The sequence below is a fragment of the Blautia sp. AF17-9LB genome (assembly GCF_003479185.1).
GTDB lineage: Bacteria > Bacillota > Clostridia > Lachnospirales > Lachnospiraceae > Fusicatenibacter > Fusicatenibacter saccharivorans.
The window spans coordinates 57400-115070 of record NZ_QUGU01000004.1 but is presented as its reverse complement, the minus strand read 5'-3'; the positions used below and the strand labels follow the sequence as shown (position 1 = coordinate 115070).

At 45.4% G+C, this 57671-nt stretch carries 45 protein-coding genes (2 of these 45 only partly in view); 6 read left to right on the top strand and 39 right to left on the bottom strand.

Annotated features, from left to right (window positions below):
* Positions 1–959 carry the 5' portion of a PEGA domain-containing protein gene (locus DWX00_RS05970; protein ID WP_118594833.1) on the bottom strand. Its footprint begins 2890 nt before the window's first position, so only the first 959 of its 3849 coding nucleotides appear in the window; it begins with the start codon at positions 957–959; its stop codon lies off the left edge, out of view.
* A gap of 514 nt (positions 960–1473) precedes the next feature.
* On the opposite strand from DWX00_RS05970, the gene DWX00_RS05965 reads away from it, so the two are divergent.
* On the top strand, positions 1474–1665 hold the full coding sequence (locus tag DWX00_RS05965; protein WP_055220177.1) for a YlcI/YnfO family protein: 192 nt from the start codon (positions 1474–1476) through the stop codon (positions 1663–1665).
* Positions 1666–1777: 112 nt separating this feature from the next.
* On the opposite strand, the gene DWX00_RS05960 is transcribed toward DWX00_RS05965, so the two are convergent.
* The 11 genes from DWX00_RS05960 to DWX00_RS05910 all read right to left on the bottom strand — a co-directional run bounded on the left by DWX00_RS05960 (position 1778) and on the right by DWX00_RS05910 (position 13640).
* Positions 1778–2467: a metallophosphoesterase family protein gene (locus DWX00_RS05960; RefSeq protein ID WP_118594832.1), complete on the bottom strand. Its 690-nt coding sequence runs from the start codon at positions 2465–2467 to the stop codon at positions 1778–1780.
* A 125-nt stretch (positions 2468–2592) separates the two neighbouring features.
* Entirely contained in the window at positions 2593–4422 is a 1830-nt protein-coding gene (locus DWX00_RS05955; RefSeq protein WP_118594831.1) for a vWA domain-containing protein, read from the bottom strand.
* 19 nt (positions 4423–4441) lie between these two features.
* Positions 4442–5584, bottom strand: coding sequence for an AAA family ATPase (locus DWX00_RS05950; RefSeq protein ID WP_227094269.1), 1143 nt, complete (start codon positions 5582–5584; stop codon positions 4442–4444).
* A gap of 53 nt (positions 5585–5637) precedes the next feature.
* Complete coding sequence (locus DWX00_RS05945) at positions 5638–6417, bottom strand: metallophosphoesterase (protein WP_118594830.1); 780 nt, start codon at positions 6415–6417, stop codon at positions 5638–5640.
* Positions 6418–6435: 18 nt separating this feature from the next.
* Positions 6436–7092 carry a metallophosphoesterase gene (locus DWX00_RS05940; RefSeq protein ID WP_117509785.1) on the bottom strand — a complete coding sequence of 219 codons (657 nt, stop codon included), beginning with the start codon at positions 7090–7092 and terminating at the stop codon, positions 6436–6438.
* A 195-nt stretch (positions 7093–7287) separates the two neighbouring features.
* The gene (locus DWX00_RS05930) at positions 7288–8007 is read right to left on the bottom strand and encodes a metallophosphoesterase (RefSeq protein WP_118594884.1); all 720 of its coding nucleotides are present in this window, start codon (positions 8005–8007) and stop codon (positions 7288–7290) included.
* Between the two features lie 81 nt (positions 8008–8088).
* A complete protein-coding gene (locus DWX00_RS20690; protein WP_368249762.1) occupies positions 8089–8190 on the bottom strand; it encodes a DUF6783 domain-containing protein in 102 nt (33 codons plus the stop codon).
* A 474-nt stretch (positions 8191–8664) separates the two neighbouring features.
* Positions 8665–10152 carry an FGGY-family carbohydrate kinase gene (locus tag DWX00_RS05925; RefSeq protein ID WP_118594828.1) on the bottom strand — a complete coding sequence of 496 codons (1488 nt, stop codon included), beginning with the start codon at positions 10150–10152 and terminating at the stop codon, positions 8665–8667.
* 319 nt (positions 10153–10471) lie between these two features.
* Complete coding sequence (locus DWX00_RS05920) at positions 10472–11404, bottom strand: transketolase family protein (protein WP_118594827.1); 933 nt, start codon at positions 11402–11404, stop codon at positions 10472–10474.
* Positions 11401–12234 (bottom strand): transketolase, encoded by an 834-nt coding sequence (locus tag DWX00_RS05915; protein ID WP_117802340.1) that lies wholly within the window; start codon positions 12232–12234, stop codon positions 11401–11403. Before DWX00_RS05915 ends, DWX00_RS05920 begins: the two co-directional genes overlap by 4 nt.
* 5 nt (positions 12235–12239) lie before the next feature.
* Positions 12240–13640, bottom strand: coding sequence for an L-fucose/L-arabinose isomerase family protein (locus DWX00_RS05910; RefSeq protein ID WP_118594826.1), 1401 nt, complete (start codon positions 13638–13640; stop codon positions 12240–12242).
* A 324-nt stretch (positions 13641–13964) separates the two neighbouring features.
* Between DWX00_RS05910 and DWX00_RS05905 the strand changes: the two genes are divergently transcribed.
* On the top strand, positions 13965–14978 hold the full coding sequence (locus tag DWX00_RS05905) for a LacI family DNA-binding transcriptional regulator (protein ID WP_055266225.1): 1014 nt from the start codon (positions 13965–13967) through the stop codon (positions 14976–14978).
* 264 nt (positions 14979–15242) lie between these two features.
* Complete coding sequence (locus DWX00_RS05900) at positions 15243–16946, top strand: ABC-ATPase domain-containing protein (RefSeq protein WP_055266223.1); 1704 nt, start codon at positions 15243–15245, stop codon at positions 16944–16946.
* Positions 16947–17018: 72 nt separating this feature from the next.
* Here the strand turns inward: DWX00_RS05900 and DWX00_RS05895 are convergent, their stop codons facing one another.
* From DWX00_RS05895 to DWX00_RS05855, 9 genes are all read right to left on the bottom strand, one after another.
* Complete coding sequence (locus DWX00_RS05895; protein ID WP_118594825.1) at positions 17019–17516, bottom strand: hypothetical protein; 498 nt, start codon at positions 17514–17516, stop codon at positions 17019–17021.
* Between the two features lie 91 nt (positions 17517–17607).
* Positions 17608–18576, bottom strand: coding sequence for a hypothetical protein (locus DWX00_RS05890; RefSeq protein ID WP_055266219.1), 969 nt, complete (start codon positions 18574–18576; stop codon positions 17608–17610).
* Positions 18577–19092: 516 nt separating this feature from the next.
* On the bottom strand, positions 19093–19806 hold the full coding sequence (locus tag DWX00_RS05885) for a hypothetical protein (RefSeq protein WP_055266217.1): 714 nt from the start codon (positions 19804–19806) through the stop codon (positions 19093–19095).
* 37 nt (positions 19807–19843) lie between these two features.
* Positions 19844–21007: a hypothetical protein gene (locus tag DWX00_RS05880; RefSeq protein WP_055266215.1), complete on the bottom strand. Its 1164-nt coding sequence runs from the start codon at positions 21005–21007 to the stop codon at positions 19844–19846.
* An 89-nt stretch (positions 21008–21096) separates the two neighbouring features.
* Positions 21097–31965 carry a hypothetical protein gene (locus DWX00_RS05875; RefSeq protein WP_147398238.1) on the bottom strand — a complete coding sequence of 3623 codons (10869 nt, stop codon included), beginning with the start codon at positions 31963–31965 and terminating at the stop codon, positions 21097–21099.
* A 65-nt stretch (positions 31966–32030) separates the two neighbouring features.
* On the bottom strand, positions 32031–32993 hold the full coding sequence (locus DWX00_RS05870) for a hypothetical protein (protein WP_118594823.1): 963 nt from the start codon (positions 32991–32993) through the stop codon (positions 32031–32033).
* Positions 32994–33381: 388 nt separating this feature from the next.
* Entirely contained in the window at positions 33382–34242 is an 861-nt protein-coding gene (locus DWX00_RS05865) for a reverse transcriptase domain-containing protein (RefSeq protein WP_118594822.1), read from the bottom strand.
* A 506-nt stretch (positions 34243–34748) separates the two neighbouring features.
* On the bottom strand, positions 34749–36812 hold the full coding sequence (locus tag DWX00_RS05860; RefSeq protein WP_118594821.1) for a hypothetical protein: 2064 nt from the start codon (positions 36810–36812) through the stop codon (positions 34749–34751).
* Positions 36813–36862: 50 nt separating this feature from the next.
* Positions 36863–37243, bottom strand: a complete 381-nt coding sequence (locus DWX00_RS05855; RefSeq protein ID WP_118594820.1) for a response regulator — start codon at positions 37241–37243, stop codon at positions 36863–36865.
* Positions 37244–37412: 169 nt separating this feature from the next.
* Here DWX00_RS05855 and DWX00_RS05850 point away from each other — a divergent pair, with 169 nt between their 5' ends.
* The 3 genes from DWX00_RS05850 to DWX00_RS05840 are packed head-to-tail and all read left to right on the top strand — an operon-like array spanning position 37413 to position 39915.
* Positions 37413–38135, top strand: a complete 723-nt coding sequence (locus DWX00_RS05850) for a LytR/AlgR family response regulator transcription factor (protein WP_118594819.1) — start codon at positions 37413–37415, stop codon at positions 38133–38135.
* Positions 38135–39451 carry a sensor histidine kinase gene (locus tag DWX00_RS05845; protein WP_118594818.1) on the top strand — a complete coding sequence of 439 codons (1317 nt, stop codon included), beginning with the start codon at positions 38135–38137 and terminating at the stop codon, positions 39449–39451. The genes DWX00_RS05850 and DWX00_RS05845 overlap by 1 nt, the downstream gene beginning before the upstream one ends.
* Before the next feature lie 2 nt (positions 39452–39453).
* A complete protein-coding gene (locus DWX00_RS05840) occupies positions 39454–39915 on the top strand; it encodes a hypothetical protein (protein WP_118594817.1) in 462 nt (153 codons plus the stop codon).
* 77 nt (positions 39916–39992) lie between these two features.
* Here DWX00_RS05840 and DWX00_RS05835 read toward each other — a convergent pair whose 3' ends face one another.
* The 18 genes from DWX00_RS05835 to essC form a co-directional block, all read right to left on the bottom strand.
* Positions 39993–42950, bottom strand: a complete 2958-nt coding sequence (locus DWX00_RS05835; RefSeq protein ID WP_118594816.1) for a M4 family metallopeptidase — start codon at positions 42948–42950, stop codon at positions 39993–39995.
* Between the two features lie 375 nt (positions 42951–43325).
* Entirely contained in the window at positions 43326–44735 is a 1410-nt protein-coding gene (gene nagZ, locus DWX00_RS05830) for a beta-N-acetylhexosaminidase (RefSeq protein WP_118594815.1), read from the bottom strand.
* Positions 44732–45799, bottom strand: a complete 1068-nt coding sequence (locus DWX00_RS05825) for a double zinc ribbon domain-containing protein (RefSeq protein WP_158578765.1) — start codon at positions 45797–45799, stop codon at positions 44732–44734. The genes nagZ and DWX00_RS05825 overlap by 4 nt, the downstream gene beginning before the upstream one ends.
* Positions 45800–45945: 146 nt before the next feature.
* Positions 45946–46605, bottom strand: a complete 660-nt coding sequence (locus tag DWX00_RS05820; RefSeq protein WP_118594813.1) for a zinc ribbon domain-containing protein — start codon at positions 46603–46605, stop codon at positions 45946–45948.
* A 24-nt stretch (positions 46606–46629) separates the two neighbouring features.
* On the bottom strand, positions 46630–47361 hold the full coding sequence (locus DWX00_RS05815; RefSeq protein ID WP_147398237.1) for a hypothetical protein: 732 nt from the start codon (positions 47359–47361) through the stop codon (positions 46630–46632).
* A 17-nt stretch (positions 47362–47378) separates the two neighbouring features.
* A complete protein-coding gene (locus DWX00_RS05810) occupies positions 47379–47810 on the bottom strand; it encodes a hypothetical protein (RefSeq protein ID WP_117761963.1) in 432 nt (143 codons plus the stop codon).
* Positions 47811–47885: 75 nt separating this feature from the next.
* Entirely contained in the window at positions 47886–48305 is a 420-nt protein-coding gene (locus tag DWX00_RS05805) for a zinc ribbon domain-containing protein (protein ID WP_117761962.1), read from the bottom strand.
* 31 nt (positions 48306–48336) lie between these two features.
* Positions 48337–48729 (bottom strand): DUF2752 domain-containing protein, encoded by a 393-nt coding sequence (locus DWX00_RS05800; protein WP_158578763.1) that lies wholly within the window; start codon positions 48727–48729, stop codon positions 48337–48339.
* Between the two features lie 68 nt (positions 48730–48797).
* Positions 48798–49577: a zinc-ribbon domain-containing protein gene (locus tag DWX00_RS05795; protein WP_118594811.1), complete on the bottom strand. Its 780-nt coding sequence runs from the start codon at positions 49575–49577 to the stop codon at positions 48798–48800.
* A 35-nt stretch (positions 49578–49612) separates the two neighbouring features.
* Complete coding sequence (locus DWX00_RS05790; RefSeq protein ID WP_118594810.1) at positions 49613–51181, bottom strand: NPCBM/NEW2 domain-containing protein; 1569 nt, start codon at positions 51179–51181, stop codon at positions 49613–49615.
* A 25-nt stretch (positions 51182–51206) separates the two neighbouring features.
* Positions 51207–52673, bottom strand: coding sequence for a serine/threonine-protein kinase (locus tag DWX00_RS05785; protein WP_118594809.1), 1467 nt, complete (start codon positions 52671–52673; stop codon positions 51207–51209).
* A gap of 1 nt (position 52674) precedes the next feature.
* The gene (locus tag DWX00_RS05780) at positions 52675–52968 is read right to left on the bottom strand and encodes a DUF4176 domain-containing protein (protein ID WP_117761957.1); all 294 of its coding nucleotides are present in this window, start codon (positions 52966–52968) and stop codon (positions 52675–52677) included.
* A gap of 31 nt (positions 52969–52999) precedes the next feature.
* Positions 53000–54157 carry a hypothetical protein gene (locus DWX00_RS05775; protein ID WP_147345111.1) on the bottom strand — a complete coding sequence of 386 codons (1158 nt, stop codon included), beginning with the start codon at positions 54155–54157 and terminating at the stop codon, positions 53000–53002.
* A gap of 18 nt (positions 54158–54175) precedes the next feature.
* The gene (locus DWX00_RS05770; RefSeq protein ID WP_117761955.1) at positions 54176–54466 is read right to left on the bottom strand and encodes a WXG100 family type VII secretion target; all 291 of its coding nucleotides are present in this window, start codon (positions 54464–54466) and stop codon (positions 54176–54178) included.
* Positions 54467–54484: 18 nt separating this feature from the next.
* The gene (locus DWX00_RS05765) at positions 54485–54790 is read right to left on the bottom strand and encodes a WXG100 family type VII secretion target (RefSeq protein ID WP_117761954.1); all 306 of its coding nucleotides are present in this window, start codon (positions 54788–54790) and stop codon (positions 54485–54487) included.
* Positions 54791–54836: 46 nt separating this feature from the next.
* On the bottom strand, positions 54837–55157 hold the full coding sequence (locus DWX00_RS05760; RefSeq protein WP_147398236.1) for a WXG100 family type VII secretion target: 321 nt from the start codon (positions 55155–55157) through the stop codon (positions 54837–54839).
* Positions 55142–55393 carry a hypothetical protein gene (locus tag DWX00_RS05755; RefSeq protein ID WP_147345110.1) on the bottom strand — a complete coding sequence of 84 codons (252 nt, stop codon included), beginning with the start codon at positions 55391–55393 and terminating at the stop codon, positions 55142–55144. Before DWX00_RS05755 ends, DWX00_RS05760 begins: the two co-directional genes overlap by 16 nt.
* 4 nt (positions 55394–55397) lie before the next feature.
* Positions 55398–57671 carry the 3' portion of a type VII secretion protein EssC gene (gene essC, locus DWX00_RS05750; RefSeq protein ID WP_118594808.1) on the bottom strand. It continues 2244 nt past the right edge of the window, so the window shows 2274 of its 4518 coding nt (coding positions 2245–4518); its start codon lies beyond the right edge, outside the window; its stop codon occupies positions 55398–55400.

Below are 57671 nucleotides of genomic sequence, written 5' to 3'. Positions count from 1 at the left end.
TAATGGTTTAAGGAATCCGGATCTGTATCCAGGTTCATTTCAACCTTTTCAGCGAGCATCTGCACCCACTCACCGCGTGTATATGTTTTGGTGTCGTCCGATGGATCATCTGACTTCACGTAGGTATATTCAACTTTTGCTTTCAGCTCCACGGTAGTCTGATCCACAAGAATATTCTTGGAAAGCTCCATGACCTTTCCTATGTTTACACTTTGTGCTTCTGCTCTTGCCCGTTCCGGAAATACGCCTGCAACGGTGCTTCCCGTCATAATCAGGCACAGAAACCACGCCAACATTTTATTTCTTCTGTTTTTTTTCTTCAGTGCAACAACAATGGCTGCTCCTGCCAGCACCAGCAGTACAACCCAAACAATAATTTTGGTGTTGTCACCCATTTTCGGTGCAGATTTCAATTTCTCAGCCTTTAAGGACTGGCCATTTTGCTTTGCGTTTCCAGTTCCCTGATCTTTTGTTAATGTCGTTCCGGAATCCTTGCTGCCCGTTGTTGTACCAGGATTTTTCGTGTCATTTGCTACGTTTCCATTTCCTGGCTTTTCATTATCTGTCGGATTCTTTTTGTCATCTCCAGAAGGATTTTCCTTATTTTCATCATCCTTCTTGTCATCTGATGCTTTTACCGTACAAACCGTTGTCAACGTAACGGTTTCTCCAGCCTGCAGAGATTCCATCTTTTTTGTTGTCTCCGTATTTTCGGCCAGCACAAAATTTTCCGGCAAAACATTTTCCAGTGACAGATTCGTTACTGCTGTATCATTTGTATTGGTTACAGTTAAAGTAACTTTGATTTCTTCACCCTGCTGGTAAGTTTCTTTGTCTGTTGTCAAGGCTGCTTCGATTCCATCCTGAAGCAGCGATGCTGCAAGAGCAGGCTGTGTCATCATTCCGGTGCATAAAAGCAGTGCCAGAAAGACAACTTGTAATTTCTTCCACACTTTCATACGTCTTCTCCCTCGTAAATGTAAAATTTCGATCCTTTTTCTCTGAATGTCTGCCGCTTATGCTGTCTTCAGGATCCCTGGCGCCTTCCGTCAATGGAAAAGCGGCTTTTCTTGCTCTGCATCCAAACATTAGCTGAGCAGAGCAATGAATATTTCATTTTCCTCCTTCTTCTGTTGTATTTCTTTTAGTGTAATACATCCTCCCTTTATTTGCAATATATTTTGTCATGCATTTTGCAATGCATATTTCAAGCAAGTTATGCAATACAATAAAACAGACTGGGCTTCCAGTACTCTTTAAAATCAGAATACAGCCAGAAAAAAGCGCACTGAAATAAGCTGTCCCCAAAACAGCTTTTTCTTCATTTTTCGATTTCGCAGATTCGAAAAATTTATTTTTTGTCGAACTTTTTTTGAAACACCTTTGTTATGTTTTATGCTGCCCGTAGTTTCCACATAAGATCCGGAAGCATGCTCCGTTCTTATATTCTCCGGCAGCAGAATGGAGTTTGATATGGCATTTCAGTTAAAAGGCAACCGCAAGGAAACGGAAAACAAAACCATCCGTTTCCCCATTCACCTGATCGATCAGATCGAACAGGCAATTTCCGATTCTGACCAGGACATTACCTTTTCCAGTTTTGTGATTCAGGCGTGTGAGTATGCGCTGGATCACATGGACGCCCCGTCAGAAGAACACAATTAACTTTTATTTTTTTCAAAGCAGATTTTTATGGTTCGATGTGCATTTTCTGGCTGTTCTCTGCTTCTATTTTATCTTACCATGCTTCTTATTTTTTTCAGGACAAGATCCTGTCCTAACTCAACTCCACAACCTCATCATACAGACACACAAACACCTCTTCCACTTCCGCATCTTCATGAAAGTGTCCGAAATACCATTTCTGAAACTCTGTCTCATCCGCCACGCGCTGCAGGTACTGGCGGAGTTCCACCTCATCGTCAGACAGCTCTCCATACCCCATTGCCGCGGCCACATCTCTTGGGGCTGTGTGGGTCAGTATGTAGTCCACCTGAAAATCTTCTTTTTCCATATTTTTCCATCCTTCTTCGTACTCTTCCCGTGACGGAATTTCTTCCGGGAACCACGAAATTCCCTCCGCGCGGGACATTTTGTCGATGCTGTAAGCACCTCCGAAGGTAAAGAATTTCAGCCCGTCAATCGTAAAGATCTGGCCGCGCATCAGATGGATCATGTTGTCCTCAATGATATGCACCTTTCCGCCGTTCCACTGCTCCACGGCGTAGGAGTTCAGCTGTTCGAAGTTCTCATGATTTCCGTCGATAAACAGTGTCGTCACCGGCAGACTTCGGAAAACGGCTCTCGTATTCGCTTCGTATGCTGCAGAAAAGCCGCAGATGCCGACATCTCCGCAGATGATCAGATAGTCATCCCGGGTGTACTCGTCTTCGTGCTCGTTAAAATAGCGTACAACTTTTTCAATATCAAAGGTGCCATGGGTATCGCCTGTAATGACAATGCTCATTCTCAGCGTCTCCTCTCGTGTTCTCTGTTTCTGTTCTCTAAAGTATCGCAAAACATCATCCGCAAATTCTGTCCGCTTTCTCTGCCGCTGCTATCGCTTCTTGCAGAGACACAGACTACGCCGCACTATTCCCGAAAATAAAACACTTCTCCCCGTGCCCGGAACGGCAGCCGGTTTCCTCTCGGAAGCAGAAATGCATGCTCTCGTCTTACCTTCAGGTCATTCTCAATCTCCCCGTCCGTAATAATCAGAATCGGCCCGTCCTTTGGAAAATCGTTCGCCTGTTCCAGACAATCCACGCCCGGCTGCAGTATGGTTCCTCCTCGTCCCGTGACTTTTACCCGTCCGGCAATATCTTCCGGTGCCAGATATCCCGCATCCGTCGCTTTGGCATCACAGAAAATGATTCTCACGAACGGAACATCTTTCGCCGCGGCATAGCTGGCGATGGAGCCAAGTGCCATACCGATCTGTTTTGCACTCATGGAACCGGACGTGTCCACGACCACACCGAAGGTCCGGCTCTCCAGATCCTGCTCGTAATACGCATATCCTGGTCTTGGAATGTCCGGCGTGGCACCCTGCCGTCTGCTCGGCCGCGCATAGGTACGGTGTTTTTCCAGCGGTGGAAACTGTACGTCAAACCACTTCGCCAGCGCGGCATCCCAGGGAATGACCGGCATCGCAAGCGCCCTGATTTCCTGCACCAGCCCGGCCGGCAGGAAACCACGATTGTGCTCCTGATGGTAATCCAATCCCTCCCGCAGTGCATTTTTCAGCAGTTCATCCAGGCTGACCCCGTTTTCTCTTCCAGTAAAATGCGGTCTGTTTCCGTTAAACATATCACCTCTGCCAAAGCCCCGGAAGGTGTTTAGCTTTTTGTACTTTCGGATCTCTTTCACGATCAGATCATAGATACTTTCTGCCGATTTGTTGTGAAGTGTTTCATCATACAACAGCCCATCCGGCGGCATTCTGCCGATCTCCATTTCGTGCAGCCAGTCGTTGATGACGTAGTCGCAGGCGATGTTCCACAGAAAGAAGTCACGCCCATTGCACCGTTTCTGGTGCTGCAGTCCGGCATGGAGATATTCATGCGCGAGAACAAAAATCCACTCTTCCTCCGAAAATCCGCACGACGGATTGGCATAAATGATTCCCTGCTCTGCGTCAACCGCTGCAATATGGATTTCATACCGATGGCACATTTCAATGTCCTCCACAATTTTAAATGTAGCTGCAAGACCTCCGAGCAGCGGATAATGGGACAGGAACCATTCTGCTGCTCTGGAAATGACGGTATTCTTTTTCGTTTTAAGATCGTATCCTCCCGCATCGCAGAGTGCAGATTTGATGGAATGAGTGACTGCATAGGAAAATTTTTCAGCATATGCATTTCTTTCTCCCTTTTTATAAACGATCGGCCGTTCTACCCCGATCATATCCTTTAATTTTTCAGAGTTTGTCCCGCAGATCTGCGCACCATTATCCTGGTGCTTCAACAGATATTCATAAATTTTCTGCTCGCTGTTCAGTTTGATCGGATATGCTTCCGCCGGATCTGCGCAGATCGGCTCGCCGAGGCGGATGTCATAAAGGAATCTGGTAATGTAGATATCACAGGCTTTGTTCCAGAGTGCCGGGACAAATTCGCAGTCGGAAGGGATGCTCGCTTTGTCAAAGTGGCCGAACGCCAGGTGCAGAAGGTTGTGTGCCATCACATAGCACCATTGTTCCGGCGACAGGTTCGCCCGCATGTTGACGTAGATATTTCCATCTTTCGTAACACAGGCCAGACTTCCTTTTGCATTCAGATGGGAGGGCTTTGCAGTGATGTACCCATCCAGTTGATGGAACAGTGTATTTTTTTCCAGCAAACCAAAGCCGGCCTCCACTCTGCGGTACCCGGCCGGCTTTTCTTCTTCGCGGTAATACCTGCTTCGAACGTATGGCATCCTTTTCTCCTTCCTTTTTTCATCCGACGAGCCGCGGCAGATCACGGATGATTTCCATCATAAACCAGTCCGGCAGTGCCTCCGCTCCATCAGCTGCGACGGTCATCTGGGCGATTTCGAAATTGATGACTGCGAGTTCTTTGATCATGCCCTTGGCGCGGTACGCAAAGGAAAGCATGCCGCCGGAAATTCCCTGTTTGCTTTTCGGCAGTTCTGCAAGCAGTCTGGCGCGGAAGGACTGTGCGAGAAAATACAGCACATCCCGGTTTTCCGGCTTGTCCGGCCATTTTGCTTTCTGCGCGATAATGTCATCCAGGAGATGTGTGTTGCGCAGTGTTTTTGTGTAAGCAAGAAACATCCCCGCATGCTGTTCCAAGAGGCAGGCGTACGCCATCATTTTTAATGTTTCCTGCGAAATATCCTGCTCCCCGGCCCGGTATTCCTTCAACGCATCGCTCAGCATGTGCCAGGAACGCGGGGTGGAAAACGGTTCTTCGGTTTTCGGCGGTTCGGAAAAGAGGTGATCCGGCCGCTGGATGATATAGTCAATGACCCACGGATGGAGTCCTTCTGCCTGCGCCCACTTGATCCACTGTCCTACATCCGCTTTCAGCTGCACATGGAACATACGGTTTAAAAGGGCGGACGACATCGTTTTTACGATCGCGCTGTCCTCGGCACGGTTTCCTGCTCCGATCACAATGCTTCCCTCCGGAAGATGGTATTCTCCGATCCGCCGCTCATGGATCAGAGAATAGAAGGCTTTCTGCACTTCCTGCGTACAGGCGTTGAGTTCGTCCAGGAACAGGACATATGGCTCTTTTCTGGCGATCATTTTCGGCGGAAGGAATTCCGATGTCTCGCCCCGGATCTGCGGAATGCCAATGATATCCTCCGGCGCGAGCTGGCTTCCGAGGAGCGACACGCACGGCAGGCCGACTTCGTCTGCGAATTTTTCCACTAACGCGGATTTTCCGATGCCGGGTGCACCCCAGATAAAGACCGGCCGTACCGGCGCAACCTGAAGCAAAACTTCTAATAATTCATCCTGTGTTACACTAACTGGTAAATGCATCTGATCTACTCCCTTCTGTTCGGATCCTGTTTCTTTGTCAAAGCGGATATCCGCAAGCCGCTTCACTCCTTGCTTGATTCGGTTCAATCACTTTTTCCGCCCTGCCGTGATTTTGCTGTGCTGCATTACAATATTTCTCACTATATTTCTCTGTATTTTCCCGTTTCACTGTCATATTCCAGCACCGGAATTTTTCCGCTCCGCCAAGTGGTTCCATCGAGATAATAGTGACTCTGACCGTCGTGCCAGATACCGTCATATGTCCTGTTTCCGCTGATTTTTGCCGTGGAAATGTGGCCCGCAATCACATCCTTATGGAATGCTCCACGACTTACTGTTCTTTTTCCAACCATCAGCTCCCTGCTGGTCACGCACAGCCAGTCTTTTTCGCCCCATTCGGCAATTCCGGCGTGCACCAGAATCTGGCGCTCTGTTTCATAAAAATAAGGAAGATGGCACATCCAGGTAATCAGTTCCCCCGCATCTTCGAGCATCAGCCGTACTGCTTCTGCATTTCTGGAATCCTCTGAGAGGTGTGCTTCTTTTTCCAGAAACTCTTGAAAATGTTCTTCTTTCAGAAAGCTGTGCAGCGTTTCATAGTCTCCATCTGCATCCGATGCCAGCCATTCCCGGCTGCGATATCGCTCCACACTGCCGATATGCCGGTTGACATCCGCATATTCTTCCAGCCAGTCCAGCAGTGCTTTTTCATGATTTCCCATCAGGGCAATGACTTTTTCCGAACCATATTTTTCCTGCAATGCCCTGACTTTTTCCAGCACCGCCCGGCCATCTGGCCCATAATCTATGTAATCGCCCAACAGAATCAGCTGGTTTTTCCCCGAAAGATCTGTTTTTTTCAGAGCTGCCTCGAATGCCTCCAGAAATCCGTGAATATCCGACATCATATATCGCTTCATTGCTTTTCCTCTGTTTGTTTATACGTAGAAAGTTTCCTTCGTTTCCAGGCAAAGGCATCCCAGTCTTCCATTCTCAAAGCCGCAGCCGCAGTCACACAGATAGACGTTTTCTTTTTTATTCTTCCAGATGGATCCATTTCCCATGTTCTGATGGCCGCAGACGGAAATATATCCATGCACTCCCTCATGAAGAAAAACCTTGTACCACAAATCCCCCATCAGATAATAGTTGTCCAGTTTCCATTTCCCCGGTTCTGCCGTACAGGCATGGGCAAGCAGATACGGCTGACCATCTACCTCGATTTCCACCTGTACCGGCCAGGAAAGGATGCGCTCTGCGAGCTGCTTTAAATCAACTTCCGTCAGGCGTTCCTGTAAAAGATGGAAGGAATTGTACGGATACGGCTGCAGGAGGGCGCGGTCTCTCTCATCCATCCCGTAATAGTGGAAAATGTAATTGGCAAGCCAATGATCGTGGTTGCCGCGGATCACAGTACATTTTTTCCCCAGCTTCAATACCTGAAAATACACGCCCGCCGGGTCTGGATGATCCATGCAGCGGTCAAACAAATCACCAAGCAGATACAGGTGGTCGTCCTCTTTGAGATCAATTTTTTCCAGCAATTTCATGAACCGCCAGCTGTCGTTATGTATATCGGTAATAATATAGTGCATCCAAAATCTCCTTTTCTTTCGCAGCTTTCGTGTCAGCTCCTGCAATCTTCAAAGCTTTTGTTATCCGCTCATTTTTCCCAAAACGGCTTTCCTGCTTGTGTTTTGGCATGTCCTGTTTCAAAAATCTTCCCGCTTGTTCTGCTGGTTCCGAATCCCGGTCTTCTGATACTGGCATCATGGAACGTCTAAAATCGTTCACCCATTGTTGTCCGAACTGTAAAACTCTTCCCCCGTTTCCAGACAGATTGCCGCCAGCCGCCCTCCCGGGAAGCATGCGCCGCAGTCGATCGCAATGTGGTGATATTTTTTATAAATATACCCGGGATTATCATTTTCCGGAATCGTCTGCGTCGGTGTATGTCCTGTTACCAGATTTGTATCCGCAAAGTATTCCTTCTGATAATCTGGTCTGGCCCATACAAGATCGTGCAGGGAATATTCCTCGATCCTCTTTTCCGGTGTGAATCCACCCAGCCCTCCATGCACCAGCAGATACTGTTTTTCTCCCACTGTAAGCTCCTCATACAGACTGAAATCCTCCAGAAAATTCAGTACTTCCTCCCGCATCTCCGAATCCAGCGCCCGAAATTCCCGGATCGTAGCATCACCGCCGTTATACTTCCAGAGAACCAGATTGTCCAGCAGTTCAGCATCCACTTCCTCGATGGCAAGATCTGTGATTTCCTGACAGAGAAACCGCAGACATTCCAGCGCCATCACCTCATGGTTCCCCACGATACAGAACGCATTCGGCATTTCCATCAGTTTCAATATCACCTTAATCGGATGCTCACCCCGGTCTAAAACATCACCAAGAACATAGAGTGTATCTGTATCTTTCAATTCAATTTCTTCCAGCAGCTCCATAAATCTCTCATACTCACCGTGAATATCAGAAATAACGTAAGTAGCCATAAACAGAATCCTCCCTTTTTCATCCATACGAATCTGCATACGTTCTCCATTACCAGCTTATCTTACCATACTTCCTGTTTTTTACCGGACAAACTCTTGTCCCTCCTTTTTTTGCATAATGTACACTCTAGAGCGTGTCTGAAAAAGGCTTTTCGCAAGCTGCGAGTCCCAGTTTGTGGAAATGATTTTTCAGACACGCTCTAATACATCTTCTATTGAACTTTCCTTCATGCGAAATCCCTTTTTCTTGATACTATACCACATCTATTTTTTTCTTCATTGAACTACAAGTTTAATCCTCTTTTTCTTGCTGTTTTCTCGCATTCTATCAGCATTACGCGCTGTTTATACAGCGCCTTTTATTTCTGTACAATTTATTCTCTATATGCAAAAAAGGAACGTTCTATCCAAATCGTTCCTTTTTGTTTGTAGATTATTTTATTTTTCAAATTTCTCAATCACGCACGTATGCGTCTTCGTTTTCTTATCATAAACGCGTATTTGCCGAGTGTACAGTAATGCCCGCGTCCCCCCTTCGTCATCCCACCGTCAGGCGCAAAAAATCTCCCGCCGCACAGAGCCTCTTGCCCTCCGAAACAGTGCCTGTCCGGGGACTTGTGCTCTGTGGGGCGGGAGGCCTTTTACACCGTCCGTCCCCTATTTACTTAATACCCCGTCGACCGCCGCTTTCCATCCGGCATATTTTTTCTCCCGGATTTCATCGTCCATCTTCGGTTCATACACACTTCGTTTCATATTTCCCGCGAGCTTCTCCAGATCATACACACCTGCCGAAATACCCGCCATATAAGCCGCTCCAATCCCGGAAAGCTCCTCCGCGTCCGGAATATTTACGCGTTTATTCGTAATATCGCTCTGGAACTGCATCAGATATCCGTTTCGTGTCGGGCCGCCGTCTACACGGAGTTCCTCGATCCGCATGCCGGTATCCTGCTCCATCGCACGGGCAAGGTCGGTGATCTGGTAGGCGATACAGTCGAGAGCCGCTTTTACCACCTCGGCTTTTCCTGTGGTGCGGGTAATTCCGCTGATCGATGCCGTTGCTTTCTCATCCCAGTACGGCGCGCCAAGCCCGGTAAACGCCGGAACCAGATACGTGCGGTCTGCCGGATTTGCCTCCCTTGCCAGTCCTTCCGTCTCTTTTGCCGAAGAAATCAGCTTCAGGTCATCCTTCAGCCAGGTAATCACAGCTCCGGTGTAGTTCAGGTTGCCTTCCAGCACATAGTCCACCTTGCCGCCTCTTCCCCACGCAAGCGAAGTCACAACGCCGTGGCTACTCTGAATCGGCTTGTCTCCAATGTTCATCATCAGCGAAGAACCCGTTCCGTACGTCGCCTTGATCATGCCCGGTTTTAAACAGCCCTGTCCGAACAGAGCCGCATGAGAGTCGCCTAATACACCACAGATCGGAACCGGCTCGGAAAACAATCCTTCCATCGTCGTGGTTCCATACACCGCATCGGAATCGCACACCCTGGCCAGCGCACAAGCCGGAATCCCGAACATCTCGCAGATCTTCTCATCCCACGCCAGTGTTTTCAGATTAAACAACTGCGTTCTCGACGCATTTGAAAAATCCGTCTTAAATGCATGATCTCCCGTCAGCTTGTAAACCAGCCAGCTGTCGATGGTGCCAAGGCAGAGCTCCCCGTCTGCAGCACGTTTCTGTCTTTCTTCTCCGCCGTTTCGAAGCAGCCACGCCATCTTTGCAGCAGGAAAATAAGCCGAAAGCTGCAGACCCGTCGCCTCGCGGATCTCCTCTGCGTGCCCCTGCTCCGCAATCTCCTGCGTAATCCCGCTTGCGCGTCCGCACTGCCATACAATGGCCTCTTCCAGTGGTTCCCCGGTCGCCTTATCCCAGATCGCCGTCGTCTCACGCTGATTGCTGATGCCGATTCCGGCGATTGTTTCCGGTGCAACACCGGACTCTGTCACCAGCGTTTTTACCGTCTGTACTGTATTTCGGTAAATCTCATTCAGATCATGGGACACCCATCCCTTTTCATTGACGATCTGCCGATGCGGCAGGTCGGTACGGCGGAGTAAATGTCCCTCCCCATCAAAGAGCAGCGCTTTCGTTCCCTGCGTGCTCTGGTCAATTCCGATGATATACCTTTTCTCCATTTTTTCAGCTCCATTCCTAAAATTTTATAAATATCCAGATTCCCATCTCGAATAACGCTGAATGCACCCTGTTTTTCAACACACCATGCGTCATTTTCTATTGTCGCAGCATTCACCCTGCCCCTATAGGCAAGATCTTTGGCGATTACCACACATTCCAACATCTTCCGCAGAACGATTTATTCCTGATTATATAGAAAAAGTTCCTGCGTTCCCGGATTTTCTTCCGCCCGGGCACGCAGGAACATGGCATACGCAGACCTGCGGCAGTTTACAGTTCCCTGCGGGCTATCACATTCACCGCTGATTCCATTTCTGATTAAGCCAGTAATTCTTTCGCTTTTTTTGCAATGCCCTCGGCATTCAATCCATAATAGTCAAATACTTCTTTGGAAGTTCCCGTAATCACCGGCGCATCCGGCAGAGACATAGGAATGACTTTGCGCGGGCATTCCGCACCGACCACCTGACTCACCATCGATCCAAGACCGCCGAATGGAGCGTGCTCTTCGATCGAAATGACAACTTTTGCCTTCTTTGCAGCTTCTACCAGGCCCTCTTTGTCCAGCGGTTTCACACAGTACATATCGAGCAGTCCTGCGCTGATTCCCTCTTCTTTCAGCATAGCAGCCGCATCGAGCGCCGGGCGGACCATCTCACCGCAGGCTACCAGTAAAACATCGGTGCCTTCCGAGAGAGCCGTTGCCCTATCCATCTCAAACGGGGTATTTTCTTCGCTGTAAATATCCGCAACGGCATTTCTTCCCACTCGGATATAAGCCGGTTTTTCATCGGTAAGGAGCGCCTCAACCAGTTTTGCTGTCTGGAAGCGGTCGCTCGGCAGATAAACGCGCATGTTCGGAATAGCTGCCATTGCTGCGATGTCCTGTGCAGAATGATGGCTCATGCCGAGTGCACCGTAGCTCACACCGCCGCTGATACCGATCAGCTTTACATTGGTGTTGGAGTATGCACAGTCAATCTTTGCCTGCTCATAGCTTCTTGTAGAAAGGAAGCACGCCGGAGATGCCGCAAATGCTTTCTTGCCGCATTTTGCAAGACCGGCAGAAACGCTGACCAGATCCTGCTCCGCAATACCCATCTCCACAAACTGCTCCGGATACGCATTTGCAAACGGTGTCAGGGAAGCACTTCCCCTAGAATCGCTGCAGAGCACCACGATATCTTTATCCGTTTCGGCATGTTTCATTAAAACCTCGCAAATGGCCTGTCTGTTTGGAATCTTATTCATGACAGTGCCTCCTTTCTCTCATCCAGATCCTTCATGATCTGTTCTACTTCCTCCGGTGTCGGCACTTTATGATGCCACTCCGCCTTATTTTCCATCACGGAAGAACCACAGCCCTTCGTTGTGTTTGCAATAATAACCGTCGGTTTTCCCTTGCAGTGTTTCGCCAGCTCAAACGCATGAACGAGCGCGTCCATATCGTTGCCCGGTACGGAAAGAACATTCCATCCGAACGCTGCCCATCTCTCCTCCTGGCTGTCCTGTTTCATGACATCCTCGGTATTTCCGGAGATCTGCAGACGGTTGCGGTCTACGATCGCACAGAGGTTGTCCAGCTTGTAGTTTCCTGCGGACATTGCGCCCTCCCAGACAGAGCCTTCTGCCAGCTCGCCGTCACCCATAACGGTGTAGACACGATAATCTTTTTTATCCATTTTTCCTGCCAGCGCCATTCCCACGCAGACCGGAAGTCCGTGGCCGAGAGAACCGGAATTCATCTCGATGCCCGGCAGTTTATTATTCGGATGGCCGATGTACGGGCTGCCGAATTTGGAGAATTTTTCAATGACCTCTTCCATCGGGAAGAACCCCTTTGCCGCAAGTACTGCATAATATGCCTCAACGGAATGACCTTTACTCATCACAAAGCGGTCGCGGTCCGGGTCATCCACATTCTCAGGGCTGATGTTCATCTCTTTAAAATACAGCGCCACAAGCACATCAATAACACTCATGTCACCACCGATGTGGCCGCCCTTGCCGGAAACTACCATTTCCACTACTTTCTTCCGCAGATCATACGCCAGACAACTCAATTCCTTGTATTCACTCATGATTTTCATTCTCCTCTTAAATATGCTTTGACATCTTCCTCGATCGGATCATATAAATCCGGGGCAATACCGATGTATTTGCATGCTTCATACAGAACCGGCACAACGTTCTCGTGGATACCGACACAGTGGTGGATGTACGGTCCTTCCACGATTTTTGCCTCGAGGCGTTTCAGGTTCTGTACCTCAACCCATACGTAGGTTCCCTTCGTATAAGGTCCCTTGACACCTTTTGCATTTCCAAGCAGCAGGGAGTACTCTCCGTTGTCTCCGTCAAAACGCGCCAGTGTCATTTCGCCTAATTTTGCCTGTGCCTCTACAGCTCCCGGATGACTGAATGCCAGAGGATAACCGATGGTCGGTTTTTCCTGTGCTACCGAGATTGGCCACGGTCCGCAGTGCTGCAGCAGCTCGCCGTTCTCGTTGTCCGGGTGGCGTACCGTCCAGTCGGCAAAGAAGCTTCTCTTATCGTTTCTGCCGGCAGCCTCTACCATCAGAGCGGTGATGGCGCCATGGATATCGGTCTCACAGACAACCGGAATTCCCTCTTCGTTCAGCAGGGAGTTTGCCGCACACGGCATGATGCCGATCTCACCCTGCAGCGCGTTCCAGCACTGGATCGCGATGGCATTGCAGGAATATTTTGCAGCCAGATTTTTCATCGCAACCTTCAGAGCTGCTACATTTTCCAGTTCTTCCGGTTTAATCTTTACGCACATATTGGTATTGCAGTAAGAAACGACGTTTGCTACCTCGGTTCCTTCTGCTTTTACTTTTTTCATCTCTTCGGTCAGTTCCGGCAACGGAATCGGAGAAAGCTGAATATTAAACTTCTCCAGCAGTTCGCCTTCGTTGCACATCGTGGACCAGAAATCGAACGGACGCGGTCCGATCTGCAGGATTCTGGTATGGCGGAACGTATCGACGACGTTGCAGACGGCAAGGAAATCTTTGATGCCGCGTTCAAATTCCGGATCGGTCAGGCGGCAGTTCGTCATATAGGTAAAGGGGACCTGGAATCTTCTGAGCACTTTTCCGGTTGCGAAAAGTCCACACTGGCTGTCGCGGAGACGAACACCATTTTCATCCGGGCGCTCATCGCGCGGTCCCCAAAGGAGTACCGGCAGTCCCATCTCTTTTGCCAGTCTTGCACAGACATACTCGGTACCGAAGTTGCCGTGCGGGAAGAAAATTCCTTTTACATTTTCTCTTTTGAATTTTTCCTGGATCTTTTCACGGTCCGCTTCATCGTAAAACAGGCCTTCCTCGTTGATATCGGTGATGTCCACAAATTCAACGCCAAGCTCTTTCAAACGCTCTCTCGTCAAGTTGGCGTATTTTACGGCATCCGGCGCACTGAAAATGCTTCTTCTCGTAGGGGCAAATCCGATTTTGACTGATTTCATATTCATTTCCTCCATTTAATTTTTCGTTGAATTTTGTTAAATTCATGATTGAATCATCTTCTTTTCTATAGCCCTTATATTACTAAATGCAGTTGAATTTGTCAATCTCGTTTTAGTTATATTAAATATTTTTTAGTAATTTACACAAAAACAGCACCCGTTTTTTATGCATTCCTTCATATTTTTAAATTTTTCCGCTCAGAAGTTGACTTCCTTTTTAATTCATATTAAAATCAGACCATGAGTTTAATGCTTTTTCAGAAATCTGGCCGCTGTTTTGCAGATTTCTGGCATCCCGAATTTATGGAACAGGAGTAAAATCTTATGAATATTTCTGCAAAAGAACTGGCAAAGTTGATTAACGTATCGCCTGCCACCGTTTCGATGGTTTTCAATAATAAACCCGGCATCAGCGATGCCACCAGGGAACTGGTTTTAAAGACTGCAGCCGAGTATGGCTATGAGCCCAAAAAGAACGAATCTTCCGGCGCATCTTCCCGCATTATCCAGCTGGTCAATTATAAAAAGCATGGAAAAGTCGCTGCCGACACACCGTTCTTCTCCCAGCTGACCGAGGGAATTTCCACCGAATGCACCCGTCAGGGCTGTGCACTCCATATCTCCTATTTTTATGAGACGATGGACATCGACAGCCAGCTTGACGCGCTCCGTGCTGTGGACTGTGAGGGGATTCTCCTTCTCGCAACCGAGATGGCGCCGTCCGATTTCCGCAAGTTCCGCGATTTTTCTGTCCCGATTGTTGTGGTGGACTGCTATTACGACGAGCTGGATTACGACTGCGTTCTGATTAACAACATCCAGGGCGCTTTCAACGCCACCAGTTATCTGATCCAGTGCGGTCACAAAAACGTGGGCTACCTTCATTCGAGCCTCGACATCAGCAACTTCTCCGAGCGCGCCGACGGCTATTACAAGGCACTCCGCGCAAACGGCATAAGCACCTCCCATCCCTATGTACACGCCGTTTCCCCGACCTCTGACGATGGCTACCGCGACATGCTGCGTCTCCTTGAGTCGAAAGCGCCGATCGCCGATGCTTATTTCGCCGACAATGACATCATCGCTGCTGCTGCCATGCGCGCGCTGCGCGAAAACGGCTACCGCATCCCGGAGGATGTCTCCATCATCGGTTTCGACGATGTTCCGATGTGCGATATGATGGTTCCGCCGCTTTCCACCATGAAAGTCAGAAAACGGGAACTCGGCGCAACCGCTGTCCAGCGCCTTCTTGACCGCGTATCTGACCCGAAACGCGAGTGTCTGAAAATGTGCATGGCAACCAAACTGGTAAAACGCCAGAGCGTTTCCAAACGTTGACATTTCGCGAAATTTCCTGTATTTCTTATTTATCTGATTCACTTCGAACGCACACGGCGTGCAAAGCAGGCATCCTGATATTCCATGCTGTCTCCTTCCCTGCATTGCCACAGCAAAAAAGAGCGAAAAGTCCTCCCTCTGTGGAGAGGCTTTTCGCTCTTTTTTGCTCTGCACCATTTTGCTTTGGATTTTTCCGTTCTGCTATGCTATAGTTATCACAAATGATCTATACAAAGAATCTTCATTTTGAAAGGAGTTTTTTTTATGCAGTCTGCAAATGACCTGAAACAGCTTTTATTTAATATCAACCACAAAAGTTATCCCGCCTATAAGTCTGCCCGCGGTGCTTACCAGTTTCCAAACTATATCCTCTCCATCGACCACGTCCAGGGCGATCCCTTTGCCGCACCATCGCGCGTCAGCATCCATGTCACCGGAAAAACTGCCGCATTTCCGCCGTCCCTGTACGACACGTACGAGAAGCGCATCGCTCTTCAGGATTACCTGCTGCGCCAGTTTGCACGCGCAATCGCACCGTATTCCTTCCGTGCAAAGGGATCCGGCAAAAGCGGACTGCTTGGCGTAAGCCGCTGCGGTCAGGAGATTCTCGAGCGCACCGCCTGTGTTTTCAATGCAGCAAACGGCAGTCTGGTTCTCAACATGGAAATCGGTTTTCCCGCCAACGGCCGCACCATCGCCGCCCAGGAGCTGATCCGCATTCTCTTCGACTTTCTGCCGGGCTGCGTGGAAAAATCGCTTTTGTACCGTTTTCTGAATCCGAAAGCCTGTGCCGCGGTTGCTGCTCTTTCTGAGGATCAGCAGGCCATTCGGCAGCAGTTAAAAGAAAAGCACCTGACGGCTTTTGTTGCCGATGGCGCCATTCTCCCGCGCGAAACGGGTGTTTCTGATCTTCCGATGAGGCATGCGGTTCCATTTTCTTCTCCCGACACCTTACGTGTTACGCTGGATCTTCCCAATCACGGACCGATTTCCGGCATGGGCATTCCCCTTGGCGTTACTCTGATTGTCGGTGGCGGCTTTCATGGAAAGTCCACCCTGCTGCAGGCGCTGGAAATGGGTGTATACAACCACATCGCCGGAGACGGAAGGGAATATGTTATCACCGATGCAAGCGCTGTAAAGCTCCGCTCCGAGGACTCCCGCAGCATCAGCAATGTCGATATCTCCCTTTTCATCCACGATCTCCCGGGAAAGAGTGATACGACCGCTTTCTCAACCGCGGATGCCAGCGGAAGCACCTCACAGGCCGCCAATGTAATCGAAGGAATGGAATCCGGCACCGGACTTTTCCTGATTGACGAGGATACTTCCGCCACGAATTTCATGGTACGCGATGAACTGATGCAGCGCGTGGTGGCCGACAGCGAAGAGCCAATCACTCCGTTTATCAGCCGCGTGCGTGACCTGTATGAAAAGCTTGAGATTTCTTCCATTCTCGTCGCAGGAAGTTCCGGCTCCTATTTTCATGTTGCCGATACGGTCATTCAGATGAAAGAATATGTTCCGTATGACATCACAGAACGTGCCAAAGCCATTGCCGCGGAATTCCCGCCGTTTACGGCTTCTGTGCGTCCGTTTGCACTCCCGTCTTTCCAGCGTCATCCACTGCCGGATAAAGTCTTAACCGGCAGCGACCGCACAAAAGTCAAAGTGATGGGACAGGAATCCATTCTGGTTAATAAATCCCTGACTGACCTGCGGGCCGTGGAACAACTCACGGATTCCGAGCAGCTCTCCGGACTGGCGGCGCTCCTTTTAGAGGCTGCAGAGCGGGCGATGGATGGAAAGAAAACCTTAATTCAGGTTGTCGATCTGCTGGAAAAAGAAATGGATGAAAAAGGGCTTTTGGCGCTCCTGGCCCCTGGACGCCCCGGCAACCTGGCTCGCCCAAGACGCCAGGAAATCTTCGCCTGCCTGAACCGGTGCAGGAATTTGAAATTCAGATAAAAGGAAGGGGCTGAACAAAAAATTTTCTGTTCAGCCCCTTATGATTTTTACTTCTATGCCCTGTATTTTTATTTATCCACGCACAGTATGATGAATAAAATAGTCCGCATCCACGATCCGATAACTATTTTTCTCTGTAGAATCTTTTATGATTACCTGTCCATTTTCTGTTTCAAGCGTAATATAAGTTCCATCACTTCTATACACCGTCATCTGCTCCTTCGGGCGTTCCAGCATCCTGATCGGATCTTTTTCCTTTTTTATCCGCTGAAGTTCATTCTCTGTCATAAAAAATTCTATTTCCGAAATTTTTCTGTTTTTCTTCAACGGTGTGCTTCTCATGGAACCATTTTTGTTCATCCAGCGATCCGCAAACAGAACATCTTCTGTCATTTTCGTAATTACCTCCGATATTCCTTCAATCTGTTTTATTGAAATACCTTGAAGTACGCCTGTAATGATTTTCTTATATTCTTCTTGCGTGATATCAACACACAATTCATTTCTTCTATTTTGCTCAAAAATATCTCCTGATTCATAGATCACCTTATATTGAAAATGAAATCGCATATATGTTCCCTCTATCTCAGTTTTTCTATTTACGCCTAATGGTTCCTGACCCCGAGTAGGATCTGTCCCCGAGTCGTTTCATATCATCGCTTTATTTTTGCATCAAACTCACAAACTCTGCTTCCGACATTCCAACTCTCTTCGCAGCATCCGCACTACTTAAAACATGGTCCCGAACCAGGGAAAAGAGCATTTCTAATTTGCCTTTCTCGATTCCTTTTTCCATTCCCTGTTCAATTCCTTTCTCGATCCCTTTCTGGATTCCACGTTCCTCTACTGTATCAGACAAATTACACATTAAGCTCAGCTCCTTTCCAAATCCGTTTTCCATTTGAATTTCATACTCTTGTTCCAAACGCTCTTTCTTCTCTTTTTCTGCCAGCTCCGTATTAAACAACGTCTGCAGCATTCCCAGAAACTGATCCTCTGTTTCTTTCTTTGTATTCAGGCACACCATCACGACCGACAGTTTGTCGTATTCTTTCCTTCGATCCGGAATCCCCGGTATCAGGTCTGTTTTTTCAAGTTTATACTCTGAAATAGCATTTCCAATGTACTGCGGTGCATTCATACAGATCCAGATGGAATACACCTTTTTGATCTTATCGTATTCCGGAATTTCGAACTCTGTTCCCAGCTGTGCCGATATCATTCTTGCCCCATAGAACACGCCGCGTGTCGTCAGAGAATATCCCGTATGGTATTTCTTCTGTGCTTCCACATTAATAATCAGGCGGATTTTTTCTCTGCTTTTGGGTATCCAGGCAAAAAATCGGATATCATAAAAAATGGTTCCTTCTTCGTTTACCTTATCTTCATTCGCCATTCCCGTAATCTGCGATGCATTGGTTTCTCCCGGGTTTACTCTCCGGCTTCCGATCTCTGGCTCCCCCTCGATGCATTTCATGATTTCTTCCCGGTTCATCCCCGCATATTCCCTTACCGTTCTCTGCAGGATCCAGGAAAGAACGTTCTTGTCACCCAGCACTTTTTTGCACTGTTCATCATACTGGATCTTCGCCTGCGCAAGATCCAGATTCCGTGCAAATTCGTTTCTCATAGATCCCCTTCTTTCTGTTTTGTTTTCTTCTTAACCTGCTTTTATTCTGCCGCAGCTTCATTTCTCTATAATTTTTTCCGTACGGATTTTCCTGGCATCTTAATATTTTTTTCGAGTTTTACTTCTCAATCCATTTTCATCCTTTCGCATCCGTGTTCTATTTTCTTTGCCATCGATGTCTGTGTGTTTTTAGTTTAGCACGAAAGAGACGATAACACAATTTGTTTTGATTCCTAAATTTCCAAGCCCAGCAATCTCCAAATCGTTTTTGTTTCTCTAATGGTACCTGACCCCAAGTAACCATCACTCTTTTCTGTACCCTTCCGCCCGCCCAATTATGTGCTGAAGAGAGGTCTGTTCCGTTGCAGACACAGATGCTATAGTATGATGTTCTTTTGTTCTATTACTATATCATATTTGCGATTAGACTGCCACTGCTACAGTCTTACATTTTTATTAAAAAATCCACAGCCAGAATGTCCCCTCCAGACTCCCGGCTGCGGATTTCGCTGTTACTCAGCCCGCCATAATATAAATCATATCCGTTTCTTTGTTGTTCTGTACCGTTTCATCCCAGGTGATATGCAGAATATAATAGTTCACATAATTCCCATTTTTATCTGGCTTTTGCCTTTCATCCGGAAGTTTTTCCTGACTGGCTGTCTTCCAATAAAGAGGCTCTGCTGATATCTGAACATTCCCATATTTTTCATATGTTTTCTCATGATAAGCATTTGTTGCATAGTTGCTTTCTGTCTCTTTATTTAAATAGTTTCCTGCCAACTTACTACCTTTCTTATAGTAATCCCCCAGATAAAAAATACTTCCATTCACCGCATCCGTTTCTATAGATGCCTTATCAATTTCATACGAAAATCCAATATTCGTAGTATGTGCCAGCTGAAGATGATAAGCCAGTCCCGGCTTTGTGCTGTACACACAGAATACAACGTCTTTATACTTCTGCGCCCCGGAAACGTCAATATTGCTCAGCTCCAGCTGCTGGATCGGTTTTGCATCTCCGGCTCCGATCAGCAATGCGTTTGGCATATTTACTTTCGTTATCGTCTCTATGCTTCGATGCATATACAGCCAGGCAAAAACCGGCAGCGCCAGAAGGGCAGAGAATGTCAGAATCACAGATATGACAACCCGTTTTTTCCGCGTCAGCCGCATCCTGTGCTTCCCCTGTCTGACCTCATCCTGCTGTCTCTCTGTCTGCTCCTTCATGGAAGCACCTCCTTCTTTGCCACGTTTTTGTCCGGTTTTACTGCGCATCCAGTTTCAGCTGCACATACTGGACGTTTTTCCCAAGATACTGGTCTGCTGAATCATAGTAAGCCGCGATCATAGAATAGAGAGCCGGATTGAATTTCTCCCGTATCTGTGAAAGCGTATCTTTTGTAACATTCTCCTGAAATTTTTCAGAATCTTCCCACCGGAAATAACGGTTCGATGATGAATTCTCCTCCACTTTGCCCATCGTCTCAAACAGGTTCTCCGGCAATGCCGAAAGTGCATTCTCCTCACTTGATAGATTTTCCGGAAACAGCAGCGGATTTTTCCCGCTATAGCTGTCTGCTTTTCTCAGATACGATTCCAGCCTTTCCGGCCAGATCCAGTATATCGTAACCGGATAAGCAGTGTCTTTTTGGGCATTCGTATTATTCCAGGTCAGCTTTCCATTCTTTACTTCAAGGACAGCCGTTTCCGTTTCACTGCCAAGCCTCATACTCCACTCTCCTGCATCCCGGGATATCCAGCCTTTATAGCACCCCGCCTTCCCATTGTATCCCGCAAACAAAAGAATGTGTCCTTCCAGCAATTGCTGTAGCGACGGATCCGTAACTTCCGTTAAATCATTTTGGGTCACATTCTCCTCATTCTTTTTGTCATCCGCGATCTGATATCCGGTCAGAACCAGATCTAACGTTACTTTAAGCGGACCATTCTTATTGGGAATGATGTAAAATGTCATTTTTCCATAAGACCCCGGCTCAATCCCTGTCGGCTTTCCATCCTCACCCGTATTGTTCATATTGCTTTCCGGTGTAACAGCCCAGCAGATGGAAGTGTGGCTTCCATCGGTAGACCAGTATTTTTTCCCGTCTATCTCTCTTAAGGCTCCAGGGGATACTGTCAGCAGTTTGTCATATATGCCTCGATCTGCATCTTCATCACTTTTTGTCCCTGCCGCGGCAAGATCGAAGGGCATATCCGCAGGCCGGATAGCAACACCAGTCGCAGCGACCCTGGTATTGCTGACAAACCATGCAATACTTGCAACGATCATCACAATGAAAGCTGCAACAACGATAATTCCCGTCCGGAAAAAGATTTTCCACTGGTTTTTCAGAAGCTCTATCTGTTTCTGCGCTTTCTGTCTGTATTCTTCTGCCGTCAGCTCTTCTTTTCCTTTTTTCCAGCGCATCCCTTTTCACCTCGCTTCTGTCCCATTTTTTATTGTTACCGTCCGCCATTTTCCGGCGAACGGCAACATTTTGTCTGATGCCGGATCGCTTAATTATTGTCTATCATATCCTGATAGATCCGGGCATTGGTATAGATGATATAATCCGTTGCTTTCGTACCATCCAGTTCACTTCCGTTTTTATCGAGCAGAACCGCAGTCAGGCGCACTCTGTAATTTGCATAAGTATATTGCTCTTTTTCAAATTTCCCGCCGGTCAATGGCGTAAAGGTAAATTGCGCAAACTGGTGCTTCGTATCGTCCGATACAAAATCGTTCTTCCACTGATATGCTTTATCACCATTTCCGGAAATATCATCTGATTTTGCATCTTTGACAATATTCTGGAGATAAGATCCAATTTTCAACGGTTTTGTTTCATCATAAGTTCCATTCTCATTTTTCTGGAACAATTCCATTTTATAGCGGATGGCTGCAGCCTTGGCAAGAGTTTCTGCATCCACATTGGAATAATCATAATCTGCTCTTGTATAGATCATGTCGGAACGGTTCTTTGCTGCATCACTCGGGTTGACTCCAAGCTGCTGCGTCGTATCTCCGATTCCGCTTCCATCTACGCTGGAATATCTGAGGATCGCTTTGGATGGGTTTGTAATGTAATAACGATTTTCATCTTCTTTCGGTTTTTTATTTTCTGTAATCGGCAGCTGCGTGGATGTATTGGCAATACGTGACACACCAACAACGGATGTACCACTACTGTCTGTATCTGCGGCGCCTCTCACCGGAAAACCATCCACGTCATCATAAGTAAGTGTGATTTCAGCTGTAACCGTTATCGCATTCTTCTCACTGTCTGCCTCTTCCAATGCACTTTTCAACTTGCTGCTTCCATATCGAAGCGACATCGTTTCAAGTCCGGCTGCGTTTGAATTCTTACCTTCTTCTGAATAGATTTTTGTTCCATCTGATTTTGAAAACTGATATATATATTGGATGTTTTCTGTACCGATTACACCATTGATTCCAGCCGCCTTTTCCAAATATTTTTTCAGGCTGATATCAAACTCGTGATAAACTTCGGAAGGTCCAAGTGACTTGAACTGAGCCTGCCCTGCCTCTGTCAGCCACAATTCACCTGTCAGCTTAATTTTGATACCGTCTCCGTTTTCCATCGCAGTATCTCCCATCGGACTTCCATTATGAATACGGCTGGTGGAAATACTGAACGTCTGCTGAACTCCATTGTATACTACGTAAGCAGAACTATCCGCCTTCTTATCCGATTTAATAACAGCCGGCAGCGTACCTTCCTTGCGTGACATTGTTGCGGCATACAATCGGTTGTTTATAATGGGCACTCCATCTGTCTTTGGTATTTGAATGGTGAGATAGTACTCTTCCTTCCATTTCTGTGAATTCAAAGAAGTATCCGTTCCTGGTATTGTCATCCGATATTTTTCTGCATCTTTGTCCTTTTCTTCCGCTTTCCGGTAATAGTCTGTGCCGATTCTGACCGTTGCTTTGGACGGATCTGTCTCCTTCACATAATAGGTTGTTCCATCTTCCGCTTCCGACACCAGATCTGCCTTCAGCCCGAGTAAATCGCAGATATAAACAGGAGCGAATTTCTGAGTTGTCTGACCCTGACCGGTACTGCCTGGCACTGTCATATTTGTAAGGTTAAAGCTGTGCAAATCCTCGTTTCCGTCTGTCGTATAAATATAATACTGTTTGGTCTGCCTGTCTACCAACGTCAGCTTCGTTCCTTCCGGGAGCAGTTTTTGTGTATTACCCGAACTGCCCGATGCCAGATTCAGAACCTTGTCATAATACCACAGCAGATTCTCACCATTGTCCAGCATAGACTGCCAGTCTGTCTCTTTCTCATAGCTGTATTCTATCAATGCCGTCAATGGTTCATTGAAGTCTGCGGTTGCATAATGATTTCTGCTTATATCTGTCATAGGATAATCCGATGCACAGTAATCCGTTCCTGCAAGAAACCTTGTTTTGAAATTGATATAGAGAACCTTGTTCACAAGCACCGGAATGTACAGATGGAAAACATGTAGGTTTGTAGTGTCTGTCGGATCTGTGTAGGTCACATCCAGCAAGGTAAACTGACTGCACTGGTTATCATATGCATTCGGGGTGATGGAAAGCTTCTTTCCTGAGCTGACACTTAAGCTTGCATTTGTCTGAGGTGCAAAATTATTATGATTGCTGTCCCACTTATAACTCGTTGCTGTAATGTCTCTCTTTTGTTTCTTCGCCGTATCTCCATTGCTCACATTTGTCATTGCCGCAATATAGTCCCAGATTATTTCATCTACATCTGCGGTATTATTTACAACAAGCACCGGGAAGTCAACATTTTCGTCTATCGTTGTAGTTGCGTTTTCTTCGACTCTGTAAGTTGTAAGATACGCGTCGTTTGTTAGACTTAATAGTTTTGCAACACTGATTTTCGTGCTATCGTCTACATTCCAGTAGTAAGCTGAATCATGAGAGGCACTGCCCAGTTCGGTTAAAATTGCTTTGGCTGTTCCAGTTCCTGCCGCATTACCGGTCATAACTGTTCCATCTGCAAAAGGCACATCACTCTTCGGGTTGACATCTACCCATGGGCTGGCGGAAGAGGATGGTTTCGCTGTGGAGTCGGTTGGCTGGTAGCTCTTGGTGGCAGTGGCATCGGCGTAGATGATGGTAGCAGAACCTTTTTGAGTTCCAATGTCTTTCTGTGGTAAAACAGTACCGGAGGCAGAAACTGCTGTCAGATTGATTGCATCATTTGAACCACTTATTCCAATCCAGAATCCTACATCGGTTATAAGCTGAATCAACGCACCTGATAAATCTTCAACTTTTGGATTTGCAGCATATCCGACTTTGCACGACTCTGCAAGGATATTGTAGCCTTTCACACTATTACTATTAGACATATTATTTGTAGATCCTGTCAATAATCCTGCACATCTGGCATCATAAGTTCCATTGTATTTCTGATAATATTTAGTAACTGCTATGACCTGATTAAATTCTACATTCGATGCAAGTATATTCCCATCATTGTTTCCGACAAGACCACCAACATACCGCCCGAGAATATTCACCTTTTCTTCCTTACATGTTTGGAATGTTGCTGTATATCCACTACTCTGATAACCAATAAAACCGCCAATCCAGTTTCGCTTATCACTCTTTACATAGGTATCCTTTTCCGAACAACTCATGATCTGAACCTTGGCTTTTGACTGACCTACATAACCACCTGTGTATTGCTGTCCGTTAATCTTTGAATTACAATCCATGGTTACCCCAAAAATAGCCAATGGATTATTATGATATCCAATTATGCCTCCTGTAGAAGCTTCGCTACTATCTATCGGATTGTTTACTTCAATCGAATGTAGGACACAGCTAGTCACAGTCACATTAATGTCAATATTAATATTTGTCACCTTTCTGTTGCCTGCAATCAAACCACCAATATCTCGAACATTATTTCCGGTAACCGTCACATTATTTGCATTCACATTTTCAATACTCACACTAGAAGAGTCACAAGCGCCGACAAGGCCTCCTGCTGCTGCTGTCTTATATTTATCTGAAATTGTAGTAACTTTAAGATTCTTGATATTAACATCCTCATTAGAATCTCTTGTGATTTCCAAAGTACCATATCCAACATTCCATCCAACTAATCCACCCGAACTGCCATCGTTCTGAACCCATTTTGATACATTTACATTCTCAATAGACCAGTTGCTAAAAGTTACATTTCTCTTAGAATTATTATATCCATCAATATACCCAATGGCTCCTCCTGTCATTGTGCCACCATATACATCAATGTTCTTCAGAGAAAACTTATAAAAAGTAACCGTACCTGTAGAATTGGCCGTTCTCGCAGCGAATCCACCAACACCTATTTTGTTATCTGATTCTTCCACAGAGCACAAATTTGAATTTGTTTTATTAAACAGACCGATCTTAACATTTCCTGATATTGCAAGATTGCTCACACTACACTCTTTTGTAAAATGAAAATCGACAAATACTCCTGCTCCCTGATTTCGCCATGAACCATCTGTATATTCGATTCTGTACTCATTTTGATTCATGTCTAATATAATCTTTGTGGCATTTTTTTCATTACCAGAAATGTTCTTTATCAGAAGATTCCGCCGATATACTTTTGGAATACTGCAATCTTTATTCCAAACAACCTTATTCTCCCCATAGCTACATCCAATTCCCCGGAATCCATTGCCATAAGCAGTCATATCAATGCTTTCTACGCTGAATGTAAGATTAACCGGGATATTCTTAACCGGGATATTCGTAGCTGTCTTTGTATCACTGCTCTTTCCTGCCAGCCTTGCTGCTGTGGTACCTGTTGTATAGTTCTTCACCAGATAAGAAACTCTGTTTTTTGCACCATCACTTCCTGCAGAACCTGCATTTCCACCCCAGTATTTTTCATCTGCAAGCCTTGTACCTGCATCTGTTCCTGCATCTGTTCCGATTCCTTCATACGTCGCAGTACGTGGTTTTCCATACTGATACGCATCAACCACCTCGTCGTCTACATCCATATAACTCCCTGTAGAATCCATCGCTCCTGCGCCACTGTTTACAATCGCGGACAGCAGCCACAGTCCCTGTGCCGACGCTACAGTAGCGTTTAATACGCCATTTTTCTCGGATACCGTCAGGTCACTTGTCCCTTCCTGTAAACTTGGAATGGTATAGTTTTTATCGGTATTATTTACAGTACATTTTTCTGCACATGCATAGCCATCTAATACACGGCCAACATAGGGGTTGCGATAGAAATAGTTACCGCCCTCAGTAGTTGTTTTACCATCGGGTGTACCATCCTCCTTTAACATCTTTACTGTTTTCTTTTCATCGGCCGCTTCCGCACATACCGCCGTAAAAGTATTGGTTGTGTTATCCATATTGCGGAAAACTACTCCACCGCCGGTTTTTTCATAGTCAGTATTTTCGGTTACGTGGGTTGCCCCACCAACCAGACCGACATATCCTCCGGCAGCTATTAACTTTTCATAGTTACCGCTAAATGATACTGTATTTTCATTATACTGTACGGACACATGATCAATAATGGTATCACCACCCATGCAATAACCGATAATTCCGCCAAAGAATGGATTTTCCTCTGTTCCCGGCAAATTTGCAGCCTGCATCTGAATCTTTGCATTTGAATAGTCCACCGTCAGATCTTTTACTACGCTTCCACGGCTGTAGGCAATCAGACCGCCGAAGCTGTTTTTGTTCCCGTTCGATCCTTTCATACTTACAGTGATGGAATTGCCGTTATCAGCTGAACCAACAATCACACCGCTGAATGGATTCTTCAGTGTACCAAGTCCGCTGAAGGTTTCTGCGGAAATCGTAATGTCTTTCTCGATTTTGTAATACGCATTTAACAGATAGCTGGTTGCTTTATCTGTATCTATTGTATCTGTTGCTCCATCCGCTTTCCATGCATTATTTTCCCATGTATAGGTAATATCCGTGCCTGTAGTAGTAGCAGAAATAGCATTCCCCTGCGTATGGTAGTTCTCAACTGTCTGTGTCTGACTGTCCAGAACTTTTGAATTAAATACTACCTGGAAGTTTGAAATACTGCCCGGGGTGCTGATATAAGAAGCCAGTGAACTCAGCTGAAGTGCGTCTTCAATAATATACGGATCCCCATAGGTACCGCAGCCGTTCAGCAGACCAGTAGATTTCTGGTTGATATCCAGCTCATATGTACTTTCTTCAATATTCTGTGCTACCCTGACATAACGAAGAAAATTCGTGTCCTTATATCTTTCTCTCACATAAGCTTCATTCGCGTTTGCATCCTTCTCATCTGTGATATAGCTGTCCGCATCATAGTACTGATACTGCTTATCCGGATTTCGACCAGTTGTCTCTGTATTCGTCAGCTCCACACCATAAGTAACTTTATTATCGGTACTGTTAAAGTTATACGTACCGGAACCATCGGAAGAATACATAAAGTACTCCATAAGGATTGCCCTGGTAAATATCGTATGAGTCGTGTGATACTCTACCTGCGTGGTTCCATTATTCCACACAGAGGTAGATTTTTCTGAATCTTCTTTTACACGTCCGTCCAGTGCAATATCGGAAAATGAAAGAGTCAGCTTGGATGCTGTCTTGTCACCGACGGAGCCGACCAGACTGGTTGCAGCATACGCAGTTTTTTTATTCTCACCTTCTCCTGTCATATATTTCTCACTGGTGGAGAGCTTATCTACGGTCAATTTTGCTGCTTTTGCAATTCGATTGATCAGAAGTGGCGCATAGGTGGTATCATTGCCTTTTTCCACTCCTGTCACTCTGATTCCATCCAATGTCACATTTTTCAGATTGATTCCAACAATGTTGCTGATCGGATTTCCGATGACACTTCCATAAATCAGTGCACCGGAATTATATTGTGTACCGTTGTCTGAACCGTCTGCATTTTCTTCACTTTTAAATTTTTCTTTTCCTACCACACCCGCAAAAGAAGTCTTATTTACCAGCACACCATGAGAAGTGTTATAGAGCAATCCGTGCTGCATCAGGTAATGCTGATGTTCTGCATCCGAGAACGATTTATTTGTTTCTTCTATCGTATTCATCGCATCGTAGGCAAAGGTCAGGTTTGTATCTGAACCAGTATTACTTTCCGAGCCAATATGTACCGGGGTAAGCGGTGTCACCGGATAATACGAATATCCATCCAGATTCAGGTTTCCGGATATGCTTGTCACAAAAGGATTATCTGGTGTACTGGTGATTTTTTCCCTGAACCACGTTCTGATATTTTCTGCAGCATACTGGGCTGCACTCCACAAAACTAAATCCGGTTCCGAAGTGATATTTTTAAGATTCGTTGTATACTTGTCTTTTCTGTAGCTGTCCAGGTTGTAGTAGTATCTTGTCTTTGTGTTTTTATAATTTTCTATCTGACCCGTGTATGTATTTGTCGTTGTACTGTCCTTATCAATCAAAGCTGCTTTTTCACTGCTGTCATGTACTGCAAGGGAAACCACTGCATTGCTGTTTCCGGCATCATCAAATCTGGTAATGCCAGCCAGTTCATCAAAGTACTCTGAATTGCCGATGTTCAGGGCAACTGCACCCTCGTTAATTTTATAAGCGGAATCCGCCGCACTTCCCCATGTGCCCACTTCCAGATAGAGGGCAGAGGTTGTCTTGGTCTGATCTGCATTCGTTTCTGTAAGCAGACCGGTTCCCACCAGCAGACCACTTGGATTCTCTTTCTCTGATTTTCCTGTAAAGGTATTTTTTTTCTTATCTGTGTCTGTCGTAAATACGATGCTGTCCTTTGCGGTTGCATTCCAGTATCCGGTTGCCTGATAGACAAGTCCACCAAACTGGGCAGTGCATGCATTTAGCGTCGAGCCCGATATGGTCACTCCGGCATTCGCAGCAAACTTAACATTCGTATTCTTCCACTGGTAGCCCAGCAGACCGCCGCTGGTTATGTCTGATGATGTTGTGACCGTCTCACCCTTTACCGATAATTTAGAAACCGCTATCGTGCTGGGTTTTGCCGCATTATTCGAATCTTCCCCACGGCTGACTGCGATCAGACCGCCGACATAGGCATTGGATTGCGATGCAGATGTAATGAAACCGCTTAAGGTCGTGTTACGCACAGTTACGGTACAGCCCCCCATTACTTCCGCCGCAAGACCGCCGATTCTGTGGTTGTCAGTATCACGTTCATCATCAAGGCTCGCTGTATTCCCCCATGTACAATCTGTAAAGATTAACGTACTTCCTTCGCATCGAGCCAGAAATCCTCCTTGCCAAGCCAGAAGCTTCTTTGCATCTGTTGCTTCTTCTGTTACAGAACTCTTGGTATTTACTGTAACATGGTTGAATTCTGTCTTTCCACTTGCCAGGCCTATTGCCCCTGCGACAAATGCTGGATATTTGATGCCTTTTACTTCCTGATTTACCGTCTTCGGTATTTTGCAGATGACATTACCATTAATCGTAAGCTTGGAAATGGTTACATCCCCGGCAAATGGAATCAGTGCCAGACTGTAATGCGTATCTCGCTGGTCGCTTCGCTTTGCATAGAGCTGTCCGGCTGCAAGATCATTTCCAGAAATATCTTTGCCATATGTAGCTCCAATATCCAATGTAATCGTATGATTGCTGCCGTCCAGCGTTCCTTTGAACTGATGTGCTTTCTTATCTTTCTCTATATTATCCTTGCCGATGCCAATAATACCTGTATTGGTAAGATCCACATCTCCGGTCAGTTGCACTGTCTGTTTCTGGGTTCGATCCACCTCGCTCTCAAGCTTCAGTGCTTCCGTCTTTTCCGTCTTTTCCGTATCGGTCTTGGAAAACTCAAATGCCAGCGCATATGCCGCAAATTGATTTGCACCATTGATATCCGCCTTAGTTCCATTCTCTACAGAACTGTTTATCGTAACAGTATGAGCTACTTCATCAAAGGTAAAGACTCCATCTTCACCTTCAGACAGATTTCCCCCAAGTCGAATCACAGCTCCCCAGTTTCCAATATCTGAGCCGCTTCGATCCGTACCGGAATAACGGGTCAGGCTCCAGCCTTTTCCGTCTGCATCCAGACTATTACCATTTCCAAGAGCATAGATCAGACCATTTTCATTGCATCCCACAATCTGTCCTACATGGTTATAAGCAGTTGTAATCTTCTGCTTCTCTAAATTTGTCTCTCCGTGAAGGCGCAGTACCCCCTTTACCAGATGACCAATCAGACCGCCATGACCTTCCACCTGATCTGCTTCGTTTGCAAGATCATTATCATCTGCTGTAGTTATTGTCACATTTCCCACATTGAGGAAACCGTCATTCAGCTTTCCCACCAGACCGCCAACACTTGTGGTATTACTGTTTTTCATATCTGCTGTGGAAGCAGACACATTTTCGATTTCCACATAACTGCTGCCGGATACAGCACCGATCACTCCACCATACGTGGTACTTGCTTTACTTCCACCTGTGGAAACTGCCCTGATATCTGAATCAGCAGCGTTGGAAGTTCCTTTTATGGCCAGTGTATTTTGCATAACGGCTACACTATTTCCATCTGTACTAGCTACAGTATCATAGGCTCCGACCAGTCCGCCCAGATTTTTCACTTCGCTCTCACTGATCACCTTTGTCGTGATGGCATCTGTCGTCTTTCCTGAGACAGCCACGGTAGTGGAACTTGTACTGGTGTTTTTCAGCACGCCAAATAATCCGCCGACATCCTTGCCGCCGGAAACAGCAATGCCGTGAAACTCATATTCAGAAAGATCGTAGCTGATTGAATTGTCAGTACCGTTATCTATGCCGCCTTTCGTAACCGAATACGCTCCGATCAGTCCGCCTGCTGCTTTTTCACTGCCTGCCTTTAACGTAAGGGTATCCGCAAACGCAAACTTTCCGGCAGCCGCTTCGTTTTCTCCATTTTCTGCCTGAACGCTGATCTTTCCATCTGTCACGCTTCCGGCCAGTCCTCCGGCCTTTCCGGACGCAGAACTTACCTGCGCTGCAGAAGTTCCGGCAATCGTTAATTGACTGTCTGCTTTCATCCGGCCGACAAATCCACCCGCATCTGCTTCTGATGCGGTTGCTTCGACACTAACCGTCTTCTTAGTATTATTCTTAAAAGTCGCAGTCAGGGATGCGCCCGGTTCCATCGTATTACAGAATAAACCTGTATGACTCTCTCCGCTGACTTTCAATGAGTTTGAGAAATTATTTGTAAAAGTTATCTCTGCACTGCTGCCTTCTTCCATCGTGCCAATCAAACCGCCGATTGCTGCTTCTTGTATCCTATCAGAATTCAAATTGCTAAGTACAACCGTTGAAGTTAATTTTTTACGATCTTCACTATATTTCAGTTTTTCTGCCAAAAGTGGTTTCGTGGTGGTGGAAAAAGTCCCTGAAATGCTAAAGGAAATCGGATCCAGATCTGCTTTCGTTGAAAGCGCATGAAACAGTGCTTTCGTCGTGGTTATTGAGAAATTTTCTGCTACTGTTTTTTTATCAAATTCAAATTTTCCTTCATACGGATCGGCATCATCACCCAGTCCCAGAAAGCTATAAGTCTGCCCTTTAATCTCTGCCGTTCCCGTAAGATCCCATCCTGAAGTTGTAACCAGGTTTATTGTATACTTTTTATATTCGGAAGGCTTCACATTGGATAACAGGATTAATCCGATTCCATCTGTTACCGTTATTGTCACGGTATTTGCATCAACTTTTAATTTGTCTTTTGCAGCTTCATCATCTTGAGCAAGTTGAGCCGCTTTCTCAAGTGTCAGCGTCGGAGTCTGATTTCCCGCATCCGCCGCTACGGATGCGGCATTTGCCTGGTTTTCCGCATCGCTGCCGTCCTGCCGGTTCTGGCCTTCGTTTTCTGCAGACGTGGACTCTGGTTTCTGCTCTGCACTTTCTGACGCTGCTGTGTCGTCTATCTGGCTGCTGCTCTTGGCAGAATCTGTGCTGTCCTGCTGTGTTTCCTTTTCTGCTGATCCTGTTTTTTCTGTCTCGCTGCCTTGTTCCGCAGATTCTGTCTCTTCTGTCTCGCTGTCTTTTTTTGCAGACCCTGTCTCTTCTGTCTCGCCGTCCTTTTCTGATGGTTCCGTGCTGTCTGTCCCGGTTTTTGTCCCGCTCTGCTCTGTACTTTCCGTCTGTCCTCCGGTTCCGCCATCTTCCCCTGCATCCACAGAGCCTGCCCCGGTATCCAGAATGGATTCGCCCGCTGCTTCTTCCGATATGGTCTGCGTTTCCGTGCCTTCTTCTGCCCCTGTCCCTGCCAGTGCCGATGCCGGTGTCGTCAGTACCATGCAGACTGCCATTCCGGCCGCTACCATACGCTTCATCCAGTTTATCTTTTTACGTACTCTCATTTTCATCAATCCTATCCTGCCTGTAAAAATAGTAGGAGACCTTATAATCCACTCATTTTTCTAACTCACTCTGCCCCTTCTGCTTTCTTTTCCTGATAGGAAACAGTAACAAGACTTCCAAAAGAAATCCAGTTATTCTCTTTCTCCTCTAACGGTTTGTCCGGGTTTCTGTAAAACTGGAACTGGATCGCGGTTGTCGAAGCGTCCACATCAAATACATACGAATGCTTCCCCTGCTCCGGGACCGTGGTATTCTTCCCGCCTATTACAGTCCAGCTGCTCAGCTGCAGCTTATCATCCCAGGTGACCGCCACCTTTCCTTCTCCATTTCCTGATATTTCATAATTGAATGCATCGTAATCCAATGGGCTCTTGTTAATTGTTGAATCAAGGAATTTTCCTGTCCAGTTTTTTGTCACTTTGTAATCTGCAAACGAAAGAATTGCTGCCAGTTTCTGTGAATTGACCGCGTCTGCCGAACTGGAATCCGGTTCCGCCGTTATCTGGATTTTGATCTTGTCTTTCAACGCTTTTGGAATCCGGAAGGAATAACTATTTTTTTCTGCTTTTCCCGCTGCCAGTTTCTGGTCTTTCAGGGTACATGTTCCATTCGTATCAAAACTATTCCCGCTCATCGTGATTTCTTTAATTCCATCCGGAAGGTTTTCTCCGCCGTCTGTGGCAGTCAGGACTGCACTGACTGTGTAGGTAATGTTCTTCGGGTTATAAAGAGTCTCATCGCCCCACACATAATTGCACACGATTACCATAATGGTATAGTAATTGTCGCTTTCTACGAGTGAAATCCGTTTTACCGGAGGATTTTCATCCGTCAGTCTTATCAGTGACAGATAATTCGAACCAAACATTGTATCGCTCTGTGTTCCTGTTGACACGACACGCTTTACGCTCTGAAAATTAGTGTACGCCGCGAAGCTTCCGCCCACGACAAGGATCAGCACTCCCAGAACAAAAATCGCTCCGGCAGGACTACCACACCGGATCCGTTTTCCTGTTTTTTTCTTCATTTTAATCTCCACTCTTTTGTGCCATCTATGTTCTCTATTTTACCCATCGTTTTTCAAAAATGCAAGCATTCCTTGTATTCTGCAACAATTTGTTACCACGCTCGTTACTGCTCGGAAGTTTGACAGTTAAATATAAATTCACTAAAAAAGTACAGAACAAATCGAATATCCGTTCTGTACTTTATATGTTTTCTATCTTATTTGTTCAAAAAATTATACTTTACTTACCTTTCATCTCACCGTAAAGCTGAAAGAATGGTTCTTTTAACTTTTTCTGTGCATCCACGGGTCGAGTAGACGCACCCCTTACGGTCGTACGCCCCTCGCAGAATCCGGACTTGCGGCTTTCCCGCATCCGGCTCTTTGCGAAACGAATCGTTCACATTTTTCAATCGTATACACTGACATATATTTTTGCTCTTACTAACGGGTAACTGTTATCAATCATATTCAGAAACTCTACCCAGTTGTAGCTTTTCTTCTGGCTTCTTCTGTTCAGCCAGTAGAAAAGGCTTTTCATAACATTATAACGAAATGCTGGAGTTATCACCTCTTTAAACCACCACACCAGTACATAGTGCATATAGATACACGAGATGACCGGTGAACAGACAGAACCCTGTCCGCTTCCTTCCTCTGTTGCTTCGAACTGGTAGTCGTTCATAATCCCTGCTTTCAGCATACGCCTGACAAGCCGGGTGATATTAGGGTCTTTAATCTTTGATTCTATGAAGCGGATAATCCATTCATGGTCGAGATGTTGGAAAAATCCTTTGACATCCGCATCTAACACATAACTGGTCGGCTTTCTTTCCAGCATCGTGTTCAGTTTACGGATTGCCCTATGACATCCTCTGTTAGGTCTGAATCCCATCATTTCGTCATAAAACAATGGTTCAAATACCGCTTCCAGTATCCTGCGCAGTGCTTCCGGCACCAGTTTATCTTCATAACAATAGATACTGAGAGGGCGCGTCTTTCCATTATCCTTTGGTATCTCTACCAGTCTTGCCGGTTTGGATTTGTAGGATTTCTTCTTTAAACGTTCTACCAGATTTTCTATGTTCTCATCCAGGTTTCTACTATATTCCTCTTTTGTAACTCCGTCGATTCCTACAGCTTTCTCCCCATCCATTTGAAGATGACAACTCTGAAGCATCTCTTTGTTAATGAGATGTCCCAGTGACGTAAAGACCATGTCTGGATTCTCTTTTGATAATTGTGATATTCTCGCCAATTTCGTTTCCATTAGTTCTCCTATCTCTGTGTATAGCTAATGTTTCCTCTTTGATATAGTTTCGCAGGCCAAAACTGCGAGGAACAGTTCTATCTCGACTTCCCTCCGGCATTTATTTTGTTCATGCCTTCATCAGTACTTTTCGGGCCTCCGACTACCTGCATTTCTTTTGCCTTCCTTCCAGACCACAAAGTCGGCGCTCTGATTTATGGGATTTCGGTGCTCTATAGCTATCCCCATTACCTTTCTGTCTACGCTTAGCATATGCCGTTACCGTCATACACCCAAGACTCGCTTCAAATGCTGTGGCTAGCAACTTATTTGACAGGATTTCCACCTACCGGATTATATGCCCTTAACTGGGCGCACGGTCAGACCCCATAAAGAAAATATATTTGGCACCGAACTGGCGCACACCCCCGTTTCTTTCATTATATCAGAAACGGGGGTGATTTTGTGGTTTTTTGACAGGCTGAGGAAGGCTCCGGTGCCAAAAGCGCCGGAGCCTTCCTTGAGTCTTACTTTGCAAGTACAACGGAAATTTTGATTTCCTTTTCCGCCTCGCTCAGGTCGAACGCGCCGCCGTCCGCAACGCTCACACGTAGCTCATACAGTGTGCCGTCAGAAAGCGTATCCACGGCGCTGCCTGCTTCATCCGTGATCGTCCACAGCTCTTTGCTGACCTCCGCCGGCTTTCCGTCTGCACCGTAGGCATAGAGCTTCAAATCAGCGGCGCTTCCGGAAAGATTGTTCATCCGGAACGAGACCGTCGTGTTGGGATGAACATTTTCGACCGTCACAGTATTGCGCCAGCTCGCGACCGTACCTTCGCCGCCATCCTGTTCAAACTGCGCCTGCGACAGCGTGTTTCGCGCGGACTTGTCGAGATCGACCTTACGGTAGGGCATTTCGGGAAGATACACAAAGCGGTCCTGCAAGCACAGCAGCTCCAGATAGCCCGTCGGGCAGTAGAGCGCGTTGCCGCTGTTTCCGGCATACATACCGATAGCCATGTTATTGTAGCCATATTTGTTGGAGATGTCCATGGTGAATACCGTCTCGCCAGTGGCAAAGTCCAGAATGATGTACTGCCACATGCCGCTTTCCAGATCCTGCACATAGCCGTAAATATAGCCGGTTGCGGTGGAGAGCTTCATAATCGACGTGTCGCTCAAGTCATTTCGGCACCAGACGCTTTTCATCTCATAGCCGGAATCGGTTTTGACCGTATCGACACGTTCGACGCCGGGCGCAATCATGCAGTTGCCCTTTGTCAGCCAGTTCGTATCATAGATGTTGGCGTAGCTCTGGATGGAAGAGTCACTGTTGGGATCAGCAAGGCCTGCGCTGCCTGCGCCGAACCAGTTGCACACGATGGTGCTGACGGTGCCCTCGCTGTCGTCATAGACGATGGCAGAGTTTTCAATCGCCACCTGATAGCCCTCGGGCAGATCATCCAGCACCGGCATGCTTGCAACGATCTCACCGGTATTCATATCGAGCGCCAGCAGCTTGACTGGATCCGCGTTGTCGGTGAACATCACAAGATCCGGTGTCAGCGACGGGGAGCAGCCGCCGCCCCAGGCAAGACCGCCGCCGGTGGTCTTGTCGTTTTCGCCGCTGACCTTCGCGCCGACGCTCTCATACGGTGTGCACCAGACAGCCTCGACACCGTTATTGGCACGCAGCAGATAGCAGTTCTGGTTTGTCAGGATGACCGCGCCGTCCTTGGAGGCGGCAATCCCGTTTTCCGCGCCCTCGCCGAGCGCCAGCCCGTAGACGAAGACGGCCTTCGAAAGGTCGGCCTGCTCTCCGTTCAGGATCGCCTCGATCGCCGAGTGGGCGATGTAGCCGAGCACGCCCTGCTGCTCACGCTCGGGATAGATGCGGAAGCCGCCGGTTGCAAACCAGAGGTTTCCATCGTAGTCAAAAACCACGGACAGAAGATTCTGCGTCAGCTCCTTGCCGAGCGCAGCCTCGGCTGCCGTCTTGATGTCAATGTCCAGTACCTTTTCAAATTCAGGCAGGACGTTTCCTGCTTCATCGGTTGCCCGCAGCATCAGCACATGGTTGTTGCTGGTGGGGCAGACGATGCGGTTTTCCGAGTCCAGGAACGTATAGGAGCTCTGGATGACGTAACCGCCGCCGTCATGCTGCTTTGGGGAGAAATAGCCCAGCGTCGTGGTTTCCTCCGCGTTCAGATCGCGGATGGCGATGCCGCCGAGCAGCGGAACGACTGCGTGGCCGTAGTTGTCAAAGTAAATGGCAGGCGAAGCATTCGCGTTGGTTTTTTCATAGGAAACATTGATCTCCGGATAGATGCCAAGCGGCAGGACTTCATCCGTAGAGTCGGTATTGTAGCCGTCGTGGTGAATGTTGGCGTCGCTCTTTGCCATATAGGGGTTTTCGTCAATACGTTTGGCATTCATGGCCTTTACCGGCAGGGCGGCGCTTGCCGCGGAGTCTGTATCCGATGCAAGCATGTCGGAAGACTGCTTCGCACCGCAGGCCGCCAATGTCAGGCACAACACACCGGCCAGCAGAAGGGTTGGTACAGAACATGGTAACTTTTTCTTTTTCATTGATATCCTCCATTTTTGTGCTTATTGTCTCGGTTTGGTTTGATGCCCGTTTATTCAATCCAGGCATTCAGTCCTCGCTGGAATGCTTCTTCGGAAAACGGCTTCATCAGGAAATAGTCGGCCCGCAGCCGGAAGGCGTGAAGAGAGAAATCCAGGTCACTGCACCAGATCATCCGGCACGCGGGGCATAAGGAACGAAGGTGCTCCGCCGCATTCAATCCTGCCACCCCGGAAAGTGCAATGACGGCATTGGTTGGAGCATCTTTCTGCGCCGTTTCAAAAAAGCGTTCCTGGTCGTCATATTGCATGACCTGCGGGAACAGTCCCCTCGTTATGCAAAACTGGGTAATTTGCTCGGCGTAGCGCTGCCGCTCTGCTTCCTGTTCTGCCAGTACAGCAATACGATACACAGATCTCCCTCCTTCCTTCATCCGATTAGGCATCTTGCTTGCACTCAGTATAAAAAGGCCATTCGGTTTTTTCAAGCGCCGTAGCACGAAAGGTGCGATTTTGGCACGAATTCCGACAGCGGTTCTTTGTCATCCTCGACACACTGTGATATAATTATCTTGGAATTTAAGCACAAGGAGAGAACCCTGCATGAGAATTGCGATTGTGGATGATCTTGCCGCGGAACGCACACTGCTGAAAGACCGGCTGGAGTGGCAGCTTCAGCGGAGAAACGTACAGGCGGATATTCTGGAATACGAAAGCGGCGAGACATTTCTGGAAGCGGCAAGGAAAGCGACCTTTACTGCCGCATTTCTGGATATTTATATGGATGGCATGACGGGCATGGAGGCGGCAAAGAAGCTGCGGGAAACCAACAAGGACTGCCTGCTGGTTTTTACCACGACCTCGACCGACCATGCGCTGGAGGGCTTTCAGGTACGGGCGCTGCACTATCTGGTCAAGCCCTTTACCGAAGCGGACATCGACGCGCTGACGGACGAGCTGCTTGCCCGCGTACCGCAGCCGGATAAATATATGGAGCTAAAGGTGGAGGGAAGCGAGATCCATCTGCGCTATCAGGACATCGTCTACGCAGAACACTTCGCCCACTTGATCTACGTCCATACGACGGTTCAAAAGACGCTTGCCACGCGCCAACCCTTCAAGACGTTCATCGCCCCACTAAAGGATGACACACGCTTTTTTGTGTGCGGGCGCGGCGTGATCGTGAATCTGGAACACGCGAAGGATCTGGAAGGCGCCGCCTTCCGCATGGCGGACGGAAGCCGCGTGTTTGTCAGTCAGGACCTTCTGAAAAGCGCCCGGCAGGCGCTTATGGAGTTCTTGCTTCAAAGGGGGCGGATGGCATAATGGAGCTGATGCGTTCAATTCTGGAGCTCGGCGTGGTGATTCCCGGCATGCTGCTTGCCTACTTTCCGGTAAAATCCAGTTTAAAGCAGCCGCTGTCAAAGCTTGTTTTATGGCTTGCCCCGCTGCTTGTGCTGCTTTGTGCCGCCGGAGGCGTGGTGTGCTATGCGCGCCGCATGCCGACTGCGCCGGTGCTTGCGGGGCTGACCTTGCTCGCAGCCGTGATCTACATAAAAACACTCCGGATCTCGCTTTGGAAATCCGGAACGGTTGCATTATCTGTCTGTGCGGTATTTGCCTGTATCAACAGCCTTTGCCGGGCGATCAACGCCGCTATGCTGATCGATTCGCCGCAGGCACAGGCTGCGCCGTGGTTCTGCCTGCGGGCCGTGATTTGCTATCATGCGATCTGCTGGCTGTTTGCCGCCATCGCCTATTATCCTGCGACGCACAGCGTGCGGAGGATGGTCGAGGATGAAAATTTTGCACAGACCTGGTATGTGTTCTGGGTGCTGCCGCTGATGTTCATTGCACTGAATCTGTTTATGATCCCCAAGTATGCGGACACGCTCTATACCGGGCGTGTTTTGCAGGGGTATTTTGTGATCAGCATCGCACTTTTGTTTTTGATGCTTTTCTTCAACGCAATCTTCCTTCTGATGGCGATCAGCATCAACCGGAATGTGAGATTGCAGCAGGAGAACCAGCTGCTTTCCATGCAGCAGCAGCGCTACGAAAGCCTGAAAGCTGCCATTGAGGAAGCACGGCAGGCGCGGCACGATCTGCGCCACCAGCTATGTCAGCTCGCTGCCCTTGCAGAAGAAGGGAATCTTGAAAAGATCAAAGCCTATCTTTCCGGCGCAGTTTCCAGAATCCCGAGTTTTGAAATGCATTTCTGCGAAAACCGGGCGGCAGACAGCGTGGTTGGGTATTACTGCGCGCTTGCCAAACGGGAGAATATCCCGTATTCCGTGCAGATTGATCTGCCGGAATGTCTTCCTGTAGACGAAATCAATCTGTGTCTGGTTCTCTCTAATCTGCTGGAAAATGCGCTGGAAGCCAGCCTGCGCACTGCACCTGCCAGACGCAGAATCGAGCTGACCGCCTATCTGCATGGCAACAGTCTGGCACTGATTCAGGTTGAAAACACCTATGACGGAGTTATTCGGGAAAAAGACGGGGTATTCCAGTCCTCCAAGCGAAAAGGAGAAGGTGTTGGTATCCAGTCCGTCCGCCATATCGCAGAAAAATCTGGTGGAGTAAGTACAGTCACCTATCAGGACGGCCTGTTCTGCGCAAAGGTCATGCTCTGCGGGTAATTATGCCTGCCTTTCCAAAACGCACGACCACGGATTTCAGTAATCTCGCCTCCGGCAATCTCATCGGCTATCTAATGGTACCTGACCCCGAGTTCCCACGAACACCATCCTTCCAGCGCCGCCCGCAGCCGTCGAAAGCGCTGACTGGCAGCGACCGCACGAAAGTCAAAGTCATGGGACGCGAATCTATTCTCATTAATAAATCACTGACCGATCTGCGTGCTGTGGAACAACTGACCGACAGCGAACAGCTGAATGGCCTGGCGGCACTTCTGCTGGATGCGGCGGAACGCAGGATGGACGGTAAGAAAACACTGGTGCAGGTTGTGGATCTGCTGGAACGGCAGATGGATGAAAAAGGACTTGCTTCTCTTCTCGCTCCTGGAAGACCTGGGGATCTGGCGCGGCCGAGACGGCAGGAGATCTTTGAATGCCTGGACCGGTGCAGGGAATTGAAGTTTTAGGTAGAAAAAGTCCCACTGCTGACAAGCTATTCATCAGCAGCGGGACGATACATATTATTTATTTTTCTCCTGGTGTTCTAATTATCCCTCAGACTAAACTGTTCCACCTTCCCATCCGGCAGCAGCATCCTTGTCTGCGATGCAATTCCGGTTACCATATCAACGCTTACCTCATACAGAGCCTGCGATGCAGACGGGTTTCCAGGCATGCCGCATCGTACGGTTGTGCTGTACGTTGTCCCATTTACACTTCCTTCCATGACCGCAAGATCTTCTCCCGGGGAATCAATCGTTCCCTGCGCATAATGCTCTTCTAACTTTTGATACACTTCTTCTGCACTCATAACATTCTCATCCGAAGAAGTATCATCCTGCACAGAGTCATTCTGTGTCAGTTCCAGTGGTTTCCAGTCTACGCTAATTTTTTCCCCAAGTTCTGCAGGACAGTCAATCTTGTCCAGACTATATCCATTTGCATTGATTTTATAATAGTTTCCCTGATCCCCCGCGTCGCTGTAGATCACACCACTTGTATAAATATGTGATTCTGTATAGGCGGAGAAGGTGTCATCCTCCCCCACTCTCTGAACGCTTTTTCCATCCTGCGAGAGAACATCTACCGTTTTATACTCTGTTCCAGTTATCGTCTCATAACTAATCAGCAGTTCTGGTATTCCATTTCCATCAATGTCATAATATCCATACCAGACCTGCCAGCCATGTGAAATCAAAAAATCATCAATATAAAGAAACTTTCCTGAAACAGCATCTGTTCCGCCGGCTATATAAGCATCCGTCGCATCCCGGTATTCCTGAAATACTTCATCATACAATTCCTCTTTGTATTCCATCGGCTCATCCATAATATTCACAATCATCGGCGGCTCATAGTCTGTGGAAACGAGAATTGCATCATCACTGCCACTTTCTTCTACTTTCACCACAAAAGAATACGTTCCGTTCCGATCTGGATTGCTTATAGTCAAATGATAGATTCCATTTGGAAGATTCAGTTCATACGGGCCAGCTTCCTTTACCTGTATTTCTTTGTTGTATTGATGACGGATGCTGACTTTTCTGTCTTCCAGGATCTTTTCTTCTCCACTTATTCCCATGATCTTCAGCACATAGCCGCCATAATAGTCCTGCTTTTTGTCATAAACCCGCAGTGTGCTGCCTGGTTTGATATCATATTCGATATTGTTAATCGCTTCTTCTGCATCAAAAATTTCAACAACATCAAATGCTCTTCTCACCAAAATCTGTTGTTCTTCTGTCAACTCTTCCATCGCATCAGCGGCATATTCCGCAAAGGTCCGGCACTGCGCGAAATCACAGTCCGATGTCATCATGACGATAACTCTGTACCACAATTCACTGAGTTCCTCCCAGGATAACTGCCCCTGGCCGCTTTCATTTAATCCATTTTTCATCAAATATGCCGTATACGAAATGACGGTGGAATATCCATGTGCATAGTCTGTCTGAGATTCCTCCCCATCTTTGTTTCGCACGTTAATCCTGTCGTTCGGTAAGATTTCATTAGCACCAGTGCTTCTCGGATATCCATTCTCATATGGATTATGTATGATTCGGTTTCCCATCTCCCAGTCAGCTCCATCTCCGACAGCTTCTGCAAGAATTTCCCCAAAAATATCCGAAATTCCTTCGTTTATCGCACCGGTTTCTCTGTTTCCAGAACTCCATTTCGCATATTTTCGAGTAATGATATGTGTATATTCATGGGCAATTACGTCTAGCGACTCAGTTACCTTTCCTGAATACGCAGTTCCAAGATCCATCCATCCTATTTTCCCCTGATATGCGTTCTCATCATAATCTTGTATTGCATCTGCAAGACGCTCTTTATAATCCACAACCCCTGCAGCCGCATTGTTTCCCTGCTGTGCTCCTAATTCATCATTGCTGACAACTGCAAGAACTCCCCAGCCATTTTCTTTATGTTTTTTCAGAAAATAATCATAAATCGAGCCAATCGTATTTAAATCAGAATAAACCTCTGCGGATGTTTGTGGCGTATCATCTTCATTTCCAAATATAGTATCCTTGCTTCGAACCTGCTGCAATACTTCCGGATAGCTCAGACCAGAAGCTGGATCCATATAGGTCTGACCGCCCGCATCATACATATAAATATTTCGTTTCTGATCCTTCAGCACATAATATCCATCAACTGGATCTGTTCCCTCGATTTCCTGCTGTCCATTTGTATCCGTATAAATTACAGATTCTTCATACAGCTCCGGCACCGCTTCCAGTACCTCTGCCTGATTCGCATCTACCAGAAATTGATACGATTCTGTCGGAATCTGATATGCCAGCCTCATAGTATCATTCATGTTATAAACACAAAGATTCTCCTGATTTAGAGTAATTTCATCCAAACTAGCCACTTCATCCATTCCAAGTGTTTCCGAAGCATACTGCCGGATGTTTTCCACTGCCTGTTCTTTGGTAATCGATGGAGTTAAATTAAGATCCTCTGCAACATCCGTTGCATTTCCGGTCACCGATGCCACATTTCCATCCTGATCCACTGCAACCACGATTGCTCTTCCATATACAGGGATTCCCTCATAATTCTGTTCAAAGCGGTAATAATGATCGCCGCTTACTTCTGCAGTGGATGTCTCTTTCAATTCGGAAAGTGCATTTTCCAATCCAAGCTCCTCTTTCTGCTCTACCAGCCATGCCTGCGCTTCTTCTGCATTCTGAATTCCGTTTGCTTCTTCTTTTGTGTCCTTATTTTCTACGGCTTTTTCATTTTTTGCTGTTGCTGCCTGCGGATCTGACTGGGGCTTGGGATTTTGATTTAAACCAAGTGCAATTCCCCCTCCTGCCGCAAGAATCACAGCTACACCGACCATCCAGATCCATTTTTTCTTTTTAGTTTCTTTTGAAGTTTGCTTTTGCACCGCCTGGCGGGATTCCACTTTTTCCGAAACTTTGTTTCCACAAAATGGACAGAACTTTACATTGTCTTTGATTTCCTTCCCACACTTTTCGCAGAACATTACTTTTCTCCTCTCTCATTGGACAAATTTATTTGAAACCGTCCTTTATAAACAGACGATTGCAAAACGCCATAAATCACATAAAACACAATACTTTCTATTACCTAATATCTCTTTACTGGATAATTTTTTTCTTAAAAGCAACAATTTTTTGTCCATTTTTTTAATTCTTTGTTTTTCTAAAAAGAAATATCATCTAAAAGATTCAGCACCGCAGGCATATTACATATTTTCCAATTATCATTGACTTTGCCAACTAAAATATAATCATCGACTAATAATTATTGCTCTTTTTTCACTTGCCAACTCTCTCCATTTTACAAATTTAATCAAATATTTTCTTTACACTTTACGTTACTCTCATATTTTTATTATCTAATTTTCTATAATACCAGCCTCCAGTTTTACTTTCAAAATTCTTAGCACACTTTCTTCTATTCTTTTTTCCGTTATGTCTCCAGAATTCACTGCTGTTTCTATGCCATTTATGGCGCTTTCCAGCTGATATGGCATTAAAATCATATCGCATCCCACCTGTATGGCTTTTACGGCCGCCTCATCGGACGAATACAGATTTGCAATCGCGCTCATCGCCATAGAATCGGTAATAATGATCCCGTTATATTTCATCTCCTCACGCAGAATTCCCGTAACAATATCATGTGACAACGTTGCTGGAATTTCTTCTGTTACATTTGGCAGTGTAATATGGCCCACCATAATCATGGATGCTCCTGCTTCTATCCCCGCCTGAAAAGGGCGCAATTCACATGTTCGAAGCTCGTCCAATGTTTTCCAGCTTTTTGCCTCTCCATAGTGACTGTCTTCTTCCGTATCGCCATGGCCTGGAAAATGTTTTAACGTGCACACCATCCCACTGTCGCGAAATCCTTTTACACAGGCAGCAACCATCTCAGCCACCTTCTCTGGATCTGTACCAAATGCACGGGAACCAATGACAGTATTGTTCGGATTGGAATTCACATCGGCGACTGGTGCAAAATCGAGATTAAATCCAAGCTGCGAGATTTCGCTTCCAATCGTATTTCCAACCCGGTAAGCCTGACTGATATCCTCCGTATCCCCGACCGATTCCATAGACGGAATTGCGGTAATTCCCATTTCAGAATTATTTCCCAGTCTCATTACGCTTCCGCCCTCTTCATCTACTGCGATGAATAGCCCTGTCTTCGAATAGGACTGCATATTCTGGATCATCGTTATCGTTTGTTCTCGATTCAGCAAGTTAGGCGCAAAAAACACAATTCCACCAACCGGCTGCGCTTCCAACGCAGCCCTTGTCGTGTCTCCAGCCATCGTTACTGTTGATACACCAGTAAGTTGTTCCGGCGTTACCACAAACAATTGGTAAATTTTTTCTTCCAGACTCATATGTTCCATCATATTCTGTGCTTTTTCTTCTACTGTTTGTTCTGTTTGTTCGTCGGTCTTTTTTTCATCGTCACCCCTTTTTCCAGCCTGTTCCAACGGTTCTGCGATATCTTCTGTCTCCGTTTTTTCAGGACTTTCCGTCACTGCCGTAACTTCTTCTTCGGTTCCTTTCGGTGTTGTTTCTGTTTTTACTTTTTCATCATCCGAACCGGTTGGCATGCCCTTTTCCTGTTCCAATTCCGATGCAGCTTCTATCGTATCTGTTTTTGTCCGTGTCTGTTTCTGCACTTTTTCACCTTTTCCCAGGACACCAATGATTCCAATCACCACACCTGCCATAAACAAAATTCCAGCGATCCCAAAAATCATCCTTTTTCTGTTTTTCTTCTTCATCCGTTTGTTTCTCTTTCATACTCGCAGACATACCCAACCTTTCCAGCAATCTTCGGAAAAGCACCTACGATATCATTTCTCTGATCATTAAAGGTCCAGCCAATTTCTTCTTCGTTATATTTTGCTTTCCACATGCACAGAAATAACTCTTTTGTTCCATCCGTATCCTGCCTGCTTGGTTCTCCCGGATACCAGTTATCAAAGGTCCAGTCTTCTCCTGTGATCCATCCTGCCTGTTTCCATTCTTCCGTATCCGACTGCAGTTTCGCGCCCAGCCAGAGATACGTGAGGCCTGACCGGTCTGCCATTTCACTGATTTTTTCATATTCTTCTTCTGAAGTGATCGTTGCCAGATATCCCCCTCTTTCCTCACAGGCATTCTTTGCGTCTTCCCAGGACAGGTCTCCTGCAATCACTTCATACGTATGTATGATCTCTGGTGCTTTACTTTCTGAAACTGTACTGGTTTCTTCCTTGGATTCCGAAACTGTTTTTTTATTTTCTTCCGTTTCTGCATATTCTGTTTCTGATTTTGTTTTGACCTTGGTATCTGTTTCCTGGTTTTCTGTTGTATTTTCGCTCACAGACGCAATCTCGTCCTGATCCGTTTTTTGTTTCAATTTGGAAGACTCACTGATCTTTTCCGGGACTGCTGTTGTTTCCTTCTTTTCTTCTCTGGCTATCTTCTGTTCCTGTTTCTGATCTACATTTTTCTTGCCAGACAACGCATGTACTGCCGCATAACCCACTCCGGCACAAGCTACAATTCCAAGAATAACTCCCAGAACTACAAACACTTTCTTTTTCTTCTGGTGTCCTGTTTTTTTCACTACTGCCTGTTCTCTTCTCTCTTGCTGTTCCTGATTTTCTGTTATATCCTCTGCCGTTTCTTCCGGCAACAAATTTAACATATCATCCGGAATCATAGTTCCATCGTAAACGCAAAATCTGGCCCGCTCTAGAATTGGCCGCCCACACGTCGGACATCTTGAAATTTTCTGACCACATTTTCCACAAAATTTGGAATCATCTTTTATCTCACTTTTACACTTAGGGCAAATCATATCCTGTTCTCCTTTTTTACATGCTTTTTCCGAATCAAAGACACCCATCTGCTGTAAAGCTTTTATTCATCAAAAAAATCTCCTCGCAGTGTTAGAATCTTCTGTAACAGCAGAAACTTTCCATCACCGAAAGGAGATTTTTTCTTTTAAACGGAAGTAAAGCCTGGACGATGTACATACCAGGAACCGCCAATCTTTACACATGAAATCTGCATAGTCCACTCATTCTCCCGTTCAGATCCCTTGGCTGTAATCCGCACTGTGACAACGGCTGCTCCTTTTATTTTGTCTGCATCGTAATCATAGTCATGTTGTAATTCATATTTGACCTGTGCAAGATCAGTTCCATCACAGGTTTCCATATCTTCGGCCTTGCACTTTACTTTCACATCATCCCCACAGGTGCCACTAATCTGCCATGCCTGTTCTTCTGCTGAATCTGCAAGTACCTGTTGAAATTCTTCATCTGTACTATACCAGCCGGATGGCCCAACCATATAATCAATATACGGCGGTGCCAACAGTTTGTAATATCCTTTTACATCCTGATTCAGTTCTGTTTCGCACGCTTTTGCTGCTATTTTTTCCGGACTTTTTCCTCCAAATCTCAGAACCACTGCCAGAATCACAACCAGAACAACTGCTGCAACTCCAATCATTCTACTGGGCGATTTCATAATTTTCGCAATTCCAGAACCAGATGGTTTCTGCTTTTCTGATGCTGTATTTTGTTCGATAACAGCGCCACAGGCCGGACAAAATTTTGCATCATCCTCCAATTGTGCTCCACATTTTCCGCAAAACATACCTTCATTCTCCTTTTTCACGCCTTAACAACTTTCTGTTTCCGATTCATTTTTTAATGTAAGCTGTCCATCTTTAATTTCATAGTCCGCATAAAAATCAGTTTCCTCATTTACAGCTTCTGTCGTTGAATTAGATAAATACAGTTTTCCTTCTTTTTCCTCGTATTTTCCTTCTCGTTCCTGCTCTGTAAACAGAGTTTCAAATTGCTGAAGTTTATTTGCTTTATTTACTTCCAGATTATCATTTATCATCTCTTCTGTACTCGCGTATCCCGCATCTTCCGCCCATGCTTCCAAGCTCTCATATCCCTCATCCTCTTTCGATGCTTCCAAAGTATCTTTTATTTTTGCTTTTATTGCATCTTCATAACGTGTTATCACTTCTTCATATTTTTGCTCAAACTGCTCTGTATCAGATTTCAGCGCATACGTTCCATCTGTTTTAAATTCTAAAGTAAACGGAACATCCAGTTCATCTAGATCCACAACTTCCATGACAGAGCCTTTGTTCAGAACTTCCTTATTGGAATCACTGGTACTATCTATAATTTCCTGCATTTTTTTCTGGTTTTCCCACATTTCAGTCAACTCCGTGGTTGTTCCTTCTGACGTTTGAGAAATTTGTGAACTTTGAGAATTTTCAGAAGCACAGCCTGACATTCCTGTTGCCAATACAATTGCAGCTACTATTCCCATACTTGATATCCGTTTCCACTTGCTGTTTTTCATGATTTTTCCACCTTTTTCAATAAGCAAACAGGCTACCTGCTTTTTTAAATTTTATCGTTCATATTCATACACTGATCCACAAACTTTTCCACACCCGGCATAACAATCGTGCTCATGTTCAACGCTTTTAGTCCCAAGGCAAGGAATAAAATTTTCTGCCAGATCTGTACTGCCTGAACAATTGCTGATGTTAAATTTGTGATAAAAACTTCGTTTGCATTGATCCGTATCACAGACAAAAATGACTCTATGCAATTAATCGCATCGGGAATCAGGCCAATCGCCAAAATGCACATGGAAAAGATAAACAGCAATGCTCCAGCTTTTACTGCACATCTTCTCAACCACAGATTTTCTTCTACCAATAATACATATCCAATTAAAATTGCTGCCAGCAAAAGTCCTCCTGTCACTCCTGCCAGATAAATTACGGCGCCAAAACAGCCTGCTGAAATACCAATTTTTGTTTTCTGCATATTTTTTCCTCTTTTCAAACGCATTTAAAGTTCAAACAATTTATTTATTTTTAAATGCATAATCTGCTTTGTTTCTTAATAGTACATTCTGCCCATCATTCCTGCCATACCGCTGCTGAAGAAAAGAAACAGCATTAAGACAAACACTACAATGGTAAAGCAAAAATACGAGCGCGCAAAGTTTCGTAAATTTACATTCTTTGTTCCGCCAAAGGAAAATACCAGCAACAGGACAAATCCAACGCATGGAATTGCAAATAATAATTCATATCCAAAATATCCCCACATGGAAATCGGCTGATAATCGCCCATATCTCCAACCTGTGACGGGGTTATATTCGAATAGTTCTGATTTGGTGCAGTCTTTGTATTGTTCATGTTACTGCCCCAAGCCGGCTGATTCGCAGCTTCATTCTGCTGTGTCAGGTCCGCACCACATCCTTTGCAAAAGCGTGCGCCATCCACATTTTCTGTTCCACAATGTTCACATCTCATAGAACATTCCCTCCTTCATCTCTTGTACATTTTATAAAATAAATAAATTGTTTGCTTTTTTCACATACCACAGCATCCAAAGAAATCCCCTGGTAATTTCTTCCTTGTATTTCCAACCGTAGCGAAGGAACGTAGCTCCACAGGTAATCACCAGAATAACAGAAAAGAATTTACTTTGCTGCGCTTTTACATAGCGAAAGAAACACCAGCTTCCCATACAGAAAATCCATAAGAAAATTGTTGGATTCCACTGCCACGCCTTTTTCCATTGAAAGGTAATCACATACCATCCCGCATGTGTCAAACCGCAGCCTGGACATGGAATTCCAAATAAAATTCGCATAGGACATACCGTCTGAAACAGAATCTGCATTGTTCCAAGGATCATTCCTGTGAGAATCACTGCTTTTTTATACTGTTTCAAATCTTTCTGTATCCGCTCCTTGATTTCTTTTCCCCTATTTTCTTCGGCAAACATGAATCTGACGGTTCTCACTCTCCCAGCTTCTGCCCACAGTTCGTGCAGAATATCTGACCAGGTTCTAATGCGCTTCCACAGTATGGGCATACCGCTTCCGCTGAACTTTCTTCTGTTTTCGTTTCTTCAGCCACCACATTGTCTGTCTCCACCGGCTGTTCTGTCACCGCTTCTTCCAGCACTGGCTGTTCGGAAACTACTTCCTGTTCTTTTTCCAGTTCAACCTTTGTACCACATACCGTGCAGAACATCTGGCCGTCTTCCAGCTCATTTCCGCAGTTCGTGCATCTCTTTTTCTCTGTTGAAACCGCAGGTGCACTCTTTGCTTCTTCCATCACTGCCGGAATTTTAGTTCCACAGGAAGTACAAAACGCTGCACTTTCCGGAACAGAAGCACCACATACCGGGCAAATTCGTCCCGCACTGGCTTTGGGCACTTTGTGTTCTATTTTCGTTCCACACACATTGCAGAATGCAGAACCAGAAGAAACCTCGGCCCCACAGTTCGGACAGCTTACTGTTCCCTTTAATGTCTGAATCTGTTCTTTATAAACCTGAACCTGCTGTTGGCTTGCCTTAACGCCATCGCACCATTCTTTCATTTTTCCTTCCGCTGCAACTGCAAAATAATCATAAAAATATTTTCCCATCTGCCGATACAGCTCGGCCTGCTTCGTTTCTTCTTCCCGGATTGCATTGGAAAGCCGAAGTGTTTCTGACATTCCCTTTGCTTTTTCTGCTCCGGCATTGAACCATCCGGAAAGTTTCTTATCTACATCATCAAACATTGCCATGATTATGTTCTCCTTTTGTCTGTCATTCTGTATTTTTAATTTTTATACAATACAAAATCTGAAATAAAGCAATTAAATCCATCCCATCCTTTATCTTCTGCGCAAACAGTAAACCACTTCACACCGCTGAGATCCACATCCACTTTAATCGGTGCCGTTGTTCTGGTGATTTCTCCCGTCGTATACAAAATCTTTTCATTTTCGTCATAAACTGTAACAATTCCGGTATCTTTACTGCTGTCATCCGCTACCGCGATTGTTCCGGTCATTCTTGTATATTCCCCGTTCGCATAATAGGATGCATATCCTTTTCCATGATATGGTGTCAATTTATATAAATTTCCAGGACTATAGATGTTTCCCACACTGTCTTCCATGACCTTCAGTTCTTCTCCTGACTCAAACCGGTCAGATTCACTGATTTTCAAGTCACATAATTTCACCGGCACATTCTCCTGCACCTGCTGCAGAAGCTCAGTTAACGTCGAATTGGATTCCAGCACTCTTGTCGCACTTTTCAGATAGGTAATTGCATCGTCATAATTATCTTTGGTAAGATAATCATCTACCGTGTCCTGTACCGTTTTTACATAAGCATCTTCCGCGCTCTTTTCCAGGTTATCCAGTTCTGAGTCACCTTCATTTACTTCCTGTGCTTTCTTCAACAGTGCAAACAGTTCCTCATACTTTCCTTCATTCATATACTGCGTTCCATGATCCAGCGCATCGCTTTTCAACATAGCTGCATAAGAATCCTTCAACTCAGCCAGGCGGTTTGCCAGGTCTTCATCATCTGGAAGGATGTCGGCGGCAACTTCTACCGTCTGAATCGCGGTTTCATATTCCTGCTCATCTTCCGGATTTTCTGTCTTATTCAGAATTTCGGCTTTATAGCTGTCAACACACTGAGACATTTTTGACTGTGCTTCTTCGTAATTACTGTCATCCTCACTGACCTGCGCATAGGCCTCCATTGCCTCTTCATAGTCGCCGTCTTCATACAGTTCTTCCGCCTTTTTATATGCTTCCATCGAACTGTTCAGACTCTCCAACGTTTTTTCCTGTTCTCCAAATGCAGTTTCCAGTTTTTTAGATCCCAGCGTAAGATATGCATTTAATTTTTCACTGGCTTCCTCATATGTAATTTTTTCTGCTTTAAAATCGTCCAGAACAGTGGCACAGTCTTTCTCCGCCAGCTTGTCCAGAAGCATTTCCTGGATAACATGATCTTTGACATCGTTTTTATAAAGCTGTTCGATATCACTGTAATCACCTTTGCTGATCCGGCTTACAATTTTTCTTGCCGGAGACTTCACATAAAAGGTCAAAGCAGCTCCTCCGGCTGCCAGAATCACTACCAGCACCAAGGTCAGAATGATCGGTGCTTTTTTTCTCTTCTTTTTCGTTTTTTTATTCTTAGGCGGTTTTTGCGGAGATCTTGGTGTTATCGGTGTCTCCTGTTCTCTTTTCTGCTCCTCACCAGGCTGAAAAATCGTTCCAGAACCATGGTCCGAGCTACCTTTTCCCTGCTGTATTTCCTTTCCGCATCCCGGACAGTATTTCATTCCCTCTTTGACTTCTGCCCCGCAATAATTACAACGCATTTTCTCTCCTCCTGTTCCTTTTTTGTTATGATAAACGTCTTATGAACAAACTGGCTTTTCCAGCCTTCGGATCATAATCCATCACAACCTGCACATTATCTTTTCTGATCTGACAAGGCCACTCTGTTATCTCTTTATCGCTGGTCTGATAAAAGTTCTGACAGATCTGTTTCCAATTTTCTTCCTGCGTCAAAAAACTATAACTGATGGAATCCCATTGATTCTTTCCAAACTTTATGTTCACGTAACCGGATACCGCGTTTCCCTCCATCTCCAGATAGTATTGCTGATCTGTTCCTTTCGAAAAACGTTTCCCAAAGTAACGCTGCATATCTTTTTCTGTCATATCTGTTGAAATACAGTCAAACGGAAAAATTGTTGCCTGTTCCCAGCGATTGCATTTCTGTATCCAGACGTGTCGCTGCCCGTACAGCTGTGCAGCGCCTCCCAAAAGCAGACATACTATGCTTAAAATCACAATCCTTTTCCAGATTTTTGATTTTTTTCTGCTCAACGACTGTTTTTTTTGAATCGCATTCCCATTTCTGATTGCCATAACAGAACTGTTCTTTTTTTCGTCTGATGTAGCTTTTATGACTTTCAGCAATTCTCTTCGAAAATCTTCAGCTCTCGCAAAACGCTCAGATTCGGGTGCCAGCGCCTTTCGAAGAACTTTCCCAAATGCCGGATCTGCCGCATCCGGCAAAGGTACTGTTTCTCCCTGCAGTCGTCTTTTCTGTGCTTCTTTTTCATCCTCAGAATCAAATGTTTCCGGATATGGCGGAAAGAATGGAGAACGCATATGATTCATGATTCGATAGAGAACCATTCCCAAAGAATATAAATCAACGCTCTCGTTATAGCTTTTTTTATTCTGTAAAATTTCCGGAGCCATATAATCTGCCGTCCCTTTTACAGAAGAAGCTGACTCTTCCCCGTGAAGCATTTTTGCTACTCCGAAATCTCCCAGTTTATAAACTCCTTTCTCATTTCGGAAAATATTTTCTTCCTTGATATCCCGATGCATGACCCCATTTTCATGACAAATCTCCAGCGCGTCTAAGATCTGTATTCCTAACTCAAAGACATCGTTTAATACCAGCTCATTTTGACTGATATAAACTGACAGCGGTGTAAGATATTCCATTAACAGAAAAATTTCATAACGTTTCGGATTTTCATGGCGAATCACATCGTTTTCATAACATGGAACAATATTTCGAACTCCATTCTCTGTAAACGCATGCATCAACTGAATTTCCTGCATCGTCTCCTGAAAAACATTTTCAAAATACTGCTCCGTTTTTTCTGTATCCTTTCCCATTGCATTCCAGATTTTCAAATACTGCGTTTTCTCCGGAATCACAATATGTTTTAACGCGCGGACATAAGTACCGGATTCATTTTCTTTTTTTACTTTGTAGACAGAAGCAAAACTTCCCTTACCAATCAATTCTTCTACTCGATATCCGAAGACTTCCCGCCCTATCATCTTATCCTAACTGCTCCTGCGTCTTTTCTATTATCATCTCCAGCACTTGTATCATTTCGTCTCTCTCTGGATTTTCATATCCTCGAAAAACGATATCATTGATATTTTCATGCTGAAAAAGATATACACTTTCTTCTCCCATGTACCCTTCCGGATATGGAATTCCCATATAATCATAAACGGTCTCCGGATGCTCTTCGTCAGTCTGAAGCACACCCATAATCATTGTTTTTTTTGTACCGCCCTTTAAAAGTACAATACTTCCAACGGGAAGCAGTTCTCCAACCTGCTGCATAAGATCCTCCTGTTTTCCTTTTTGAAACTGTTTATTTTTTCTGCCACATCGCCTGTACAATCATCTGCAGTCTTTTTGCTACGTTTCCATTCTGAAAAGCCTGTTTTGATTCTGGATTGGATGCAATCAGCTTTCCAGCTGCTTCACCGATTTCGGTCGTTTTTTCTTCCAGCCATTTTGCTGTATCTCCTGCACTGGTTCCAGCCGTTTTCAACGAAAATACTCCGAATGAAATTTTGGACAGCAACGTATCCAAGCCTTTTACAGAAGCTTCAATCCCTGTATATGCTGTATCTTCCAGCGACCAATGTCCATCTTCCTTATATTTATGAATACTGTCATATGTCTGTCCTGCAACATCCATCGCACTTTGAAGAATAGAGGTATACACATGCGCCGGATATTTAAATACCGGATCTTTACCGATCAGATAAAGTGTCTTTCCAAAACCCACGGTCTCTTTTCCGATATTCGCCGTGCTGCTGCCATTTCTGGAATATTCTGTCACTGCACCCAGGATTCCCATCAATCCTCCCGCTACTCCAACAGCAGTGGCCCAGCTGCCAAATTTTTTCTCGAACAAATTCTGCGTTTTTTCATCTGAAAAGCTTTTCTTGAATACGGTGTAGAATCCTTTCCATACACTTGCAGATGCCTTGGACAATTTACACCACTGTCCAATCCCAAACGGAGCATGTTTGGAATCACCTGTAAAAAATTTAATCAGGCTGTCACAATAAGAAACTAGGTCACCGGCTAAACCTGTTACTTCATCTTTATTTTTTTCTGACACTGCCTTCATAATATTTTGGGACACTTCCAAAAGCCAGCTGTAAACCGCGACATAAGCTGTACCAAATGGTGTTTCCTGTTCGTTTTGGTCATATACAGTTCCATAGCTTAAAGATCTTTCGTCTTCATCCTGCAGATTCTTTTCAAGCTTCTCATATATCACAGATGCACGACGGAGATATTCTGCAATCTCTGCAATTTTCTGTTTTTCTTCCTGAAGTTCTATGCAAATACATCGAAGCTGCCAGTCAATGTCTTCTTCCCGTTTTACCTGCCAATCCAGATTTCTGGAAACAATAGAAAAAGCTTCTTCTCTTTGTTCAATATCTTTTTCTACTCTATCGAGCATTTCTGACATTCTTTGAAGCCCTTCCGGTCTGACTCTGATATAAGGCATTTTAAAACCCCCGTCTACTTATTCGTTGGCTCCGTTCTGAATATTTCTTTCGCTGTTATCATATGCCTCTGCCGCGTTTCTCAAAAACTGTGCATAATTGCGAATTGTTTCTTTTCTTTCCGCAAATGCCCGTTTAAAATTTTCAAACTTTGCAACGGAAGACTCAGCCGCATCTCCCTCCCACACGCTTTTCATTCCTTGAATCTCTCTTTCAATTTCTTCCGTATAATTTTCAATATTGGTTGCAATGCTGTCAAACGTTGCTGCTTTCTCCCGTATTGCTGTAGAATCTACTTTAATGGTTGCCATAATTACATCTCCCTTCTGTTATCCTCTAAGATTGCCTGCTTCTTCCTGCAGTCTATTTTCTACCTGCTCATAATGTTCCGCCGCATTTTTTAAGAACTCCTGATAATTGTTCATGACATCTCTCAATTCCTCAAATGCCGTTTTATATTCCTCCAATTTTTTGTTAAATGTATCACTTGCGATTCCTGTCCACTTTGCACTTCGAAGCGCCTGGGCTTCTGTGTAAAGTTTTTCATACTCCGTCTGATATTTACTTACTAGTTCTCCAATTCTTTCGGATGATCTTTTTACACTTTCTGTTGTTACTGACCACTCTCTTGCCATCTTAGGCTCCTTTCCGTCATACTTTATCCATGACCATTACATTTCTTTACAACTGCTCCGCCATACGCTTTGTTTCTTCTTCCGCATGTTGAATTCGTGTTGCAACCAGCTCAATTAACTCAATAGTTTGCTGCATTTTTTTTCTGGTTTCTGTCATTTCTTCTGCAATCTGTTCTATCTTTTGAATACAGACTGCGGATGCCGGGCTTTCCCATTCATGTCTCAATCTTTCCGCAACTCCACAAATTTTCTTAACCTGTTCTTCAAATACATTTTCTTCTCCGTCGAGTCTCGCTGCCTCACGCATTACTTTTTCATAGTTAAGTCTTATGTTTGATGTCATCTGCCCTCCTATGCTAGAATCCATTCTTCTTGCTCTGATATTTCCAATTCCGCAAGACATTGGGTTCTGTCTGCTTTTTTTCCTGTTCTGGCCTGATACAATTCCATACTTTCTGCTTGAATTTCTGCTTCCGGATATTCTTCCTTGATCAAAACCGCCAGAAGACTTATTACCTCTGCGATCGACATGTGATCGGGAACTTTGAATCGAAATTTTTCATTCAACCCCGGAACCTTTATGACACATTCCTGCTTTCTCATCTTCTCACCTAACCTTGATATATGCCAAAGTATCCCCATGATAAAGAATCGCCTGATTTCTTTCCAACTGCTTTTTTCTTACCTCTGGATCACTTCTGCTGACTGCATTATTCAAAAACATAATTTTTGAATTGTCGATTCCTCCATCCATAATCATTCCATCTTCGCATCTGACTAAGTAAACATACAAGCCTGTGTCTTTATATTCCGACAGTTTTTTAAAAATTCCCTGTGTAATAATCAAAAGCTGTTCCTGCTTTTGTGTTTTCAAATATTTTCCAAATACTACCAAATCCTCATCTGAAATAGTGTCATAGAAATCAGAAAAATCATCAATATACAACAGGATTCTTTTTTGTTTTTTTTGTTCCAAACACCTTTGAAGGAAACGTCCTATTTCTTCTTCTGTCCGGATTTCATGCCAAAACTTCTTACTTTCTGGGTCTAAACTGAAACGGTAAAGTTCCCAGTTCTCCATTATGATTCCATTTTCAATCACAGACTCGAGAGAAGTTTTTGTCTCACTTCCGATAAAAATGCGTTTTGTTTCTTTTAAAAGAAATCCCTGCTTTCTCTCATCATATAAAGAAGCTCCAAGTGACAGCCATTCTTTTTTATCTCTGGCGCCTTCGAAAACAGGAATACGCTCTGGCAGTCTGCCACTTTCTTTTTCCGTTTTCTTTTCTATCAGTATGTTTTTCCTGTCTTCTCTTACCGTACTTTCCTTTTGATTTTCGCCATAATAAAATCTCATTTTCCGATAAGTCTGCTTTAGTTTACTGTACATTTGAGATTCATTGACTGCATCAAACGGAAGTGCTGTCTGCATTTCCACTGCAAACTCTCCATAGGAAATTACCGCCCGTCCCTTCACATCTTCAGGTTCTATTGCCGTACGTATATTCAGAAGATCCCGGTAATTCTGTAATTCATTCATCTGAAATACAATCCGCGTTTTGATATGTTCCGCTGTTTTGTAATAAATTGCATTTCGGCTGTTTCCTGTTACCACCAGATAAATGCCATATGTTTTTCCATTTGCAGCAATCTGAATAATCCCTTCCTCCAGACGCGGCATCTGTTCATGTATGACTGTGTAATTATCAATGATTACCAGCAGCATAGGAAGTTTTTGCCCGGTTGTTTCCAAATAAGAGGAATATGTATTGCACTCTTTTTCTGCAAATACTTTCTTTCGAAGTTCCATCTGATTTCTTATCTGCTGTATCATATGCTCACTCTTTTGCTTTTCATCTTCAAAAGCCACAGCAACACAATGTGGAGCTTCTCTTAAGTTGCCCAACATTCTTCCTCCGAAATCCAGTACATAAAACTGCAGCAGATCCGGTGAATATTTTTGTGCCATGGAAAATGCCATGGTCTGTAAAAAAGTGGTTTTTCCAGATCCAGATGCACCATAAACAGCAACATGTCCATTTTCCTGGAAGCAGAGTTCAAATGGCTTCTGCTCCTGCAGTTCCGGTATGTCACACATTCCGCATGCAGTTGCTGCATCGTTGTCTTTATCCCACTGTTCCGGCAGAAAATTCTCTGAATGGGCAACGCATTGTGAAAGAAATATCTTTTTGGGCAATACCGGTTTCCACAATGGTTTCACACAAAGATGCATTGCCTTTGCAGTCAATATTACTTCTTTTACGCTTTCTTCCAGCTGTGTTCTTCCACTTTTTTTTCCATCCGCTCGCTTCTTGGCTGTCCTGCGCACTCCAGCTGTATATCCAGTCATTTCTATGCTGTTTTCGCCATCTTCCATGTATCTGTCATAGGCAATATAGTCCGCACCACTGAAACCTGTCTGTACTTCTTCAAAAATTTCATCATATCCAACTTGTACATAAGCTCTTCCTGGCTGTCTGATTGCCGCCGCGTCTTTTCGCCGGATCATTTCCTTACTGTCTTCCTGATCCAGCACTTTCAGACAAACTCGAAATCTGGAGTTACTCCAGATCTGCGGACTTACTACCCCGCTTGGCTTTTGTGTTGCTAAAATCAGATGAATCCCAAGACTTCTGCCCACCTGTGCAACATTAACCAGATATTCTAAGAAATCCGGCTGTTGTGTTCTTAACTGCGCAAACTCGTCAATAATGATAATCAAATGCGGTAATTTTTTCTTTATTTTTCCTTCTTCCATGTACTTATGCCATGAATTAATGTCCAGCTTATCAATCCCCAGCTCCTGCGCTGTTGCGTTAAAAAGTTTTTGCCGGTTCTGTATTTCGGCTTCCAATGAAACTTTCGCACGATGCAGCATATT

What these genes read in the sequence shown, in the direction of transcription:
- DWX00_RS05965 (WP_055220177.1), top strand. Translation starts at nt 1,474, where the DNA reads ATGGCATTTCAGTTAAAAGGCAACCGCAAGGAAACGGAAAACAAAACC.
- DWX00_RS05960 (WP_118594832.1), bottom strand. Translation starts at nt 2,467, where the DNA reads ATGAGCATTGTCATTACAGGCGATACCCATGGCACCTTTGATATTGAA.
- DWX00_RS05955 (WP_118594831.1), bottom strand. Translation starts at nt 4,422, where the DNA reads ATGCCATACGTTCGAAGCAGGTATTACCGCGAAGAAGAAAAGCCGGCC.
- DWX00_RS05945 (WP_118594830.1), bottom strand. Translation starts at nt 6,417, where the DNA reads ATGAAGCGATATATGATGTCGGATATTCACGGATTTCTGGAGGCATTC.
- DWX00_RS05940 (WP_117509785.1), bottom strand. Translation starts at nt 7,092, where the DNA reads ATGCACTATATTATTACCGATATACATAACGACAGCTGGCGGTTCATG.
- DWX00_RS05930 (WP_118594884.1), bottom strand. Translation starts at nt 8,007, where the DNA reads ATGGCTACTTACGTTATTTCTGATATTCACGGTGAGTATGAGAGATTT.
- DWX00_RS05925 (WP_118594828.1), bottom strand. Translation starts at nt 10,152, where the DNA reads ATGGAGAAAAGGTATATCATCGGAATTGACCAGAGCACGCAGGGAACG.
- DWX00_RS05920 (WP_118594827.1), bottom strand. Translation starts at nt 11,404, where the DNA reads ATGAATAAGATTCCAAACAGACAGGCCATTTGCGAGGTTTTAATGAAA.
- DWX00_RS05915 (WP_117802340.1), bottom strand. Translation starts at nt 12,234, where the DNA reads ATGAGTGAATACAAGGAATTGAGTTGTCTGGCGTATGATCTGCGGAAG.
- DWX00_RS05910 (WP_118594826.1), bottom strand. Translation starts at nt 13,640, where the DNA reads ATGAAATCAGTCAAAATCGGATTTGCCCCTACGAGAAGAAGCATTTTC.
- DWX00_RS05905 (WP_055266225.1), top strand. Translation starts at nt 13,965, where the DNA reads ATGAATATTTCTGCAAAAGAACTGGCAAAGTTGATTAACGTATCGCCT.
- DWX00_RS05900 (WP_055266223.1), top strand. Translation starts at nt 15,243, where the DNA reads ATGCAGTCTGCAAATGACCTGAAACAGCTTTTATTTAATATCAACCAC.
- DWX00_RS05895 (WP_118594825.1), bottom strand. Translation starts at nt 17,516, where the DNA reads ATGCGATTTCATTTTCAATATAAGGTGATCTATGAATCAGGAGATATT.
- DWX00_RS05890 (WP_055266219.1), bottom strand. Translation starts at nt 18,576, where the DNA reads ATGAGAAACGAATTTGCACGGAATCTGGATCTTGCGCAGGCGAAGATC.
- DWX00_RS05885 (WP_055266217.1), bottom strand. Translation starts at nt 19,806, where the DNA reads ATGAAGGAGCAGACAGAGAGACAGCAGGATGAGGTCAGACAGGGGAAG.
- DWX00_RS05880 (WP_055266215.1), bottom strand. Translation starts at nt 21,007, where the DNA reads ATGCGCTGGAAAAAAGGAAAAGAAGAGCTGACGGCAGAAGAATACAGA.
- DWX00_RS05875 (WP_147398238.1), bottom strand. Translation starts at nt 31,965, where the DNA reads ATGAGAGTACGTAAAAAGATAAACTGGATGAAGCGTATGGTAGCGGCC.
- DWX00_RS05870 (WP_118594823.1), bottom strand. Translation starts at nt 32,993, where the DNA reads ATGAAGAAAAAAACAGGAAAACGGATCCGGTGTGGTAGTCCTGCCGGA.
- DWX00_RS05865 (WP_118594822.1), bottom strand. Translation starts at nt 34,242, where the DNA reads ATGGAAACGAAATTGGCGAGAATATCACAATTATCAAAAGAGAATCCA.
- DWX00_RS05860 (WP_118594821.1), bottom strand. Translation starts at nt 36,812, where the DNA reads ATGAAAAAGAAAAAGTTACCATGTTCTGTACCAACCCTTCTGCTGGCC.
- DWX00_RS05855 (WP_118594820.1), bottom strand. Translation starts at nt 37,243, where the DNA reads ATGAAGGAAGGAGGGAGATCTGTGTATCGTATTGCTGTACTGGCAGAA.
- DWX00_RS05850 (WP_118594819.1), top strand. Translation starts at nt 37,413, where the DNA reads ATGAGAATTGCGATTGTGGATGATCTTGCCGCGGAACGCACACTGCTG.
- DWX00_RS05845 (WP_118594818.1), top strand. Translation starts at nt 38,135, where the DNA reads ATGGAGCTGATGCGTTCAATTCTGGAGCTCGGCGTGGTGATTCCCGGC.
- DWX00_RS05840 (WP_118594817.1), top strand. Translation starts at nt 39,454, where the DNA reads ATGCCTGCCTTTCCAAAACGCACGACCACGGATTTCAGTAATCTCGCC.
- DWX00_RS05835 (WP_118594816.1), bottom strand. Translation starts at nt 42,950, where the DNA reads ATGTTCTGCGAAAAGTGTGGGAAGGAAATCAAAGACAATGTAAAGTTC.
- nagZ (WP_118594815.1), bottom strand. Translation starts at nt 44,735, where the DNA reads ATGAAGAAGAAAAACAGAAAAAGGATGATTTTTGGGATCGCTGGAATT.
- DWX00_RS05825 (WP_158578765.1), bottom strand. Translation starts at nt 45,799, where the DNA reads ATGATTTGCCCTAAGTGTAAAAGTGAGATAAAAGATGATTCCAAATTT.
- DWX00_RS05820 (WP_118594813.1), bottom strand. Translation starts at nt 46,605, where the DNA reads ATGTTTTGCGGAAAATGTGGAGCACAATTGGAGGATGATGCAAAATTT.
- DWX00_RS05810 (WP_117761963.1), bottom strand. Translation starts at nt 47,810, where the DNA reads ATGCAGAAAACAAAAATTGGTATTTCAGCAGGCTGTTTTGGCGCCGTA.
- DWX00_RS05805 (WP_117761962.1), bottom strand. Translation starts at nt 48,305, where the DNA reads ATGAGATGTGAACATTGTGGAACAGAAAATGTGGATGGCGCACGCTTT.
- DWX00_RS05795 (WP_118594811.1), bottom strand. Translation starts at nt 49,577, where the DNA reads ATGGCAATGTTTGATGATGTAGATAAGAAACTTTCCGGATGGTTCAAT.
- DWX00_RS05790 (WP_118594810.1), bottom strand. Translation starts at nt 51,181, where the DNA reads ATGCGTTGTAATTATTGCGGGGCAGAAGTCAAAGAGGGAATGAAATAC.
- DWX00_RS05785 (WP_118594809.1), bottom strand. Translation starts at nt 52,673, where the DNA reads ATGATAGGGCGGGAAGTCTTCGGATATCGAGTAGAAGAATTGATTGGT.
- DWX00_RS05780 (WP_117761957.1), bottom strand. Translation starts at nt 52,968, where the DNA reads ATGCAGCAGGTTGGAGAACTGCTTCCCGTTGGAAGTATTGTACTTTTA.
- DWX00_RS05775 (WP_147345111.1), bottom strand. Translation starts at nt 54,157, where the DNA reads ATGCCTTATATCAGAGTCAGACCGGAAGGGCTTCAAAGAATGTCAGAA.
- DWX00_RS05770 (WP_117761955.1), bottom strand. Translation starts at nt 54,466, where the DNA reads ATGGCAACCATTAAAGTAGATTCTACAGCAATACGGGAGAAAGCAGCA.
- DWX00_RS05765 (WP_117761954.1), bottom strand. Translation starts at nt 54,790, where the DNA reads ATGGCAAGAGAGTGGTCAGTAACAACAGAAAGTGTAAAAAGATCATCC.
- DWX00_RS05760 (WP_147398236.1), bottom strand. Translation starts at nt 55,157, where the DNA reads ATGGATTCTAGCATAGGAGGGCAGATGACATCAAACATAAGACTTAAC.
- DWX00_RS05755 (WP_147345110.1), bottom strand. Translation starts at nt 55,393, where the DNA reads ATGAGAAAGCAGGAATGTGTCATAAAGGTTCCGGGGTTGAATGAAAAA.